At 36.4% G+C, this 57,671-nt stretch carries 49 protein-coding genes, 1 tRNA gene and 2 pseudogenes (1 of these 52 running past the window's edge); 9 read left to right on the plus strand and 43 right to left on the minus strand.

Going from position 1 to position 57,671, the window contains the following annotated elements:
* Positions 1-170: 170 nt before the first annotated feature.
* The 3 genes from DTK66_RS00890 to DTK66_RS00900 all read right to left on the minus strand — a co-directional run bounded on the left by DTK66_RS00890 (position 171) and on the right by DTK66_RS00900 (position 7,634).
* On the minus strand, positions 171-4,637 hold the full coding sequence (locus tag DTK66_RS00890; RefSeq protein WP_191667476.1) for a glycoside hydrolase family 70 protein: 4,467 nt from the start codon (positions 4,635-4,637) through the stop codon (positions 171-173).
* 156 nt (positions 4,638-4,793) lie between these two features.
* Positions 4,794-5,933 carry a C40 family peptidase gene (locus DTK66_RS10920; RefSeq protein WP_225208942.1) on the minus strand — a complete coding sequence of 380 codons (1,140 nt, stop codon included), beginning with the start codon at positions 5,931-5,933 and terminating at the stop codon, positions 4,794-4,796.
* A 123-nt stretch (positions 5,934-6,056) separates the two neighbouring features.
* Positions 6,057-7,634 (minus strand): peptide chain release factor 3, encoded by a 1,578-nt coding sequence (locus DTK66_RS00900; protein ID WP_153931543.1) that lies wholly within the window; start codon positions 7,632-7,634, stop codon positions 6,057-6,059.
* A 187-nt stretch (positions 7,635-7,821) separates the two neighbouring features.
* Here DTK66_RS00900 and DTK66_RS00905 point away from each other — a divergent pair, with 187 nt between their 5' ends.
* Positions 7,822-9,288, plus strand: a complete 1,467-nt coding sequence (locus DTK66_RS00905) for an LCP family protein (RefSeq protein ID WP_191667477.1) — start codon at positions 7,822-7,824, stop codon at positions 9,286-9,288.
* A 42-nt stretch (positions 9,289-9,330) separates the two neighbouring features.
* On the opposite strand, the gene DTK66_RS00910 is transcribed toward DTK66_RS00905, so the two are convergent.
* From DTK66_RS00910 to recX, 19 genes are all read right to left on the minus strand, one after another.
* A complete protein-coding gene (locus tag DTK66_RS00910) occupies positions 9,331-10,890 on the minus strand; it encodes a putative glycosyltransferase family protein (RefSeq protein WP_191667478.1) in 1,560 nt (519 codons plus the stop codon).
* Entirely contained in the window at positions 10,883-12,001 is a 1,119-nt protein-coding gene (locus DTK66_RS00915) for an AI-2E family transporter (RefSeq protein ID WP_191667479.1), read from the minus strand. The genes DTK66_RS00910 and DTK66_RS00915 overlap by 8 nt, the downstream gene beginning before the upstream one ends.
* A gap of 97 nt (positions 12,002-12,098) precedes the next feature.
* Positions 12,099-13,973, minus strand: a complete 1,875-nt coding sequence (locus DTK66_RS00920; RefSeq protein WP_191667480.1) for a KxYKxGKxW signal peptide domain-containing protein — start codon at positions 13,971-13,973, stop codon at positions 12,099-12,101.
* Positions 13,974-14,518: 545 nt separating this feature from the next.
* The gene (locus tag DTK66_RS00925) at positions 14,519-15,496 is read right to left on the minus strand and encodes a glycosyltransferase family 2 protein (protein ID WP_153931140.1); all 978 of its coding nucleotides are present in this window, start codon (positions 15,494-15,496) and stop codon (positions 14,519-14,521) included.
* 102 nt (positions 15,497-15,598) lie between these two features.
* Positions 15,599-16,183, minus strand: coding sequence for a hypothetical protein (locus DTK66_RS00930; RefSeq protein ID WP_191667481.1), 585 nt, complete (start codon positions 16,181-16,183; stop codon positions 15,599-15,601).
* An 82-nt stretch (positions 16,184-16,265) separates the two neighbouring features.
* A complete protein-coding gene (locus tag DTK66_RS00935) occupies positions 16,266-17,591 on the minus strand; it encodes an NlpC/P60 family protein (RefSeq protein WP_191667482.1) in 1,326 nt (441 codons plus the stop codon).
* Between the two features lie 255 nt (positions 17,592-17,846).
* Positions 17,847-19,343 carry a peptidoglycan amidohydrolase family protein gene (locus DTK66_RS00940; RefSeq protein ID WP_191667483.1) on the minus strand — a complete coding sequence of 499 codons (1,497 nt, stop codon included), beginning with the start codon at positions 19,341-19,343 and terminating at the stop codon, positions 17,847-17,849.
* Between the two features lie 236 nt (positions 19,344-19,579).
* Entirely contained in the window at positions 19,580-20,209 is a 630-nt protein-coding gene (locus DTK66_RS00945; RefSeq protein WP_191667484.1) for a YveK family protein, read from the minus strand.
* The gene (locus DTK66_RS00950; protein ID WP_153931145.1) at positions 20,206-21,402 is read right to left on the minus strand and encodes a polymerase; all 1,197 of its coding nucleotides are present in this window, start codon (positions 21,400-21,402) and stop codon (positions 20,206-20,208) included. The genes DTK66_RS00945 and DTK66_RS00950 overlap by 4 nt, the downstream gene beginning before the upstream one ends.
* Positions 21,403-21,493: 91 nt before the next feature.
* On the minus strand, positions 21,494-22,549 hold the full coding sequence (locus DTK66_RS00955) for an acyltransferase (RefSeq protein ID WP_153931146.1): 1,056 nt from the start codon (positions 22,547-22,549) through the stop codon (positions 21,494-21,496).
* Positions 22,550-23,506: 957 nt separating this feature from the next.
* Positions 23,507-25,042, minus strand: a complete 1,536-nt coding sequence (locus DTK66_RS00960) for a glucosaminidase domain-containing protein (RefSeq protein WP_191667485.1) — start codon at positions 25,040-25,042, stop codon at positions 23,507-23,509.
* A gap of 197 nt (positions 25,043-25,239) precedes the next feature.
* Positions 25,240-26,271: a sugar transferase gene (locus tag DTK66_RS00965; RefSeq protein ID WP_191667486.1), complete on the minus strand. Its 1,032-nt coding sequence runs from the start codon at positions 26,269-26,271 to the stop codon at positions 25,240-25,242.
* 11 nt (positions 26,272-26,282) lie between these two features.
* Positions 26,283-27,332 (minus strand): lipopolysaccharide 1,6-galactosyltransferase, encoded by a 1,050-nt coding sequence (gene waaB, locus DTK66_RS00970; protein WP_191667487.1) that lies wholly within the window; start codon positions 27,330-27,332, stop codon positions 26,283-26,285.
* A gap of 17 nt (positions 27,333-27,349) precedes the next feature.
* A complete protein-coding gene (locus DTK66_RS00975) occupies positions 27,350-28,768 on the minus strand; it encodes a flippase (protein WP_191667488.1) in 1,419 nt (472 codons plus the stop codon).
* Positions 28,769-28,903: 135 nt separating this feature from the next.
* Complete coding sequence (glf, locus tag DTK66_RS00980) at positions 28,904-30,022, minus strand: UDP-galactopyranose mutase (RefSeq protein WP_191667489.1); 1,119 nt, start codon at positions 30,020-30,022, stop codon at positions 28,904-28,906.
* A gap of 511 nt (positions 30,023-30,533) precedes the next feature.
* Complete coding sequence (locus tag DTK66_RS00985; protein WP_153931222.1) at positions 30,534-31,463, minus strand: glycosyltransferase family 2 protein; 930 nt, start codon at positions 31,461-31,463, stop codon at positions 30,534-30,536.
* A gap of 13 nt (positions 31,464-31,476) precedes the next feature.
* Positions 31,477-32,238: a DUF4422 domain-containing protein gene (locus DTK66_RS00990; RefSeq protein ID WP_191667490.1), complete on the minus strand. Its 762-nt coding sequence runs from the start codon at positions 32,236-32,238 to the stop codon at positions 31,477-31,479.
* 13 nt (positions 32,239-32,251) lie between these two features.
* Positions 32,252-32,905 carry a sugar transferase gene (locus DTK66_RS00995; protein WP_153931220.1) on the minus strand — a complete coding sequence of 218 codons (654 nt, stop codon included), beginning with the start codon at positions 32,903-32,905 and terminating at the stop codon, positions 32,252-32,254.
* Positions 32,906-32,982: 77 nt separating this feature from the next.
* Positions 32,983-33,777 carry a recombination regulator RecX gene (gene recX / locus DTK66_RS01000; protein ID WP_191667491.1) on the minus strand — a complete coding sequence of 265 codons (795 nt, stop codon included), beginning with the start codon at positions 33,775-33,777 and terminating at the stop codon, positions 32,983-32,985.
* A 103-nt stretch (positions 33,778-33,880) separates the two neighbouring features.
* Here recX and DTK66_RS01005 point away from each other — a divergent pair, with 103 nt between their 5' ends.
* Positions 33,881-34,096, plus strand: coding sequence for a DUF1659 domain-containing protein (locus DTK66_RS01005; protein WP_153931218.1), 216 nt, complete (start codon positions 33,881-33,883; stop codon positions 34,094-34,096).
* 19 nt (positions 34,097-34,115) lie between these two features.
* Complete coding sequence (locus DTK66_RS01010; protein WP_153931217.1) at positions 34,116-34,343, plus strand: DUF2922 domain-containing protein; 228 nt, start codon at positions 34,116-34,118, stop codon at positions 34,341-34,343.
* A 58-nt stretch (positions 34,344-34,401) separates the two neighbouring features.
* On the opposite strand, the gene DTK66_RS01015 is transcribed toward DTK66_RS01010, so the two are convergent.
* Positions 34,402-35,286 carry a YihY/virulence factor BrkB family protein gene (locus tag DTK66_RS01015; RefSeq protein ID WP_153931216.1) on the minus strand — a complete coding sequence of 295 codons (885 nt, stop codon included), beginning with the start codon at positions 35,284-35,286 and terminating at the stop codon, positions 34,402-34,404.
* A 117-nt stretch (positions 35,287-35,403) separates the two neighbouring features.
* Positions 35,404-36,909, minus strand: coding sequence for a glutamate/gamma-aminobutyrate family transporter YjeM (gene yjeM, locus DTK66_RS01020; RefSeq protein ID WP_191667492.1), 1,506 nt, complete (start codon positions 36,907-36,909; stop codon positions 35,404-35,406).
* Between the two features lie 330 nt (positions 36,910-37,239).
* Here yjeM and DTK66_RS01025 point away from each other — a divergent pair, with 330 nt between their 5' ends.
* The gene (locus tag DTK66_RS01025; RefSeq protein ID WP_191667493.1) at positions 37,240-38,661 is read left to right on the plus strand and encodes a basic amino acid/polyamine antiporter; all 1,422 of its coding nucleotides are present in this window, start codon (positions 37,240-37,242) and stop codon (positions 38,659-38,661) included.
* 13 nt (positions 38,662-38,674) lie between these two features.
* Positions 38,675-39,796, plus strand: coding sequence for an aminotransferase (locus DTK66_RS01030; RefSeq protein WP_191667494.1), 1,122 nt, complete (start codon positions 38,675-38,677; stop codon positions 39,794-39,796).
* 61 nt (positions 39,797-39,857) lie between these two features.
* On the opposite strand, the gene map is transcribed toward DTK66_RS01030, so the two are convergent.
* Positions 39,858-40,712, minus strand: a complete 855-nt coding sequence (map, locus tag DTK66_RS01035; protein ID WP_153931213.1) for a type I methionyl aminopeptidase — start codon at positions 40,710-40,712, stop codon at positions 39,858-39,860.
* Between the two features lie 113 nt (positions 40,713-40,825).
* Between map and DTK66_RS01040 the strand changes: the two genes are divergently transcribed.
* Positions 40,826-41,284, plus strand: a complete 459-nt coding sequence (locus DTK66_RS01040) for a flavodoxin (protein ID WP_191667495.1) — start codon at positions 40,826-40,828, stop codon at positions 41,282-41,284.
* Positions 41,277-41,714 carry a GtrA family protein gene (locus DTK66_RS01045; RefSeq protein WP_153931211.1) on the plus strand — a complete coding sequence of 146 codons (438 nt, stop codon included), beginning with the start codon at positions 41,277-41,279 and terminating at the stop codon, positions 41,712-41,714. The genes DTK66_RS01040 and DTK66_RS01045 overlap by 8 nt, the downstream gene beginning before the upstream one ends.
* Positions 41,715-41,801: 87 nt before the next feature.
* Here DTK66_RS01045 and wecB read toward each other — a convergent pair whose 3' ends face one another.
* From wecB to DTK66_RS01065, 4 genes are all read right to left on the minus strand, one after another.
* Positions 41,802-42,929: a non-hydrolyzing UDP-N-acetylglucosamine 2-epimerase gene (wecB, locus tag DTK66_RS01050; protein ID WP_191667496.1), complete on the minus strand. Its 1,128-nt coding sequence runs from the start codon at positions 42,927-42,929 to the stop codon at positions 41,802-41,804.
* 114 nt (positions 42,930-43,043) lie between these two features.
* Positions 43,044-43,116: transfer RNA gene (locus tag DTK66_RS01055), tRNA-Arg, on the minus strand.
* Positions 43,117-43,176: 60 nt separating this feature from the next.
* A complete protein-coding gene (locus DTK66_RS01060; RefSeq protein WP_153931209.1) occupies positions 43,177-44,484 on the minus strand; it encodes a DEAD/DEAH box helicase in 1,308 nt (435 codons plus the stop codon).
* A gap of 11 nt (positions 44,485-44,495) precedes the next feature.
* Positions 44,496-45,515: a Gfo/Idh/MocA family protein gene (locus DTK66_RS01065; protein ID WP_153931208.1), complete on the minus strand. Its 1,020-nt coding sequence runs from the start codon at positions 45,513-45,515 to the stop codon at positions 44,496-44,498.
* A 159-nt stretch (positions 45,516-45,674) separates the two neighbouring features.
* Between DTK66_RS01065 and DTK66_RS01070 the strand changes: the two genes are divergently transcribed.
* Positions 45,675-46,037: a DUF4828 domain-containing protein gene (locus tag DTK66_RS01070; RefSeq protein ID WP_153930993.1), complete on the plus strand. Its 363-nt coding sequence runs from the start codon at positions 45,675-45,677 to the stop codon at positions 46,035-46,037.
* A gap of 36 nt (positions 46,038-46,073) precedes the next feature.
* Here DTK66_RS01070 and DTK66_RS01075 read toward each other — a convergent pair whose 3' ends face one another.
* The 7 genes and pseudogenes from DTK66_RS01075 to DTK66_RS01105 all read right to left on the minus strand — a co-directional run bounded on the left by DTK66_RS01075 (position 46,074) and on the right by DTK66_RS01105 (position 52,337).
* Positions 46,074-46,646 carry an LOG family protein gene (locus DTK66_RS01075; protein WP_153930992.1) on the minus strand — a complete coding sequence of 191 codons (573 nt, stop codon included), beginning with the start codon at positions 46,644-46,646 and terminating at the stop codon, positions 46,074-46,076.
* A 3-nt stretch (positions 46,647-46,649) separates the two neighbouring features.
* A complete protein-coding gene (locus tag DTK66_RS01080; RefSeq protein ID WP_153930991.1) occupies positions 46,650-47,573 on the minus strand; it encodes a lactate/malate family dehydrogenase in 924 nt (307 codons plus the stop codon).
* Positions 47,574-47,663: 90 nt separating this feature from the next.
* A pseudogene (locus DTK66_RS01085) lies at positions 47,664-49,195 on the minus strand (glutamate--cysteine ligase).
* Positions 49,196-49,309: 114 nt separating this feature from the next.
* Positions 49,310-50,490, minus strand: a pseudogene (locus tag DTK66_RS01090) (amidohydrolase).
* Between the two features lie 25 nt (positions 50,491-50,515).
* Positions 50,516-51,532, minus strand: coding sequence for a DUF3114 domain-containing protein (locus tag DTK66_RS01095; RefSeq protein WP_191667497.1), 1,017 nt, complete (start codon positions 51,530-51,532; stop codon positions 50,516-50,518).
* Positions 51,533-51,568: 36 nt separating this feature from the next.
* Complete coding sequence (locus DTK66_RS01100; protein ID WP_368356235.1) at positions 51,569-51,868, minus strand: MGMT family protein; 300 nt, start codon at positions 51,866-51,868, stop codon at positions 51,569-51,571.
* A gap of 1 nt (position 51,869) precedes the next feature.
* Complete coding sequence (locus DTK66_RS01105) at positions 51,870-52,337, minus strand: GNAT family N-acetyltransferase (RefSeq protein WP_225208943.1); 468 nt, start codon at positions 52,335-52,337, stop codon at positions 51,870-51,872.
* Positions 52,338-52,462: 125 nt separating this feature from the next.
* Between DTK66_RS01105 and DTK66_RS01110 the strand changes: the two genes are divergently transcribed.
* Positions 52,463-53,170 carry a Bax inhibitor-1/YccA family protein gene (locus DTK66_RS01110; RefSeq protein ID WP_153930986.1) on the plus strand — a complete coding sequence of 236 codons (708 nt, stop codon included), beginning with the start codon at positions 52,463-52,465 and terminating at the stop codon, positions 53,168-53,170.
* 62 nt (positions 53,171-53,232) lie between these two features.
* On the opposite strand, the gene DTK66_RS01115 is transcribed toward DTK66_RS01110, so the two are convergent.
* The 7 genes from DTK66_RS01115 to DTK66_RS01145 form a co-directional block, all read right to left on the minus strand.
* The gene (locus DTK66_RS01115; RefSeq protein ID WP_153930985.1) at positions 53,233-53,787 is read right to left on the minus strand and encodes a hydrophobic protein; all 555 of its coding nucleotides are present in this window, start codon (positions 53,785-53,787) and stop codon (positions 53,233-53,235) included.
* A gap of 70 nt (positions 53,788-53,857) precedes the next feature.
* Positions 53,858-54,061: a hypothetical protein gene (locus DTK66_RS01120; protein WP_153930984.1), complete on the minus strand. Its 204-nt coding sequence runs from the start codon at positions 54,059-54,061 to the stop codon at positions 53,858-53,860.
* Between the two features lie 69 nt (positions 54,062-54,130).
* Complete coding sequence (locus tag DTK66_RS01125) at positions 54,131-54,880, minus strand: peptidoglycan recognition protein family protein (protein ID WP_225208944.1); 750 nt, start codon at positions 54,878-54,880, stop codon at positions 54,131-54,133.
* 241 nt (positions 54,881-55,121) lie between these two features.
* On the minus strand, positions 55,122-55,505 hold the full coding sequence (locus tag DTK66_RS01130; RefSeq protein ID WP_153930982.1) for a helix-turn-helix domain-containing protein: 384 nt from the start codon (positions 55,503-55,505) through the stop codon (positions 55,122-55,124).
* A gap of 319 nt (positions 55,506-55,824) precedes the next feature.
* Complete coding sequence (locus DTK66_RS01135) at positions 55,825-56,334, minus strand: helix-turn-helix domain-containing protein (RefSeq protein ID WP_153930981.1); 510 nt, start codon at positions 56,332-56,334, stop codon at positions 55,825-55,827.
* A 149-nt stretch (positions 56,335-56,483) separates the two neighbouring features.
* Positions 56,484-56,969 carry a GNAT family N-acetyltransferase gene (locus tag DTK66_RS01140; RefSeq protein WP_191667499.1) on the minus strand — a complete coding sequence of 162 codons (486 nt, stop codon included), beginning with the start codon at positions 56,967-56,969 and terminating at the stop codon, positions 56,484-56,486.
* 2 nt (positions 56,970-56,971) lie between these two features.
* Positions 56,972-57,671, minus strand: partial view of an MFS transporter gene (locus tag DTK66_RS01145; RefSeq protein ID WP_191667500.1) — the 3' end only. Its footprint extends 707 nt past the window's final position; 700 of the gene's 1,407 nt are visible here — the last part of the coding sequence; its start codon lies off the right edge, out of view; the stop codon is at positions 56,972-56,974.

The raw sequence follows: 57,671 nt of genomic DNA on the forward strand, positions 1-57,671 counted from the left end.
CAACTCACACGGTCCAGGTGCGAGCTGCTTGATCAATCTTATTCAATTTTTCCTATCAGTACTTCTTGACGAAGAGCCGAAGTATTTTTAGTCAACTATACCAGTTGACAAATATCCCAAAAAAATGATCTTTATTAGCCATTTATTCGTTAATAAAGATCATTTTCATATTAAATATTTTCTTGGTTTGCATAGTAATCTGCAGACGATATAGCATCAGGTAATGTTGTCGCAAATGTTTTATTATTACCATCATTCAAATATGCATAGTAACCGTTAGGCATTTTAACTGCTAAACCAATACCAATATTTTGTAATGAAGTACCATTTTCATATTTAGCTGACCATTCAGTAATACGAGTATTCGGATCAGGTGCCACTCCTGTGGAAGCAGCCTTTGTAGTAAACAAGTCTGGATACTTTTGCTTTAATTCGGCTAGATATTTACCACCATAATCCTGTTGACCCTGTCCTCCACCACGTGTATAACCAAAGTAGATTTGATCAGCAAACGTTTGACCATCAACACTTAACTGTTTTGCATCACGATCTACTCGTGTAACTGTAACAGCTTCTTGAGTTGAGAAACCAATCATCTGATTCATTACAAGGTCTTCTTGGACCTTTAAACCAGCCTGATGAAGTGCTGCAATCGCATTAGAAAGTTCTTCTCCACTACCATATTTAGTAGGATTCTCTGCAGTACCTAAATTATAACGATCTGTCATAGCATATCCCTCATTATAACGACTCATATTAAACGGTGTGTAGGAAGGAGCCATCCAGAAATCAGTAATGCCTAATTGATTAAACAAGGCTGCATTATCCTTTATTACATTATAGGCATGTTCATTAACAGTAGTTGGTTCTGGCTGGAACAAGGAGAAGTCTTCATAAATCATATGTGAATCTAAGGCTGCATTAGAAGTAAATACTTTTCCAGGAACATTTCGAACTTTTTGTGCACTTGTCCGAGCATTTTGAGTACCATTAATTAACGGTACCCAAACACTTAGATAGCCACTTACATAAGGATTACTGTAACCCTTAACCGTAACCCGTAAAATACCCTTACTATCAGTTGTGAGAACTGATGGGTTTACAGAACCGTTACTATTATAGGTTAATCCATCAGCAGTACTATCAATTAGATTACGATATTGTTCATTAGCATGAGCAAGTCCCATATTAATTGCTACTATCTGTTCTTTCATCGATGGATTATTCCCAGCAATAACGGCCATTCCAGTAGTACGACTTAGTGGATCTGTACCGTTGCTCGATGCATCAGCAACTCCTTTACCATACCGAACACTGGTAATAAGATTATCATTCACTTTAGTCATTGTCTGACCACCGTTAACAAATTCACCACGTGCTTTCATCAGTGTAGTAATTGCATCATAATACATTGACTTCGTCTTCATATACTGATCAGTTTCTTTATATAAATCGCCATAATATACCTGTGGAACCGTGTCTTTATTACTTAATAGCAGAGCATATTGTGCTGGCAAGTTATACTGAGCATATTTCTTATTAGTCTTTGCTTGATCTGCATAGAATTCATCCCATGCTTTTTGAGCATAAGTCGACTTATAGCTATTAGCCATAATATCTGGAACATTAGGATGATTATCAATAATAATTTGATTAATCACATTCTTTCGCTGATCATGATTAGTTACAAATGACCAGTTAGGCGTAGCAGTATTCTCAGTAATATCATTAGCTCGGTTAACGATACTGTTAGTTATTAGATTATTAACATTATCTCGTTTGTTTTCAGCTTGTCCTAAAACATTTTCTAATGTATAGAAGTATCCTGCATCCATAAATAATTCAGGATTTCCTTTATCATTAAGCATTCTAGCAGCACCTGAGTGGTAACCTTCATTATATACCAAATGATTGTTAGCATTTTCCTGGTTACCCTTCGTATGATACATATCATTAACAAGTTGTCCCAATTGATCCAGCACATCTGCATCAATGTTATCTGCAGCATCTACCCGGAAGCCATCAAAATTACCATCAGCATTATACTTCATTAATTTACCGTAATTTAATAGGAAGTATTCCCAATTAAAGTTTTCAGCTTGAACGGCAGGATTTGAATTATCAATATCATTACCAACTAATAATTCTGGACTCTGATCACTATTATCATTATTAGTCTGATTATTAATGGTTCTATTCATTAAACGATAATTGCTATCAGCATAGCTAGTGTTACCCTTAGCTTGATTATCTGAATTATTATTAACAAAGATTAGCTGGTTATTATCAATTGAACCACTAACATCTGGAACATAGCCATTGCTGTATTCTACCGGCAATTCAGACTTAGCTGATAATTCAGGAATCGTTAGCATAAACTTATTAATATCATTTGCTAATGGACCCGTTGACTTATTGGCAGCAATACTCTTTTCGATTACGAAGCGAAGATTACGAGCATATTTATTTAATGTCTGGGTATCAGTATCTTGCGAAAGATTAGTTACATTATCTTTAGTTAATCCATAATCAGTATTGGTATAGCCATTATCAACAAAGTATTTAATAAATTTAGCTTCTACATCCTTACTTGGCCATGTATACATTAATAATGGGCGCCAATCACTGGCAGTTGTTTTATACCATGTCTTGCCATCTTGACTCGTACCATAAGGACGATACCAGCCAGAGTAACTCAGATAACCATCAGTGTTATTAATTGATGAAGAATCCTGACTATAAGCCATATTTTCCCAATCACCTGAATCAAGAGTCTTAATCAGCTTATTGCTTAACGAGTCATAAATATTAAACTTGCCATCAACAATCTCTCCATAAAGATTTCCTAATAGTTGACCATTTGATGCGAAGTGGTAGTTCTTACCATCTATTGTTTGCTTGCCAACTAATGCTGCACCGTCGGAACCAAAGTAATAAGTGTAAGTGTCAATTTTCTTGAATTGGTTACGAATAATCTGACCATTGTCATCAAAATAATAAAACTTATTATTAATATTTTCCAATGATGAAATTGCTTGCCGACCATCTGGCCCAAAGTATTTATTATCAATCCACTTATTTGTAACCTTAAGGTAAGTAGTTGGGTCAAAGTAATAATAGTTGCCATACCATTCCTTTAGGCCAGTCACAATTCGACCATCAGGGCCGAACATATACCAGTCACCCCATTGAGATTGAAGGTAGGCATTATCAACACGTAAATGGGTTACCGGATCAAAGTAATAGTAGCTACCAGCCCATGGAGCAACCTTACTTGCTGCTGTTCCATCTGCTGTAAACAAGTACCAGTTGCCATTATTAGCTTTGATATAATTATTAGTTACTGCAAGATAAGTTACGGGATCAAAGTAATATAATTGATTATTTTTACTCCATTTATATAGACCAGTAACAATTCGGCCATCATGACCAAACATGTATTTAGATCCCCATTGAGATGTTACATAATCATTATCGACCCGTAAATAAGTTGTGGGATCAAAATAATAGTATGTTCCAGCCCATTGTTGAACACCACTTTGAATCCGACCATCGTTACCAAAGAGGTACCAATCACCCCATTGAGATTGAAGGTAGGCATTATCAACACGAAGATAAGTTGTAGGATCAAAGTAGTAATATGTTCCAGCCCATGGATAAACCTTAGTCACAATTCGGCCATCATGACCAAACATATACCAGAGTCCCCATTGCGACTGACGATAATCGTTGTCGACTCGAAGGTAAGTCGTGGGATCAAAGTAATAATATGTTCCAGCCCACTGTTGAACGCCAGATAATACTTGACCATCGTTGTCAATTAGGTACCAGTCACCCCATTGAGATTGAACATAATTTTCTTTATTAGCTTGAAGATGAGTTACGGGATCAAAATAGTAATACTTACCGTTAACATTTTGGATGCCAGATAAAGCTGCACCGTCGTTTCCTAAAAGTATATTTCCTTTAGAAGTAGAAATATACTTATTAGTTTCACGGAGATAGGTAGTAGGATTAGCATAATACGTATTTCCATTGTAATCATAAAGACCAGTAACTGCTCGTCCGTCTTTACCGAACATATACCAATCACCCCACTGAGATTGGCGATATTCATTTTCTACGCGAAGATACGTAGAAGGGTTAAAGTAGTAATAAGAACCAGCCCATTGTTGAACGCCGGATTGTGCAATCCCATTATCTACTAAATACCAATTATTATCGGTTTGGACATTTGTATTAGGAATTGTTGGCAGGTTCACATACTGGCGTCCCTTGAGAAGTTGATTATTTTGATAATACTCCATTTGCCCTTGAGCATTCTTTACCCAACGATTTTGTTGCTGATTAGAATTATCTGCTTTAGGATTAATTGATTTAGGACTTTGAACTTTCTGTATTTCTTGATTATTAGTTACGTCATTAGTGCTTACATTAGAGGATACAGATTTATTATTTTCACTCGTTTGTGCAGTAAGATGATTGACAGCAACATTATCATTTGCATTGGTTGCTGAATCAGCGCTTGCTACCCCCCCTAAATTTAAAATAAGGCCAGCTGAAACTGTAGTAATAATGGCTGCAGTAAACCATTGCTTACCACTTTTATATAGTTTAAAATGCTTTTTTATGTCCATAATCTATTTTCCTTCCCAATAGATGATTGATTAATATTTAACAAAGACAATATAACTCATAATTACAATGTTTTCAATTGAAAGTTTGCTCCTAGCTAACTTAACAAAAAAGAAAATACCCAGTCCTATTGACTGAGCATTTTGATTTCTATGTTATTATAGAATTCTTCTTGCAAAAGTTGGTTGATAATATTTGATATTAGTTACTTTTACACTTTGTCCTTTCGTTGGTGCCTGAATAAAGTTACCATCACCAATGTAGATTGCGACATGATAGGCACTGCCATAATTCCCCCAGAAAAGAAGATCACCTAGCTGTAATGAATTTAAACTAACAGCTTTACCCTGATACTCTTGTTGATAGGTTGTTCGTGGCAAACTTATGCCCACTTGACGATATACATATTGAACTAGGCCTGAGCAATCAAAAGCATTGGGCCCGGTAGCTCCCCAAATATAAGGCTTACCTAATTGTTGTTTAGCAATTGAAACAACTTGTGACGCTTTATTTGAATGAGCAATTCCTTCGTTATCAAAGTAATAGCTAATGCCATCAATTGTCAATGTTTCATTAGTTGCACGAGCACCATCAGATTTAAAGTAATACGAATGTCCCCAATTGTAATACCACTTATTCTGATACATTACTCCACCGTCACCAAAGTAGTATACCTTTCCATTCTGATTTAAAAACTGGTTTGTGTAACGCGCTCCATCGGATCCAAAGTAATACGAGTTCCCCCAGTTGTAATACCACTTATTTTGATACATTACTCCACCGTCACCAAAGTAGTATACCTTTCCATTCTGATTTAAAAACTGGTTTGTGTAACGCGCTCCATCGGATCCAAAGTAATACGAGTTCCCCCAGTTGTAATACCACTTATTTTGGTACATCACACCATTATTATCAAAATAGTAAACTTTATTATTTTGGTTTAAAAAGTAATTAGTTTGCCTTTGACCATTTTGATAATAATAATTATTACCATTTTCGTTAACTACTCCATTTGTAGCGGCTTGACTCTGAACTAAATTTACTGACTGAAGATTAGAAGAAGGCGTTACCTGTATATTAATCTGCTGATCAGATGTCTGATTATCCTCATCCTTCTTTATTAAATTATTATTCTGACCATTATTAGTTTTAGCAGATACTGATACAACCGATTGCTGCATTTGATTATTTGAGTTAGACGACTCATCAGCATTTACAATACTTATCGAACCAATAAGAAATACACTACATGAAAATAATGCCGAGTACCATTTTATATTACCTTTAGTAAACTTCATAATTAGTCACTCCCAATCTTATTAATCATTTATATTATAGCGTTTTCAATCCTAAGAAAACAAAAAGTTCCCTAGTAATTAGGAAACTTTTTGTTATTGATGCAACAACATTCTTACATTAATCTACAACTTCGCTGTCAACTTCACATCAGGATACTTTTGCTTAAACCAATTTTCAGCAAATTGATTTTCAAATAAGAAGAGGGGCTGATCGTGGATATCCTTCACTAAGATGTTTCGTGATGATGACATCTTTTCATCTAGCTGTTCTGGATCAATCCAGCGGGCAGTCTTACTACCCATTGGTTCCATAATTACTTCTGAATTATATTCATTTTGCATCCGGAATTTAAAAACTTCAAATTGCAGCTGACCAACGGCACCAAGAATATAATCACCAGTGGAGTAACTTCGATAAAGCTGTACCGCTCCTTCTTGAACTAGTTGGTTAATTCCCTTGTGGAAGGACTTTTGCTTCATCACATTCTTAGCAGAAACACGGACAAATAATTCCGGTGTAAATTGTGGTAATTTTTCAAATTGAATATCTTTCTTACCATTATAAATAGAATCACCAATTTGAAAATTACCAGTGTCATATAACCCAATAATATCACCAGCAACGGCGGTCTCAACATTTTCCCGTGTATCAGCCATGAACTCTGTCACATTTGATAAGCGCATTGGCTTTTTCGTCCGCGACAAAGTAACGTCCATCCCCCGATCAAATTCGCCAGAACAAATCCGCACAAAAGCAATTCGGTCGCGGTGACGAGGATTCATGTTAGCTTGAATTTTGAATACAAAGCCTGAAAATTCAGGATCAAGCGGTTTGACAACATCACCATCCTCCGTCCGATGGTCACTTGGGGCTGGCGCGAATTGAAGGTAAGTCTCAAGGAAAGTCTGAACCCCAAAATTAGTTAAAGCCGAACCAAAGAATACCGGTGTCTGATCACCCTTCGCAATCTTTTCACGGTCAAGTTTGTTCCCCGCTACTTCAACTAATTCTAAACCATCCATCGCATCTTCCCATTCACCATCGCCCGCTAAGGGGTTCTCGCCTTCAACATGACCATCTTCATCTAATGGAAGGTAAGGATTATTTTCATCGGTTGGATGAGTTAACGCCACGCGGTGATTAAACCGATCATAAACACCCTTAAATTGGTGACCAGAACCAATCGGCCAGTTCATCGGATAAGTCTCAATCCCTAAAACATCTTCAACTTCATTTAAAAGATCCAATGGTTCACGCGCATCACGGTCAAACTTATTCATAAACGTAAAAATTGGAATGCCCCGCATCTTACAAATTTGGAAAAGTTTTTTCGTCTGTGGCTCAATCCCTTTAGCACTATCAATTACCATGACAGCCGAGTCAACCGCCATTAATGTCCGATACGTATCTTCAGAAAAATCCTCGTGTCCAGGGGTATCAAGGATATTAATCCGTTTTCCTTGAAAATCAAACTGCATAACGGATGATGTAACAGAGATTCCCCGCTTTTTTTCAATCTCCATCCAGTCTGATTTAGCGAAATTCCCGGTTTTCCGCGCCTTAACAGTCCCCGCTTCACGAACAACTCCACCAAAAAGTAAAAGTTGTTCAGTGATTGTTGTCTTACCAGCATCTGGGTGAGAGATAATGGCGAATGTCCGCCGTTTATTAACTGCTTCAGCAAGTTCTTTTGGTGACATTAATTTATTTTCCTTTCTTCATTTAATTTTGCGCAATATCTCTACTATATTATTACATCTTTTCCTGAAAGTCTATCCTTGTGAAAAGTTACAGAAAGTTTAAAGTATCCAGATACATTTGAACTTAGGCTTTAATTTCTGCTATATTAATAAAGTTAGAACTTATTTTATTGAGGTATTTTTCGATATGGACAACAATAATAATCACGAATCACGCGAACATTACCGTAAGCGGATGGAAGAACGTATCCAACGCGACGTTCAAGAACGGAAACGGCGAGAACGCGAAGAATTACATAACCGCCGCGATGAAAAACGGCTACAACGAGAAGAACAACAATCTTCCCCCGATTTTCAACCGCCACAAAAACATCACTACCGAACACCAAACTGGATGCGGATTTTAATCGGCCTCCTTATCTTTCTAGTGGTTGCCGGGGGTTTTTACGAATACCACAAAGTCCATTCAGTTGCTAAAGGGGTGTTTGGCGCTGGTGACGGTAAGATTAGTAAGAAGCTGCAAAAAGGCGAACCAGTATCAGTACTTGCAATGGGAACCGATGTTGGCGCCTTAGATCGGGGCAACTCTGGTGGTAATACGGATTCTCTTGAATTATTTACTATTAATCCAAAGAAACAAACAATCACTATGACTAGTATCCCCCGTGATATATTAGTCCGGGTTGAAACTAGCGACGGACCCGATTATGTAAAGATCAATGCCGCCTATTCGATTAATGGTCCCAAGCAAACGGTTAAGCAAGTTTCTGAATTACTAGATGTTCCAATTGATTACTATGCGGTAATCAATATGGGGGTCTTAGAAAAAGTGGTTAATTCTGTTGGCGGAGTTGAAGTTGATAACCCATTTGCTTTTGACTATGAAGGACACCACTTTAAGAAAGGCAAACAGCACCTTAACGGAGCAAACGCACTGAAGTATTCGCGGATGCGGTATGATGATCCTAATAATGATTACGGCCGGCAAAAACGACAGCAACAGATTTTGAAGAGTGTTATTAATAAATTTAAGACCTCTGGCTCAATCGGGGCTGCTAATAAGATTCTTGATGCCGTAGGAGATGGAGTTAAAACCAATATTCCAATCGATGACATCGCAACGCTTTACGGTAACTACCATGGGACAATGAACAACGTCAAAACTTACCACTTCCAAGGACAAAACGCGACTATTGAAGGTGTTTCTTTCCAAATCGCTAGTCCCAAAGAAATTAACCGTATTTCAAAACTTATCCGCACGCAGTTAGGACTAAAGGCTAAGAATGTCGTTAACCACGAAACAAAGATGTACAAGTCGCAGCCACACTACAATGGCTATAATGAGACGGACTTCATCTTACCTGGTGGTGCTAGTTATAACGATCCTGGCAGTGGTAACGGAAGTGACGAGGTCACAAGCAGCCACCATTCAACAACACGGGGTAATGGTGAGGAAAGAACCTCGTCTGCTACTGCAACCGAAACTAATGAAGCTACTAGTGAATCCCAAGCGATACCAGCTCAAACGGCCCCCGTTCATCGTTATTCAACACCTCAATACCATGCTTACCACAACTATAATAATGGTTATCATCCTGCATACACTCACCCTGCGTACGGTAATCATTATGGATATGCACATCACTATTATTAAATAGTAAAAAAAGATCAGGTATTTTTGGCCTGATCTTTTTAGTTACCGTAAATAAACATTTATTGTTTGGGAGTCATTCGTTGGTACAAATTTTACCTCTGTTTCACCTTCACTTGATACTTTAACTATATTGCCTTTACTTGAGTAATTTCTACCATAATTTAGAACCGGTAATATTACTTTATTTTTCTCATTCTTTTTCAACCCTGTAAGTTTATATTGGATTAAATTATATTTAGATTTTATATTACTATCTTTTAGTTTTACCCTGCGCCCATTAATAACTGCTATATGTCGGTGAACGCTTAAGTGTGAGCGAAACGCTTTTGTTCGATCTAATCCGTTCATAGTTTTTTCTGGCATGTAGTCCGTATAAACGGCATTGGTAGCTATTTTTTCATAATATCCAAGATTATTAGTACTTAAATTATTTTTTGAATTATAAGCATATTGATGCATGTAAGTAAAACTAATTAAGCAAACAAAGAGCCAAATCCAAAAATCTAACTTAGTAGTATTTTGCTTAGCCAATTTTGCAAAAACTAGAGCAAAACAAAACGTTGCAACGCCTAAAAGGCGCCATGGAAACTGAATTATATGAACTGGAGTCCGTTGAAATATGAACCACGGAAATAAATTAGTCGATAAAATCAAACAAAGCAACCCGATAGTTTCAATATATTTAAGGCGCTTGTCGGTAGTTTTGAATGCTAACAATCCAATAATACCAGCAAGCAAAATAATAAAGCCTAAATTTACATCTAAAAGAGTATTAGGACTAAGATTATTCAAAGAGTTATTTATTAAACTGCTTGGACTTAATGCTTCATTTATTAACACATCTGGTACAACGGGAACTACAACCGATTCCCGACTTTGAGCGTGTATCATTGTTATCACTAAGGGTAAACAGATAATTAGTGCAATAAAAGTGCTAATAATTAAACGTTTAATTACTGTCAAATTAAATTTTTTATATTCTACTATAATTATAATTAGTATAAAAAAACTAAAAATAATTGTTGAAAGAATATGCGTATAAGAAACTAATACTACTCCTACTGGCAACCATACCCACTTAAAAGAAGTAAGATCAAATGTCTTTACCCCCCCCATAAAGATTAAAGGTAATAATATTAAAGCAATATATTCAGCAATATCTCCTCGCACGCTTACTTGCAATAATAAATATCCACTATTATTGTACAGAGTACTAAATATAAATGCTGCTTTTTTCGAATGTGTAATTGTTTTTATCGAATAATAGGAAATAAATAGTGAAGATAAAGCTAGTAAAAAAATACCAGTATTATACGCAAATATCGGATTAAATATAAAGCGTAAGCCCGCAAATAAATAGAGAAATAAATATGGATAGAACCGATTAATAGCTAAACCAATTTGTGAAAAAGCATATGTTCCAGTTGAAGAAAATAAATGTCCAGCTTTTAAACTTCTATATAATTCTTCAATTCGATTTAAGTGAAACTGCGTGTCCCAGCCTAGTGGAATTAACTTTAATTTGAATAAAAAGAAGCATATTAAGATTGCGTTAATAACCAACAGGACTGGATAAAAACAATTTTTATATAATCTAGACATTTTTATCTCCTTCGATTGGATGCTCAATCCGGTAAATGTCAAAGAAGTATTCACAAACTGTTTTTATAACAGCATAAAATGGAATACAAAGAATCATCCCTCCAATGCCTGCAATATGACCAGCGGCAAGCAAAAGCATAATGATAGTTAACGGATGAATCTGTAAAGTTTTACCGATGATATTAGGATAGACAATATTTCCATCTATTTGTTGAACAACAATCACAACCACAATTACCCAAATAATTTTATTGGGAGCCATGGTTAGTGCGACAAACAGTGCGGGGGCAATTCCAATATATGGACCAATATAAGGGATAATATTAGTCAAACCAGCCACAATTCCTAGTACGATTGCTAATGGCTGACCAATAATTACGTAACCGATTGATGTAAAGACACCAACAAAGAGACATTCAATCATTTGTCCTGAAATATATGAGGAAAGGGTCGCATTCATCTTACCAAGAAGTTCATTTACTTCTTTTGCATGGTGTGGTGAAAGCCACTTTTGGATACTAGGAATTAGCCTTGAACCATCCTTCAACATATAGAACAGCATTACAGGAACTGTAATCGTCACAACAGTTACATTAGTTAGCAAACTAATAATATCCCCTACTCGTTCAGATAAGCCTTGTAAAACTTTTTGCGCATAACGGGCAAGTTCATGGTCAAACTGGCGGTAATAAGAATTTAAGTCAACATTCTTTAAGAACGAATGTTGGATTGTATCATTGATTAAGTGCTGTAAACCCGTAACCGTCTGAGGTAAATGGCTAACCAAAGAAGAAATTTCCTTTACTACCGGCGGAATTAACATCATAATTCCACCAGCAACAATTACAATCAATAATAATACAATTAACAAACTAGCAATTCCCTTATTCATCCGGAAACGGCCAATTTTAACCTTCATAAAAAGCTTTAAAACTGGATTTAACATATAATACAGAAATCCAGAGATGATCAACGGAACAAAAACAACCGAAATAAATGTTAAAAATGGCTGAAAGACGAATTGGATCTTGGTACACATCCAAATCAAGGTCGCAATCGTAAGTAGCATTAGCGGCCAGAAAAGCCAATGATAAAATTTTTGCTTAGACATAAGTACTCCTTAAAATTTAAAATCCCTTAAAACTGTATCACAGTTTAAGGGATTTTGTTTAAATAATTAAAATTTTTAATAATTTAACTACTCAAAACTATTTAATTGTTTCAATTCGAACACCGTCATTATTAAAGACATAAGTTACTCCATTAATAACATGGCGTCCTGTGTAAGCCACTCCATCAGCGCCAAAATAGTAACTCTTCTTTGCACTATCATCATTAAACCAACGATTTCTTAACATATTACCATTAGCATCGAAACGGTAAAGACGTCCACGATCATTTAAGAATTGATTCTGATAACGGATTCCATCAGCACCGAAGTATTGATTATTTCGCCATTCATTAGTAACTTTTAAGAATGTTGTTGGGTCGAAGTAATAATAACCACCATACCATTCCTGCAGTCCAGATAATACTTGCCCGTTATTACCGATTAGATACCAATCACCCCATTGCGATTGAACATAGTTACGTTTGTTAGCTAACAAGTGAGTAGATGGATCGAAGTAATAATACGCTCCATTCCATGATTGGATGCCAGACAAGGCAACTCCATCATCATCTAAAAGAACTTTTGCTTCAGGAACATAAGTATTCTTTTCGCGTAGATAGGTTACCGGATTAGCATAGTAAGTATTGCCGTTGTAGTTATAAAGACCAGTTACAATCTTACCATCTTTACCGAACATGTACCAGTCGCCCCACTGCGATTGAACATAATTATTATCTACACGTAAATGAGTCTGTGGATCGAAGTAATAGTAAGTACCGTTCCACTGTTGAACACCGGATAATGCCGCACCATTCTTATCAAGTAGTACGCCACGACCATCTTTTTCCGTTTGGATATAAGTATTTTTCTCGCGAAGGTAGGTTACCGGATTAGCATAATAGGTATTACCATTATAATTATAGAGACCAGTTACAATTCGACCATCAGGGCCAAACATATACCAGTCGCCCCACTGTGATTGAACATAGCTATTATCTACACGCAAATATGTTGCTGGATCAAAATAATAGTAAGTCCCAGCCCATTGCTGAACACCAGATAGCACTTGACCATTATCACCAATTAAGTACCAATCACCCCATTGTGATTGAACATAATTGCGTTTATTAGCTAACAAGTGAGTAGATGGATCAAAGTAATAATATGCCCCATTCCATGATTGAACACCAGATAGTGCTGCACCATCACTCCCAAAGAGCATCCCGTGACCATCCTTTTCAGTCTTAATATAAACATCCTTTTCACGTAAGTATGTTGATGGGTTAGCATAGTAGGTATTACCTTTATAGGTATAAAGCCCACTTACGACTCGACCATCAGGGCCAAACATATACCAATCGCCCCATTGTGATTGGCGGTAATCATTATCTACACGCAGGTAAGTCGTTGGATCAAAGTAGTAGAAACTACCGGCCCATTGTTGGACACCAGACTGGGCAATACCATCTTTTACAAAGTACCAATTAGTATTTCCTTGTACATTGGTATTTGGAATCGTTGGCAATTGAACATATTGAGTGCCCTTTACATTTTGGCTATCTTTACCACTGTATACCCATTGGTTTTCATTATTCTTTTTCCAATCAGTTTGTTGTTCTCTATTCTGATTGTTTTCAGATCCTTTATCATTACCAGAACCAGAAGTCTCTTTTTGATTTTGACTATCTTCATGGCCAGTTAAATTTGTGGGATCAGTTGATTTAGAAGCAGTATTGAGGATTTTATCCTCAGTATTATTAATTTTACCTTGATCAAAATTTGACTGACTAGTAGTAACAGCATCTTTCCCCTGCTCTGCTTGAACTTGCGGAACTGAATTATTGGCAGCTACCGTGTCCGCATTAGCAGTACTAACAGCCGCTAGTCCTAATGTAGCCGCAAAAGTTACAATAGCTGCTACACACCATTGTTTGCCACTTTTATATAGTTTGAAGTGCTTTTTTGAAGTCATTATATTATTACTCCTTCATTTATTTAATGTACAAGTAAATCATATCACGATTATAACTTGAAATATATCAAAAAAGAAGTTAAGCTGACATTTGACTTAACTTCCCAAGACATATTCTCTACTTCACGGAGTAACTCTATCACTATTAAAGCGATTAATACAACATTCTTAATAAAATATATAAAAGTCATAGAGCTTAAATTTGCTAAGTGCAATCACAACGTAAGGCAAATTTAAATATATATCAATAATCATAAGCATATACCAGCCTGTCAGTATTTAACCTCTACTTAGTAAACAGAATCTATCTATTCTCTCACTTTTAGGCAACCGTAAGATTTATTATAAGCAACGTAAACTGCAATCCATATTTTCCAGACAATAAATCGTTTCGATAGAATATCTCAATTCTTAAATTCATCCACGCTTATGGCAAGTAAAAATAATCTAGTTAAAATCAAAAGACTATAGTGCCCTCCAACGATAAAATTAATTTTCTTATCTATATTAGTTAACACTTAGAAGACGTTATAACTAATTTCAACTTACTTAGTTTTTTTACTATTTTGATTTACTCTTAATTTGTAGATAATAGCAGCACAAATATAAAAATGATACTTACAGAAGACCAGTGGAAGTAACCTAGGTGTAATTACATCCTTCAAACTCACTATTCTTAATGCATTGTTTATATAATTTTTTTGGCAAAGCTCTTTTAACTTAATTATCGATCCTTTATCATTCTTTATAAAAACATTATGAACCATAATCAAATTAAACTGCATTAATGTAAAAAGCTTAAATGCATGTTCATATTCAGGATATTCATCTAAATCTTTTTTTACCTGGAAAATCGCTTTTTCATATTCATGAATCATTTGCGGGTTATATCTTCTAACTGTTGAATTACTTGACAAGGTATAATTATATATATTATCTCTAATAAACCGTACTTGTTTACATAATAGTACATACCTAAGCAAAAATTCAGAATCTTCTGAATATGCCAAGTTATTATTGAATCTAATATTTTCTTTTTTCAATAAGCTTGTCTTATAGAATTTTCCCCATACCGTCATGTACTTAGTAGGATTTTCTAACATCTGATTAATAACAGAAATACGACTATCTTTATCTCTAGTCATGGAATACAAATTAATCGTTGATCCGCTAACTAGATAATTGCCAACTACTAATTCTTCTTCTGTTTTTATTAATAAGCTTTTTAATTCATTATTTAAATCTAATAAATAATCGTCTGCATCTAAAAAGGTAATCCATTTTGCAGTAGCAGCTTCAATTCCTTTATTTCGTGCATTAGAAACACCTTTTTCTGATTCAATGTAAATAATATTTCTATTATTTCTTACTTCTTTTTTTACTAACGTTCCTGTTTTATCCGATGAACCATTATTAACCACTATTACTTCTATTTGATTACTTAAATAAACACCTGTACTTCTAATTGCACGAATAATTGTTTCCTCACAATTGTAAGCAGGAATAATTACTGATAAAAGCATATTCTCTCCTTATTTGAAGTATTAATTCAAAATAAAAAAGCTAAATAGTTAACTATTTAGCTTTTTTATTTACCATTTAGTTTAACTATATGTTAATCAGTGCTAATTACCCGTAACAGAATTGGCTGTTACATGATAAGTATGACCATTACCAGAAACTGTCCAATTATTAGTGCCATTTTGAGTTGCAGTATAACCATCGACTGAATCAATTGATGGCAAATCAGAAATTGATTGTCCCGCAATGCCTCGATCACTTAATTGGTTACCAATATGCTCTTTAACAATATTCTTTGCATCGGTAGCAGTCATTGTGACCTGACTTTGTTGAGCATTAGAATTATTCTTTTTAACATTTGAAATTGCCTGACTACTATTATTAGATGTCGTTGTTGAAGTTACAGAGTAATTACTATTGGTATTAGAACTGCTTTTCGAGCTAGTAGTTGAGTTTAAACCATCTGATTGAGAATTAGTATTTTCTGACGACTCGGTCTCATCTTTATTAGAAGTAGTACTATTCTTTTCATTGCTCATTTTTGCATGACTTTTCTTTGTTGTTTTACTCGAAGAAGCCACTTCTGAGCTACTACTAGAATCATTAGCTGCACTGTTACTGCCACATGCAGCTAAAGTTACCATTAAAGTACCGGCAGCTAAGGTTGTAAATAATTTATTTAATTTCATTTAACTTCTCCTCATTTCTATCTTACCGTTATTATAACAAAACGTACTGTCAATTACATTTTTAAAATCAAGTAAATTAAAATTACATGGTAATGAAGAAACTTGGTTTGAAGTATCGAGAATATCCAATTTTCACAACATTGCCTGGTTCTGGAGCATGGACATATGTCCCATCACCAAGAGAAATGGCAACATGATAAGGTGCACTGTCACTACCAAAGAATAATAAAGCTCCCTTTGGTGCGTTCATTACATCTCGTTGATGTGTTCCAAGCGTTGCTTGCTGATAAGTAGTACGATAAGAAGCACCTAAACCATAAGCCCATTGAACAAGACCTGAACAATCAAAGCCAGCTGGCGTGTTTCCGCCCCACACGTAAGGAACCCCACGTTGTGATAAAGCTTTATCAACTTTAGCATCTACATTGGAAACAACTTTAGCAATACCATTACCATCTAAATGATATTTGGCACCATTTACAGTAACATCAGAATTAACTACCTTCTTAAAAGTAGTTGGATCAAAGTAGTATGTTTGGCCTTTCCAATTTTGCAAACCACTTTGAATTCGACCATCGCTACCAAATAAGTACCAATCACCCCATTGAGACTGACGATAATCGTTATCTACACGGAGGTAAGTGCTTGGATCGAAGTAGTAATAAGTACCAGCCCACTTTTGCACACCAGTTTGAATCCGACCATCATTACCAAAAAGATAATATGAACCCCATTGAGACTGACGATAATCGTTATCTACACGAAGGTAGGTATTTGGATCGAAGTAGTAATAAGTACCAGCCCACTTTTGCACACCAGTTTGAATCCGACCATCATTACCGAAAAGATAATATGAACCCCATTGAGATTTTGCATAGCTATTGTCAATTCGTTGGTAGTTATTACTTGCATCAAAGTTGTAATAACTATCGGCCCACTTTTGCACACCTGATTGAACAACGCCATTATCAACCAAATACCAACTGTAACCTTCACCATTAATAGTTGGCAAGTAGGTGTAGTCACGACCATTAGTTACTTGTCCATTGTTATAATATGTCCAGTTATTATTTTCATTTACCCAACCTTTTTTTACTTGTTCTGCTTGTGGGTGAACTGCAGTGGTATTAGTCGTAGTTGTTGAACCAGGTGTCTGCACTGCTACTTCTTGAACACCTACAGAAGAAGTTGATTGGGCTACCGTTTCTGTAGCAGCATTCGCTGATACAACTGTAGTAGTGTCAGAATTATCAGCTACCTGGGTAGTTTGTACAGGAGATGTTGTAGTGTTGATTTCATCAGCATTTGCGTTCGTTGCCAATCCAACAATACCTGCAACTGCTGCAATTGTCATAACACACCATTTCTTACCATCTTTGTATAACTTATAATGCTTCTTAGTATCCATATAGCTGAAATAATCCTTTCTGTATAAATCCGATCTTAAACTTTCTTTAATAATTATCAACGATTACTAAGATACCAGTTATTTACTACTAGAACAATATAATCCAATAATATGTTAAGAAACAATAATGTTTGACACTTTAATGTAATACTTTTGTTACATATATTCACTTTTGGTTATATAAGTTTGCTTTTTACTTCCATAATTACAAAAACGTCTAGTTAATAAATAAATTTATCAACTAGACGTTTAATATTAAGCTCTTGCCTGATTAATTAAACGATAAACATATTGATATGGTTTATTATCATCATTCCAATACCAGTCATAGTTAACTTCTTGAATAGCAGTGCCTCGTTGTCCTTGAGTTAAGTAGCAAGTAGAAATTACAGTTGGGTTATTGCCAGAGCCAGTTGCAACCATTGTGTGACCATTGCCGCCTAAACTAGCTGCTTTTTTACCCCAAATAATTACATCACCATATTGGAGAGAGGCAGTCCCGCGACCTTCATAAGCCAAGTAGTAACCATTATTAAGCAAATAACCATGAAGTGTTTCAGTACTGTAAATAATTCGTGGGACAGAGGCTCCTGCAGTACGAAGAGCCATTGTCATTGAACCAGAACAATCTGCGGTTCCGTCAGCACCAGTACGAGATCCATACATTGAATAAGTGATCTTACCTTCTCGTTGGAGGAACCAATTAATTACACGATTTGAAAAGCCTCCGTTAACTAGACGACCATCAGCACCAAAGTACAGTCCTTCGCGCCATCCATTGTCTACACGAAGATATGTTACTGGATCAAAATAATAAACTGAGCCTGCCCAGCGGTGTGCTCCAGTCTGAATACGACCATCTGGACCAAACATATACCAATCGCCCCACTGTGATTGACGATAATCATTATCTACTCGTAAATATGTTACTGGATCAAAGTAGTAATATGTTCCAGCCCATTGATATACTTTTGTCGCAATTCTACCATCTGGACCAAACATATACCAATCACCCCACTGTGATTGGCGGTAATCATTATCTACTCGTAAATATGTTACTGGATCAAAGTAATAATATGTTCCAGCCCATTTTTGCACACCCGATAAAATCTGACCGTCATTACCAAATAAGTACCAATCGCCCCATTGAGATTTAACATAATTGTTGTCGACTCGAAGATATGTTGTTGGATCAAAATCATAATATGTTCCAGCCCACTTTTGCACTCCTGACAATACGACACCATTTTCGGTTAAGTACCAGTTACTTCCGGTACCTACTCCATTAGCAGTAATTGTTGGTAAATAAGAATATGCACGACCACTACTAGTTTTCCCGTTATTATCATAATATGTCCAACCATTTTGCTCTTGTCGCCAGCCTTTTTTTACTTCTGGCTGTTCACTAGCCTTTGGTTGTATCGGAGCTGTTTGCTCTTTTTCTTTTGCATTATTTGCTTGAGGAGCAGTATTAGCTTGTGGAATCATAACAGTTTCTTTGCTTTTGTTATCCGCATTGCTTACTTCCTGCTTTTCTTGTGCGCTATTAATATCGCTAACAGATGATACAGAATTATTTGATGTCGTTGGCTGTCCGTTTGTTATCTCAGGTGTCGAACTAATGGTTGTAGACGAAATTGTGTCAGCATTAACTACACCAATTAATCCCATTGTTGCTGCTAATGTTGCAATTGCCATAACACACCAGTTTTTTCCCGATTTATATAATTTAAAATGTTTTTTATTATTCACTTTTATCTATAACTCCCTTTAAGATTGAACAAATATATTCTAACATTTAATATTTTAGCAGGTAATTTATCATAATCAACATTGATTCCTGTAAAGATGAATAAACTAAAATTAACATTATCACGAATTAAAATAAAAAGTTATAAATATTATACTGATAAAATTCAATACTAATTAACTAGTACCTAAAACAACCTATACTAAAATTGGAAAACAAGCTGTTCAATATATAATAATTATTTCCGTTTAATTAAGTAAACCCACGTAGTAGCAGAAAAAGATAATACGAGACCTAATAAAAATCCAATTGCTGCTCCCAATAAAGTAAGTTTTTTAGTTGATGGGGAAGTGCTACTCTTAGCCTCATCAGCTGTAGCCTTGGAAAAGAGGGAAATTTTACCAGTAGAAGTTACCTTTTGAGGAATCTTATTAGCAGATGCCTTTGTAACAGCATTAACAATAGCCGCAGAATCATTTGCATTATTTGCTTTCGCACTTACCTTAACAAGAGTGGTCTGCATTATTGGTTCAGCATTTATCATTGACGCGATTTGCTCTGGACTGTATTGTTTCCTCATTTTTTTTGATAAGTACTTATGTGCAGCTTTAGCAGTATCATTACTTTCTACTATTTCAGCATATGTATTTCCAAGATTTATATCAGCTTGAAGTTCTTCATTTGCCGCAACGCCATCATATGCTCGTGTAGTCATAATATTTCTAACAGATTCATATGTTGTACGTTGCTTATGTTTTGCATATAAATTGCCCGCAACGCCAAATAATATTGTTGCAATAAGAATAATAAATACATTTATCCAAATAATTTTTGAAATAGTCTTTATATTAAAATCTTCTTTATTCATTTATCTTTTTCCTCCTGAGTATTATAAAAATAAGGTGTAGCAACTAAAGCTAATAGAAATGGATCATAAATAATCTTGATTATATCAGGCTCAAACATGAAGTTTAATGATGCTACCAAAATAATTGCTGCTAAAATAAATGTTCGATGAAAAATTGACCTCATTGCAATATATGTCATACACACAATTATAAGTATAAATGCCAATAAACCCCATAATAACAACATCCGAACATACGAAGAATCTATAAAAAAGTAGTGGTGTATACCATCTAATTGGTTAGCCAGTTTTAACCCCTTACTTCCACCATATGTATGCTCCACTATCGTCTGACCTAAAAGATTAATATTGTAATTAGTAAAGGCTCGATGTCCTAAGCTTAACCGCCCAGAAGTAAGATCATTAATTACTTTCATTACATGATTAGAATCATCATAAAAATAAGAAGCAAAAATTATTATCGAAGACGTAATTGGAACAGCCATCCACCAAAAAGATGCTAAAATTTCTGATACTTTATGACCCTTAAATGCTCGTTGTGCAATAAACATTACAGGTATTATAACCAAAGTCGCTATAAAGTCTAACTTAGTGTTTGTAATTATCATAAAGATGCAATCACCAATAATAATTAACAAGTAATCAATCCACTTTAACTTACCAAACCTTAAATAACAGTATGCCAGCACTAAATAGAAATAGTGCGTTGCAAGACTTGATGTATAAATCAAACCTAATGAATATCTTGGTGGCCTAGGTGCAGCACGATATATTAAATTAGGTATTATATCTAATAATGAAAAAATTGCCATTGTAAGCAACAATATCACGTTTAAGTACACATACCAAGTTACAATGTCCTTAAAATTAACATTTTTTGCCCCAATAACGAATGGCACTATTACCAGTAACTGCAATTCATGAGCCATTCGCCAACTAATCATACCTAACAATATCAAAGCACTGATTACAATTAATTCTTTTTTACTCCATTTATCTAGAAAGTATATTTTAAATAAGAGTAAAGGGAGCGAAAGGTAAGAACATAATCTTAAAAAACGACCACTTAATGCTTCTGCTAAAGTAGTATCTTGAATAAATGAAGATACCAAAAAAATCACAAAGGCAATAAAAAATATCTGACTACTACTGACTTGAAAATTATAGATATCTTTAGTATTTCTTTTTAGCAATTTTTCATTTCCCTTCTTGATATAGCAAAATAATGCTCATCTATTTTATACTAAGTACAAGTTCTCTAATTTAAAATAATAATTTGGAGAACTATGGAATAAATATTCTAATTAATTTAATTTTTTTTAGAAGTAAGACTGAAAAAGTAAGAATAAAATAAGTTATTATTGGCAATGAAAACATATATATAGGGCTATTCATTAATTTCAAAAATGATTCCCACGTGTTTGCCGTGGCTCCATATACATATTTATCTAATAATTCATATACAAAAGGATGAAGAATATAAATACCTAGACTAGCGCTTGCCAAGGTAGTAAATAATTTATTCTTATTATTAGGAAATTGTCCCACTATCTTCTTTATCAAAAGGTATATTCCAATCGAATAAAAAAAAGGATCCATATTATCAAATAGATGTATTTTACCATAAAAGAAATCGTTGATAAGATTAACCATTAATGACCCAATACCTACAATCATTAAAACCATTTGTTGTTTTTCACTAAAGTAATTAACCTTTATAAGATATCCTACGATAAAAAAACCAATATAAGAAGAAGAAAGAAGTGGTTGATTAATAAATGAAGTTCTAATATTAATTCCTATTAAATTACTAATAAATTGTAATCCGTTACTGCATAAGAAAAACATAACTACCATGTAAAATAATATATTCAAATTTTTTTCAACTAAAGGTGATATTACCGGAGCTACTAAATACAGGGCTAAAATTGTGTAAAAAAACCAAAATAGCGAGTTAATATCATTGTTCACAAAAGCTTTAATAAAATTAGTGAAACTAGGATGAGAATGAATTATCGTCCCAGGATAAGCAATATGACTAATGCTATAAAGATAATATATCAATGACCAAAAAAGAAAAGGAATTAAAACCCGATACAACCTTTTTTTTAAGAAAACCATAGTAGAATATTTTTTTCTATAATCTAATAATGTTGCGCCAGAATTCATTAAAAAAATATATACAGCTGGATAACAAATAGATTGAACTGCTAAAGCTAAACGAAAATGCGTAAGATTAGTATTTCCTGTATGCGCTAATTGTGTAGAATGCAAAAATAAAACAAATATGATAGCAATGCAATTTAACACATCAATATAGTATAGCCGTTTGACTTTCATTATCAGTCCTCCAATGTAATACTTTTTCTCATCTAATTAATAAACACTTTTATACAAAATACCATTCAATAATATATATTTATTGTATTAAAAACTTCAAAAATTATATTTAAAATACTTATATCTATAATTAGACGTTATTTAAAAATAACAATATACATTATATCCTCTGCTATATAATATTTCTACAAAGTTTTAAATAATTCTATAAAGAAGCTTTTATTAAATCATGTTTACAATGTTATGAACAAATTCTTTTGAAAATATACTTTCTGGTATAAACGACCATTTTTATACAAAGAGTACATATTGAAAATCGATACTCAAAAGCTGAAAGCAATTACAGTTTCTGCCGAATTATTGCTTGTTTTCATCTTATGCAACTTGTCCAACGTACCTTAGACAATTGACATCTTCTCCTCTTAAAAATATTTATAATTACTGTTACGAATATAAAATTATAAAAGCGTAAAAACTATTTCATGCAAGAATGGTAACTCAATGATTATCCTTCAACCAGAAATGCATATTCTTCTTTGAGAGATTGATTAATGAATACTTGATTAGAAAAAATGCTGTTAGCTTAATTGCCAATAAATTCCCCAAGTTCGCTGAAGTATATCAAATTTACCAAAATATTACTAATGCTCTGAACAATCGCAATTGCAAATCGCTGAAATTCATCACTCTAGACTGTCAGAAAGCCAATACTGAAATTGTACATCATAAAATCTGTCTTAAAACTGTAAAATTAAGATCTTTAAAAGAGCCTACTATAGCCTTTCAAATCAACTTTTCTTCTTTTTAAGAATTGGCTATATTTTTATAAAAAAATACCCCCTACATTTTTGTAGGAAGTATTTTTAGTCAACCATATTAGTTAATAAGATATCAACAACTTTACTTTTATTCTAATGAATAGTTTCTTCAAAAAAACAATAAATTTCATAATATAACTTACATTACTTCTTTATCCCATGTGTCTAAGTTATATGTTCTAATAACATTATTTAAGCTTGAAGCATATTTTGGATCTGTTGCATATCCGTCAGCATGAAGGTAATTCGTTACAACAGCATAATCTTTTTTCCATAAAAGATTGTGGTATCGACTATTTGTAGCCAAGAATCGACCGTGATCAACTACACTTTCATAATTACTTGGGTACTTACGAAAGGCATCGTTAATATAGTAATATCCACCAGCACCATACTCAGCAGTCCGCATAATAATCGATTGACCATTATAACTACCCTTAATGCCAAACAAATTATGACCTTTAGTTGCTAGTCCTGATTGTCCCCAGGCACTTTCAAGTATTGCTTGAGCAGCAGTTACAGAAGGTAAGACGCCAAATTGACGCCAACCATCAAGAGCTGCGTCATGAATGCTTAATAAGAAATTAGCATTCCGATTTGCCCCCGAAATAACTCCTGTATTATCAGCATGAAGATTCATTCCATTTACTACGATATTTTTATTTTCTATCTTTAAATAAGTAGTCGGATCAAAGTAATAATAATTACCAGCCCATTTCTGCAATCCTGATAATATTCGACCATCATTGCCAAATAAATACCAATCTCCCCATTGAGACTGACGATAATCATTATCTACACGAAGGTATGTATTTGGATCAAAGTAATAGTATGAACCAGCCCATTGATACACCTTAGTAGCAATTCGACCGTCATTACCAAACATATACCAATCTCCCCATTGAGACTGACGATAATCATTATCTACACGAAGGTATGTATTTGGATCAAAGTAATAGTAAGTACCAGCCCACTTCTGTACACCAGTAAGGATTCGGCCATCATTACCAAATAAGTACCATAACCCCCATTGTGATTGTACATAATTATTATCTACTCGTTGGTAATTATTATTTGCATCAAAATCATAATATGAACCAGCCCATTGTTGTACTCCTGACTGAACAACACCATTATCAACTAAGTACCAACTATTCCCATTTCCATTAATTGAAGGAAGGTATGAATAATTACGACCCGAAGTTACTTGATTATTAGTGTAAAAAGTCCATTGATTATTCTCATTTACCCAACCATTTTTAAAACTAGTCGCTTGTGGCTTAATAGCTATTGAACTTGTAGTGTAAATATTATCAGCTGTATTTACTACTTCTTCTTCATTCTTTTGACTATTATCAACTTTTAAGTCAGTTTGGTTGTTATTTACATTAACTTGATTAGAGTTCGTAGGTTCCTCTACCTTTTCTGTAAAATTATCAGAAGAGGTATTATTTTCCACATTAGTATTTGCTAACTTTACTTCATTAGAATTCGATAAATTAAAATTATTGCTATTTTGTGTTGAATCACTAATTTTTTGTTCGCCAACATTAGTAACATTTGTATCAGCATTTACTGCAGTAGTCATAGTAATTGTACTAGCTATAATCGCAATTGCCATTGTGCACCACTGTTTGCCACTTTTATATAGTTTATAATGCTTTCGCAAATTCATAATAGATAAAAATTCTCCTTAATAATTAACTACTGTCTTACATCATATAACAAACTATTACATTTTAGCGATATGTTAACAAATTGTAATGATACTTAAATTTAATGTAATATTTAGATACATTAAATTTACAGATATAAACAATGCTACGAAATCAATTAAATAACATTGAATGTAACTTCCCTTTTAAATAATCGCTACTTGTTTTCACTAATTTTCGTTTCTAAATTTTGTATTGCTTTTTCTATAAAGAAACCTTCCCTTAATTTTTGTGAAACATCTCGTACATTTTTTAATAGATTTTCATATTTAGATAAGCTCATTTTTGACAGAATTTCATCTAATTCAGTTAAACTGTCTACTGCTATTCCTAAATCATTTTCTTCAATAAATTTTGATAAAGCAGCTTTCCGCCAAATAATTACAGGAATTCCTGAGCTTAAATACAATGATGCTTTATGAGGGTTATTATATTTCATATAATTACCAAAAAGTCCATCACACGTAGTTGGAGTTGTACCATCCCAAACTAAGCCAAAATTATCATTCAGATGATTAGGAAGTTCTTCAGGTGAATACTGTCCTTGGTACGAAATATTATTTCCATATCTATCTGCTGGATTTGGTCCAAATATATTCAAGGATGCTTTTTTTAGAGATAAATTTTGAAGAAAGCCGGCTTTATTTAAATTACCAGCAAAACAGATTGAACATTTATACTCGTCATTATTTACCAAACGATTTGGATTATCATAATCAAAAACTTCCAAACTTTCCATTGGTATATTGACACCATTCTCTTTAAGCCATTTTGCCATTTTTTCATTATGAACAATTAAGCCATCTACTAAATTAAACATATCCAATTCTTCACGAATATAATTTTCTTCCCCATAATGTAATCTTAAGGATTCAACATCATGAACTATTAAGAAAATTTTAGAATGAAGTTTTCTTAATCTCTTTATTAACTGTTTTGTTACTATTTTTGAATATGTTGGATATTGTAAAAATATTTCATCTATTTTTTGATTCTTTTCCTGCTTAAAAAAGGACGGTACATCTAAATATGCAACTCTAATCTTTTGCAAAATAGAATTTTGATTAATAATAAAATTCCATTTTACAAATTCATCGTTAACTAAGAATTTTTCAATGTCCAGTTTTGCTTTAGGTCCGGCATTATTATCACGTTTTGTTTCTTTTACTGTTAAGATTGCTCTTTTCATTTCTTCATCCCTTAATAATTTATAACTTTTTTCAATACATTGCGTAAATTATTAAAATATTGTTCTTCATAATATTTTGAAATACTCTTTTGAACTTTTAACGGGTCAAATTTTGTTTGAGCCATTTTATTAATCTTCTCTGCACATTCTTTTACATTTCCTAAGTGATAAACTGTACCATTCAAGTACTCTTTAATAACGTCATCATACCCATCAAAATCAGCTGAAATACATGGAATTCCTCTAGACATTGCCTCCAAAAATACCATTGGTAATCCCTCAAATTTTGAAGTCAAAATTAATGAAAATGGCTGATTATCTAATGAATCCCACACATTTTCGGCCCATCCATGCCACTCTACACGATTACTGATTCCTAGTTCGTTACAAAGACTTTTACATTCCTCTGCATCTTTTCCTCCACCATAAATATCTAAGATGATAGATGGATCGACCAAACTCAAGGAATGAAGTAATTCTTGAAGATTCTTCTGCCCGTCCTTTTGAATTCTTCCAACATATAACAAGTGTTTTTTTTCATCATTAACTTTTAAGTTTAACAATTTATGATGTTCAGCAGGATTGTAGATTAAGAAAACATTTTGTTCTTCTATCCCTAAATCCACGATCTGTTCTTTTATTTGTGAACTAATAGCCAAATGATAATCTGCAAATTTAATATTCTTAGGATCATAATCATGTTGATTTGCAATAGAAAAATGAAACCAAGAAATTAACTTACATTTTTTATGAGTTAATTTTCTTAACTTAGCAAAGAGTTTAATAATATTTGGACTTAGGATTACGTAATTTGTATTTTGGGGACTTGTTAAAAAGATACGCGAAAAATATAGTAAGCGATTAAATCTAGAACTATTTCTCGGGTAAATAATTTTTATTGATGGATTTAAATTGTGTAACCATTCCTTATTAGGGGTTAAATTTGACAAAACTAATCTGACACTATCCCCATTTTCTGCTAAATTATTCAATACTTTAACTAAAACAGTCTCTGTTCCTCCACGACCACTTATCTTATTTGTTACAAATGTCAAATTCATAATAATTAATACTCTCTTTATTTTTTTAATAAACCTTTTGCCTGCTTTATAATTGGTGCTCTTAATAGGAACAAACCAATAACGTATATAGCTACTCCTAAAATTACTTGAAGGGTTAAATTAATTATTGTCATATTCATAATCCCATCTATTCTTGAAACGACAAGATACATGAACAAACCGCTTAGCAAATAACGCCAAATAGGAGCAAACAACGCACGACGTCTAATAGTTCCTTTAACAAAATATAATTGAACTGCTGTAACCGACATTTCAGAGATTACGGTTGCTACGGCAGCTCCATTTGCACCATATAATGAAATCAAAAATAAGTTAGCAATAACATTTACCACTGCTCCAACTGTAACAGAAATAGTATATTGATGCTCTCGATGGATAGGCATAAGATATTGAGTCCCAGTTACGTTACTCCACGCAATCATCAAAATAGCAGGTGCCTCCCAAAAAATTACTCCTCCTGTTGGTCCGTATTCACTCCCCAAAAACCATGGTGCAAATTTATAAGCAATAGCCATCAATCCAAACATCATCGGAACCGCAATCGCCGTAACAAAATCAAATGATTTATATAAGCTTTCCCGAACTCCTTTTATATCTCCCGAAGCAAACTTATTTGCAATATGAGGAAGCATAACTGTTCCGGTTGCAGTTACAATCGCTAAAACAAGTTTAACGATATTATCCCCAAAATTAAATTGTGATACAGCCGCTTGAGGAGCCATTCTTCCTAGCATGATTCGGTTAACCACAAGATAAATTTGTGTAGTGATTGTTGGAATAAATAGTAATAACGCTGGATAAAAATGCTTTAATGGATGCCATTCTCGAATTTTTACCCATTGAATGTTCTTCCTCAAGTATGGCCACAAAGTTAAACTACCCGCTAATTGTGCAAATCCCAGTAAAAAAATATATTTAGCTAAGTCATTTTGATTACGAACCAAAATGAATATGAGTGCAATCGTTATTAGTTTTACTATTGTATTTCTAGAAACAGTTTTTTTAAAATCTTCCATTCCCATAAAATACCATGAAATATCAATTCCATATGCTACAATCCATAAGGCTTGGAGTAAAAAATAAACCTTAAATGCGCTACTAAATAAAAATACAGCTAGCAAATAAGCAACTAAAGCAATTGAACTAGTAAATATTTGAAGAGTGATAATTCCCCAAAATGCTTTTGATCTCTTATATTTATCTTTTCGTTGGTATGCTATCTCGCGATTACCATAAAGAGATATTCCAAGTTGTCCTGCTAAGTAAAAAAATGTTACCCATCCATTTGTATAGGTGTTTATTCCATTATTATTTGCACCCAAAACACGAGCAACATATGGAGTTGTAAGAACAGGGGCCAACATTAATAGTATTTGATATCCTGCATTATATAAATAGTTTTTGATGACCTTCATATAATAACCTCATTTAACTTTTTCAAACTAAATGTTAATTTTACCACTGTTATACATTAAACAAAAGATACCTCAAACTAACTTTGTACAATATTAAAAGGGATGAACTATCTATCATAAGTCATCCCTTTTAAATTACTTAAATTCTTCATTTACAGCCGTCAACGCCGCATGTAATACTTGATCCATATTATAGTAACGATATTGTCCTAATCGGCCGCCAAAAATAACGTTCTTTGCCTTTTCACTAGCTAACTTAGCATATTGTTTGTAAAGGTCATTGTTCCGTTGATTGTTAATTGGGTAATATGGTTCATCCCCGCGTTGCCAATCAGCCGGATATTCCCGTGTGATGATGGTCTTATCCTTATCACCCTTGCCAAATTCAAAATGCTTATGCTCAATAATCCGAGTATATGGCGTTTCAGCGTCTGTGTAGTTAATTACCGCATTACCTTGATAATTACCAATATTCTTTTCTTCTGTTTCAAAGCGGAGACTCCGATATTGCAGTTCACCTAATTGATAATCAAAGAACTGATCAATCATCCCCGTAAAGACGATCTTAGGATAATCTTTGAGGTACTTATCCTTCCTATCAAAGAAGTCGACCCCCGTTTCAACGTCAATCAAATCGCTGTCAAGCATCTTTTCAACGATTTGGGTATAGCCACCAATCGGAATACCTTGATAAGTATCATTGAAGTAATTGTTGTCATAAACTAACCGAACTGGGAGACGACGAATAATAAAGGCTGGTAATTCAGTTGCTTTTTGTCCCCATTGTTTTTCAGTATAGCCTTTGATGAGTTTTTCATAGATATCACGACCGATCAAAGAAATGGCTTGTTCTTCAAGATTCTTTGGTTCTTTACCAGCCATCTCTTGTCGTTGTTCGTTGATCTTTGCTATTGCTTCTTCAGGTGTCCGGACACCCCACATCTCACTAAAGGTGTTCATATTAAAGGGGAGGTTATACATATGTCCTTTATAATTAGCCACCGGACTATTAGTATAGCGGTTAAACTCTGCAAATTGGTTCACATAATCCCAAATTTCCTTATTAGAAGTATGGAAAATATGAGCACCGTATTGATGAACCTGAATACCGTCCACTTCTTTAGTGTAGATGTTACCAGCAATGTGGTTACGCTTTTCAATTACTTTGACGTTTTTGCCACGTTTAGCAGCTTCGTAGGCAAAGGTTGCTCCGAAAAGGCCTGCGCCTACTACTAAATAATCATATTTTTTCATTAGCTATCCCCTTACTTAATTATTTTTTCTGAGTACACATCTTCATACATAAAATACTAAGTAATATGCCAAATATTATCGTTGCATCATCAAAGAAGATAAAACTTATCAACATACTCTAACATTACAACGTTCTGAATTAGGAATATCACTTCAAACGTTTTGCTTTCAAAATCACTCCATTTTTACTGATACAAAACTTATTATTCAGTGCTTTAGAAATCATAATACATATCGTATTACATAAAACCTTAGAAGGTATCATTCTAAGGTTTTATCTACTCTCACTATCACAACAAAAACTGTAATCCTTAAAAGACCTGACATGCTAGTCAATCCACACCTAATTATAAAATAATAATTCCTTACTATCACCAAACTGATTCATCATAAAAACACTTGGCTAAATTAAAATGCCACTAAAGATAATAAACAATATTGAAGAACCTTTTCCAGAAGAACCAACCTTTTGATTGTTGCTTAATTTTTACTCCTTTATTTATTTCTCAACCTACTTCTTCTCTTTAATAATATAGATTGGTCGTTTCTTGGTTTGCATATAAATGCGGCCAATATAACGACCAACGATTCCAAGGCACAGTAGTTGAATGCCGCCAAGGAACAAAATAATACAAATCATTGAGGCCCAGCCAAAGGCACTACTTGTTGGCTCAACAATCTTTCTTATTATAACAATCATCATCCCAATAATAGAGATGAAAGCCGTAAAACTACCTACCCAGGTAGCGATTGCCAACGGTGCTTCGGAAAAGTCCGTAATCCCGTCAATCGCATACTTAAACAGCTTCCAGGTGGACCAATCGGTTGTGCCAGCAACCCGTTCAACATTCTTATAAGGAAGATACTTCGTCTTAAAACCAACCCAATTGAAAATTCCTTTAGAAAATCGATTGTACTCAGTTAAGGATAATACGGCATCAACCATTTGGCGGGTCATCATCCGGTAATCACGGGTCCCCGACACAATCTTTGTATCTGAAATACGGTTAATAACATTGTAGAACTGGTCACTCAGGAAAGATTTAAACTTTGCTTCACCCTTCCGATCAGTCCGCCGCATCCCCACACAATCATATTCGCCAGTCGAAATATCCTTATACATTTCTGGCAGATATTCAGGCGGATCTTGTAAGTCAGCATCCATTACCACCACGTAGTCGCCGGTTGCTGCTTGTAATCCTGCATAAAGACCTGCTTCTTTCCCAAAATTCCGTGAGAAAGAAACATAATGAACATGTTGTGGATCTTGTGCGTGAAGCTTACGTAGTTCTGCCAAAGTTCCATCACTTGATCCATCATTAACAAACCAATATTCAACTTCAACTGGCATCTGTTTAACCACTTTTTCCACTGCAGGATAAAAGAGAGGGATCGCTTCCTGCTCATTATAGCAAGGAACAACTATTGATAATTTTGGCATCCCTGTTTCTCCTTTAATAGTGTCCAACAATCTTTCTCTTTAAGAAATTACCACCCTTTATAAGCCAATTTGTATGTTCCATAAAGACATAATCAACCTCAATTGTTTTATATTCAGGATGTTTTTCTAGCCAAACATCTAGCAAAGGTTCACTTAAAAAGCCATAGACTCTTTGTTCATAAGTTGAATAATTACTAATATCAACTTGTTTCTCAACACTTTTTAATACATCAAACATCCAATTGCAATACTCATCTAACGGTTCTCGCTTCATTATAAACATATTAAACATATGAGCCCATGTCCGTTTCATAACTTTATTATATGCATCCTCATATTCTGGATATTTTTCTTTTATGACATTTTTCATAATATCCAGAGGTTCATTTTCATGTGAATGTCGGTAATGGGATTCAATTGTCTCAATATAGTACCGCCGTTTTTCTGGCAAAATAATATCATTATTTTGTAATAGCTTTTCTACATCTTGATAGGAAAGAACCTTACTCAAAGACTTTTGATGGTTTAAACTTAAGTATCGTCGATAATGAACAAGTCCCATCGCATCTAAGTTTAAATTCTTCCATCCCCAGTAAATAGCTGTTAATTCATTATAATAAGGGTTCATGTTGGATATATTATTTCCTGTATTATCACCCTGAAAACTATTATTAACATTGGGATGTAATTCCTTACCAACAAAAACAGGTAAGTATACCTTATCTTCTGGCATTTGATAATTTTTATGTGTTGCTACTAATATTTTAATATCCACAAGTTTACTCCTTTTAATAAGCCCCATTAGGCTTAATCATTATCTTAACAGTTTCAAACATAATTTTTAAATCTAATAAAATTGACCGTTTTTGAATGTAACTCAAATCCAATCTTACCATTTCATCAAAATCAACATCATTTCTTCCACCAACTTGCCACATACCTGTAGCTCCCGGTTTTACCATGAGCCTTTGCTTATCATAGTTTGAATACTCTTTCACTTCGCTAACTAGAGGCGGACGAGGTCCAACAATACTCATTGAACCTTCTACAATGTTTACTAATTGAGGCAATTCATCCAAACTATACTTTCTTAGGACTTTCCCAACTTTAGTAATACGAGGATCATTTTTTATTTTAAACATTGCTCCATTAACTTCATTAGCACTCTTTAATTTAGCTAATAATTCATCAGCATTCACAACCATAGAACGAAATTTATACATTTTGAATTGCCGACCATCTTTTCCTACTCGAACTTGAGAGTAAAATACCGGTCCTCGAGGATCATCAATTTTAATACAGATAGCAATAACCAAAAATATAGGACTCAATATTATTAACGCTATAATAGATGCAATAATATCAAATACTCTTTTTGTAGTTCGATAAAAGTATTGATGATTAAGTCTTTCCTCATTTATATGTATTTTTTTATTTTCCATAATTCACTGTCTCTTTTTCTAAATAAACTAATATAATCATTAAAATAATACCAGTTATTCCCCATCTTGGAAAGCTGTTATTGTAATTCCTGCTGATCAAGCCAGACCTGCACATCATCAAGGTCAAAGCCCTTGCGGTACATTGCCTGTTTAAAATGCCGTTCCCGCTCATAGCCTTGATAACGGCTGGCGCGATGCCACTGTTTTTCAGCCTCTTTTACCAATAATTCATTTTCTTGCTCGCCATCTGGTTGGGGAACTACTTCATCTTTGATCATGTCATAGATACTGCTAGCAAAGCCCTTCGTTATTAGGCCTTGACGGACCTTTTGCTCGCGTCGTCGTTCTGGTTGTTTTCGGTAACGCCGAAAAAGCTTTTCTGCTAATTTTTTAGCGTTCTCCGCTTGGTCAGTCAGCGTAAATTGGGCTAGTGCATCATCAATATCATTCTCACCGACCTGTTTTTGGCGAAGGTGTTGGCGGATAACGACTGGACCCTTTAATTCGGTATTCATTACCGTTCGGACATAAGCAGCAGCATAGGCGTGATCATCGACCAAGTGTTGAGCCCGTAATTTTTTTAAGATTGGTTCAACAAATTCCGCTGGCGTATCAGTATCCTGAAGCTTTTTTCTAATATCACTCTCTGTCCGCATTTGGTATGACAGGTAATCTAACATCCGAAAATAGGCCTTGGCTTGCTGGTCAGCCGTCACGATTGCGCTAACCTGCTCCTTATTCAGTTCAGTTCCTTTCATTAAGTTAAACTGAATTAGTACGCTTTCTGCAACCGGAAAAGCATACTTACCATCAAGGTATATATTATATCGACCCTTCCGTTTTTGCGCCTCAATTTTAGAAATTTTTGCCATTTTTCAAATTTCTCCTTAACATTTTGTGTTCTCAACCGTTTATATAGGTGTAAGCAGTGGCCGCTACTTAACAAATTAAATTAATCAAAAGGAAGTTTTTATCATGCAAATGGTTCGTAATTTCAAGTCAGCTAAAATTCAACTTACCCTCACGAATAGTGACCATCCTAAGGGCGTCAAACATCCCTTTAACAACGTCAGTGAAAGTGTTACTAACGATCAGGTAGCACGCTTTAGTGCCGCAATCGAAATGCTAACAGCAGAAAAATGCCTTGATGCTGATATTATCGTCACTAATCAAGTCTCAATGAACAAGTAATAACTAGGAGGAAAATTAGATGCGTACATTAAATTTAACTTTTAAAGGCAGCCTCGGCAAAAAGCACACATTAAAGCTATCCTATGCTAGTGGTGAACTTGATGCTAAAACCGTCCGTAAAGCGATGGAAGAGATCGCGCAAACTCATATCTTTGTGAAAGAAGACGAAGATATTTATCGAGTACCGCTAGCAGCAAAGTACGTTGACACAGTCTCAACCATTATCTTTAATGATGAACACAAGTAAATAGTAGTAAGTTCTAAAGCTTTCAACCAGGCGAGGCCGGGAAAAAACTAAAGTTTTTTCACCGGCCTTTTTTTCGTTCTAATAATTGCCAAAAGTGCTTTTTAGCATGGAGCTCCCCCTCATGGCATTCTTGCAAGGCTGCATTCAGCGCCGCCCCTAGCATGATAATATAGCCGGAAAAATCAAGCCACACCATCATGGCAATAAATGCCCCAATCGTCTTATAAGAAATAACCCCATGACTAAAGATTAAAGTATACAAAGAAAAGAGCCGCGATAAGCCCATCCACAGCAAGGAAGCTAAAAATGAACCCACTAAGGCATAGCGCAAACGCACTTTTGCATTGGGAACAAAGTAATACAGCAAGGTGATTGCAATAAAGAGGACCCCAAATGTTACAGGCCACCTTAACGAGCTAAATAAGGAAATGTAATCTCGCCGAAAATTAAAAATCGGCTGGATACTTTTAAGAACTTGTTCACCAAAGCCATACAAAATAATAATCGTAAAAATCATTAACAGGAGGACAATCATCCAGATAAAAGAAATAATCCGGTTCATTATAGGATTTTGGTTTTCTGCAATACCATATGCATGGTTAACACTCCGCTGAAAAGCAGCAATTCCTTGACTCGTCGACCATAACGCAATCAACGCCCCAGTCGTCAAAATCCCGCCACTTCCCCGTCGCAGGAAATCGTAAATTAGCGGCTGAATAAAGTCATAAACTGATTCAGGAATCGCCGTTGATAGGTATGCCAGAATCGTCTTTGCATCAATCCCCATCATTGGCAGTAAGTTTCCTACTACCATCACTGCCGGAAAAATTGACAGCAGGGTATAATAGGCTAGCACTGCAGCAGAATTTGAAATCTGGGCCATCGAAATATGTCGAATTAGTAATGAAATAAAAATTTTACTTTTGCCCGGTTCCTTATCCATAATAGCCTCCGAAATTAATTTATAAAGACAATTATAACAAATTGAACACCCGACAAATATTACAGAATGAATAAAAAAGCCTCACCACCAACTTAATGTGATGAGGCTTGTTGTTAATTAGCCTTCAACATGGTGACGTTTTGCGGAAATCTGGTAAAAGACCAACGCAACAACGGCAAAGAAGATTGGACCAGCAAGAGTCCAGAAGGCAGTCTGATAATCCTTGTCCATTAATGGTTGAACAAAGGTAAAGACAATTCCGACAATCAAAATTAATTCAACAAAGCATACCAAGACATCCGTCCAGAAACGATTCTTAAAGACAACAAATGGCCGGTTCAGGTCTTTTTTAGCCTTAAAGAATGGGAATGCTCCAATTAAGAAAATATATGGGAAACAGGTTGAAACGTTAGCCATATCAGTCAAAATCAAGTAGAACTGTTGGGCAGCATTGCCCCCAAAGGCAACTAGGAAGACAATTACACATACAATCGTTGCTTGCAGCCACATTGCATTAGCAGGCATCCCGGCTTTATTAAGCTTCGTCAATTTCTTAGGCCATAAGTCCGGATTAGATCCAAGGATAAAGGCCTTAATCGGGGAGTAAAGCAAGATGAACAATGCCCCTAAAAATCCTAGCGTCTGAGCAAAGGCAACAACCCGTGTCATAATAATCCCAAATGTCAACGCCGCGCTATGCGACCAGCCAAGAGACTGACCCATCGTAACCCCTAATTGGTTGAAAACAACATAGGTAACATTACCAAGGTTAACGCTGCTCTTTGTTAAAGTTTGCTGGTAGTTAACCGACCAACCTAGCATAAAGATCATCAATACATATGTCCCAATTGTAAAGATACTAGCGATAATCAAGCCACGAGGGAACGTCCGCTCAGGATTGCGCATACTATCGGTAACTGACCCCAATGATTCCATTCCACCATAAGCAAAAATAGCATAAACAACAAATGAAATAATAGCAATCGGTGTCTGGAATTGCGGATTGGGTGAAGTTATAAATGTCGAAGCGCCGTGAATCGGCTGCTTTAAGATTCCCTTATCGGCAACTAAAACAATGATACTGACGATAACGAAGATAATATTAACAACAATCGTAAAAATACCGCCAAGCGAACCAACTTTAGCAATCGCCGTCATTCCTCGTGAACTACACCAAGTAGCACCAAGAATAAGCAAGATCCCCAGAACCCCAATCAACTGGGTCGAGGTTAAGCCAAATGCATGCCATTGCTGGGTCGTATCCTTACCAAAAATCAAGGCTGAAAAAGTAATCCAGATCCGTGAAGCCGTTGAAACCATCCAGACGATCCAAGATGCCAGCCAAACAAAGGTCCCGACAAAGGCAATCCGTTCACCAACAGAGCCGGCAAGCCAGGAATAAATTCCCCCCTTCGCATCCTTAAAGGTAGAGCCATACTCTGCCATCATCAAACCACACGGGAAGAAGAAACAAATCCCTGCTAATGCATACCAAATGATACTACCGTAACCCATTTGCAAGTAGGCGTTTGATACATTACCAAATCCAAAAATAGCAGTAATGATCATCGTCACTAATCCAAAGGTAGTAATCATTTTTTTATTACCACTTTGTTCGTCCACAATAAAGCCTCCAAAATTCTTTAGATTCTTAAATAAAAATAAGAAATTATTTATAATTATTAGTATAATCTTCTTTTAAAAAAAGAAAAGGCTTTTGATAAATCTTCTTTACATTTTATTTGTTTTGATGCATATTTATTACATAAACGAGGTATATTAACAGTATTATGTATATTTAGTCATTTGTGAAGTATATTTTATTGCCTGTTTTATAGTGAATTTATTGTTTATTTCTAGTGACATTGAAAGCGTTTGCTCAGATTGCTATAATAAGGCGTCGATTATTTTATGTGAATTTTTGCTCTAAATTATGATCGTGAGGTGGAGAAAATGAGCGAGAAAAAGGGAATCAATACCACAGAACTGACCCTCCTTATCGTTGGGTCAACAATCGGCTCAGGAGTTTTTGGAATTACCAGTGACTTGGCTAGTGCCGCAGCCCCGGGACCCGCAATTGTTGCATGGATAATTGTTGGTATCGGAGTCTTAACATTGGTCTTGTCATTAACTAACTTGTCACAAAAACGGCCTGACCTTGATTCGGGAATTTTTAGTTACGCCGCCGCGGCATTTGGCCCGTTAGGTGAATTTATTTCAGGATGGGCCTACTGGTTATCCGCATGGCTTGGGAATATTGCATTTGCTACTATCATGATGAGTGCGTTAGGTACTTTCTTCCCCCAGCTGTTCCAAAACGGCCAGAACCTTTTTTCAATTATTGTTGCAATTATTTTAACTTGGGTTTTGACATTTTTGGTTAACCGCGGGATTGAATCAGCTGCATTCATTAATGCAATTGGGACAATCTGCAAAATTATGCCGCTAGTCGTTTTCGTAATTTGTGTAATCTTAGGCTTTAAGGCCCGTATTTTTACTGCTGATTTCTGGGGCAACGTAACTCATAATCTTGGCGCTAATGTAGAAACGGGTTCGATCTATGACCAAGTCAAAGCCTCAATTATGGTAATGATGTGGCTCTTTGTCGGGGTTGAAGGCGCATCGGTGCTCTCCAGCCGGGCAAAAACACGGACAGATGCTGAACGGGCTTCAATTTTTGGCCTGATTAGTTTATTGACAATTTATATCGTGGTATCAATCTTGCCATACGGGGTAATGAGCCGGGCCCAATTAGCTGCCGGTGGGCAACCAGCCCTTGGTGCCATTATGCAACACCTCGTTGGTACATGGGGCGCCGCTTTAATCAGCATCGGTTTAATCATCTCCGTCCTTGTATCATGGCTCTCGTGGACTATGCTTCCGGCTGAATCATTAATGCTGATGGCCGATGACCAAACGTTACCAACTGCTTGGGGAAAGGTAAATGATAAAAAAGCCCCAACCCGGGCATTAGTAATCACTGGTGTCTTACAGTCAATCTTCCTCTTCTCTTTGCTGTTTACCTCATATGCCTACAACTTTGCTTATACTCTTTGTACAGCCGCAATCTTAATCTGTTACCTCTTGGTCGGTATTTACCAGATGATGTATAGCTGGCAGCACCAAGAGTGGGGACAATTCATTATCGGTTTGATTGCAACCCTCTTTGAATTGATGGCAATGATCTTATCTGGATGGAAAGAAGTAATGGTTGTTTCAGTTGGCTTTATCCCTGGTTTCTTCTTCTACATTCAAGCATGCAAAGAATTTCACCACCAAATTTCGGCTAAGGAAAAATGGGCAATGGGAATTATCGCCGTCTTTGCTGTCTTATCGTTAGTATTAGTTATTAACGGCACTATCTCAATTAATTAAGGAGGACATTATTATGGTTGAAATTGCACACTTTGGCGTTGAAGCATGGCTTAACAAATGGGAAAAGAGCGCTACTTACGATATTTCGCAAAGTACAATTGCATCTTTAAGCATGCATGACCTGTTAAATTTAGATGGCCAGCATGGTCAAGAATTTTATGCGATGCTTGATAAGCAAAAGATGAATTACGGATGGATTGAAGGATCACCGGAATTTAAGGAAGAAGTAGCTAAATTATATCAACATGTTGACCCAGAAAATATTTTGCAAACAAACGGGGCAACCGGAGCAAATATTCTTGCCCTCTATGCATTAATCAACTCGGGCGACCACGTAATTGCAGAATACCCATCTTATCAACAACTGTATGATATTCCAAAATCGCTTGGTGCCGACGTTGACTATTGGCATATTCACGAGGAAGATAATTGGTATCCACGGATTGCAGAATTGAAGCAGCTAATTAAACCAAACACCAAGATGATCTGCCTAAACAATGCAAATAATCCAACCGGAACAGTCTTAGATAAAGAATTTCTTGAACAGGTTGTTGACATTGCTAAGTCAGTCGGCGCATATATTTTAGTTGATGAAGTTTACCTGCCGCTTGACCATCCAGAAAACTTTACACCAATTATTGACCTTTATGATAAGGGAATCTCAACTAATTCGCTCTCTAAGACATATTCAGTCCCTGGCGTACGGATTGGTTGGACAGCTACTAACGCTGAATTAGCAGATCTTTTCCGGAAATTCCGTGATTATACGATGATTTGTGGCGGAGTCTTTAATGACCAGCTGGCGACCTATGTTCTTCGTCACCGTCAGCAAGTCCTTGACCATAATCGTAAATTAGTATTAGGCAACCTTGCAATTTATCAAGAATGGATCGAACATGAAGACCGGGCAAGTGTAATAATGCCCCAAGCAGTTTCAACTTCCTTCCCGAAACTTGATGTTCCCGTTGATATTCATACTTTCTGTGAAAACCTGTTACATGATGAAGGGGTTTTGTTGGTACCAGGGACAGCCTTTGATACCCCAGGACATGCTCGCCTTGGTTATTGTGCTCCTGAAGCCACCCTTCGTGAAGGTTTAAAACGGCTTTCTAAGTACATGCACCAATATGATTAATTAAAATAAATCCTCCAGCGTTGGCTTTTGCCTAACAACTGGAGGATTTATTTTTTACTGATTATTCAAATTGTTTAGCAATTTTCTCCGCAATTTCACGATAATGGTCAAGATACTTGGCATAGTTATCATCATAAATATAGTCCGCATCGGCTTCTGGGTCTTGAGAAGTCAAAATCTTGGGACCATCATTGGTGATTACCAAAGTATGCTCATATTGGCAACTCCAACCACCATCAGCGGTCTTAGCTAGCCAACCACTTGGATCACTTGTATCAGCTTCCCAAGTACCAGTATTAATCATTGGCTCAACGGTGATTGTCATCCCATTACGGAGGCGCATCCCCTGACCATGTTCGCCATAGTGAGGCACCATTGGGTCTTCATGCATCGTTGGTTGAATCCCATGACCAACAAATTCACGGACATCCCCATAACCATTTTCATCTTCAGTATAGTGTTGGATAACAGCACCAATATCACCAATCCGGTTGCCAGGGATACATTGGTCGATTCCCATAAATAAGGCCTTCTTGGTAACATCCATCAGCTTTTGAACTTCGGGAGTAACTTCGCCGACAGCATAGCTCCAGCAAGAATCACTGAAGGCCCCGTCAACACTAACAACAGTATCGACCTTAACTAAATCCCCTTTTTTTAGGATTAGTTTTTTGCGGGGAAAGCCATGACAAATCTCATCATTAACGCTAACACATGTCGCATACTTATATCCTTCAAAGCCGATTTGCTCTGCCTTTGCACCGGCAGCCTTAAAGTATTTGCGGGCGAATTCTTCAATTTTCCAGCTTGAGATTCCCGGCTTAATAATTTTGCGTAAGCCTAAGTGCATCCCAGCTAAAGCCGCACCTGCTTTTTCCATTGCTTCGATTTCTCGAGGTGATTTCAAACTAATCATTTTCGCGATCTCCTTCTTTACAATCTAACATAAATAGTATACCACTTGTCTGCCGTGATATCGTAAAGCGTGCTATACTATATGAACGTTATAAATTAAATGGAGGTTATAAAATGGCAAAAGCACTTGTAGTATACGCAACGATTACTGGTAATAACGAAGACGTTGCCGATATCATCACTGATGCCCTTGAAGATTTAGATGTTGAAGTCGATGAAGTGGAAATGACAATGGCTGATCCCGTCGACTTTGAAGACGCTGATATTTGTGTGATCTGTCCTTATACTTATGATGAAGGCGCATTACCAGAAGAGGGGCTCGACTTTTACGAAGACCTGCAAGATGAACAATTGCAGGGTAAGGTTTATGGGGTCGCTGGTTCTGGAGATACCTTTTATGGTGATGACTTCTGCGTCGCTGTTGATAAATTCGGGGCAGCGTTCGCAAAAACCGGGGCAATAAAGGGCGCTGAAAATGTCAAGATTAACCTAGCTCCAGATGAAGAAGATATTGAAAAACTCGATGCTTTCGCTAAGCAATTAGTAGAAAAGGCGGCCAAGCTTGATGATTAAAGATTTGTGGGAAAAATATAAGTCAATCATCGCCTACCTATTTTGGGGCGTCGTAACAACGGTGGTTAACTTGGCAGTGTTCCAGATTTTGAGTTCTGGGTTACATTGGAATTATCAGTTAGCCAACATTATTGCATGGTTTTTATCAGTCTTAGTTGCCTATTTTACTAATAAGGTCTGGGTCTTTGGCTCACATTATACAACTATTACTGACTTCATCATCGAATTTTTACGATTCTACTTTTACCGTGGCTTAACCTTAGTCTTAGATATTATCATTATGTACGTTGGAGTTTCATTACTTGGTTTTAATGATCCGCTCCAACAATTTATCGTTAAGTTTATCGATAATGTCATCGTTGTAATTGCTAACTATGTTTTCTCAAAGTGGTTAATTTTCAAAGACAACCGCGATATTGCGGATAAATAAAGAAAACGCAAAAAAGCTCCTGAGTTCGGAATTCCGAATTTAGGAGCTTTTTACGCATTAAGCTATTTGTATGTTAACGGGGATCATCTATTTTTGGTATAAATATTTTTCAATAATATTAAGGATCTTTTCGCTGGCATGGCCATCTCCAAACGGCATCTCCGCCTGTTCCATTTGGCGATATTTTTTCTCATCATTCAATAATTCAAAAACTGCTTGCTGGATCGTAGTTGGATCAGTTCCAACAATTTTAACGCTCCCTAGGCTCACTGCCTCTTGCCGCTCTGTCTCATCACGTAAAAGGAGAACCGGTCGATGAAGCGCAGGGGCTTCTTCTTGAAGGCCTCCAGAATCGGTTAATAAAATTGCACTACGAGCAGCAATGTTCAAGAAATCATGGTGGTTAAGAGGTTCAATGAGATGAATCCGCTCATGTTCACCAAGGACTTCATCGGCTAAAGATACTTCTTCTGCATGAGGGTAAACCGGAAAAATCAGTTCCACGTCTTTATTGGTCTCAATAATATCACGCATTGTATGAAATACCCGCTTCATTGGTGTCCCCAGATTATCTTTGCGGCGCATCGTCATTAGTAGAATCCGATGATCTGCAGGAATTTTACGCAACAAGGGATGATCAAAATCTTCTTGAAGGTTACACTCAACGCTATCAACTGCCGTATTGCCAGTAACATAAATTTGTTTTGCTGGATGGTGCTCTTGTAACAAGTTATCACGGGCACCAGTCGTTGGTGCGAAATAAAGGTTTGCCAGGTCATCGGTAAGGCGCCGGTGCATCTCATCTGGAAATGGCGAATAGCGTTCATAAGTTCGCAAGCCAGCCTCAACATGTCCTAATGGAATATGGTGATAAAAACTAATTAAGCTAGCGGCAAGACTAGTAGTGGCATCCCCGGCTACCAAAACCATATCAGGCTGTCCCGCGTTTATAACATTATTTAAGTTATGCAAAAGTTGACTAAGCTGCTCGACCTCATTAGAATTCGCAATATTCGATGCGTCGACACTAAAGTCAACATGAAATTTTAAGTATTCTAAAGTATCATTTAATAACTGTGAATCACCCTGCGCCGTAGCAACAAGAACAGCTTGCCATTTATCAACATCACGGTGCATTAGGCGAATAATCGGCGCTAGTTTTAAGATTTCCGCCCGTGTGCCAAATAAAAACATTACCTTATATGGTGGCTGCATCTTCCACTCCCCTTTCAGCATCTCATGGTACCAGTTTAAAAAACTTTTTATTCATCTGCAATAAAAAAAGACGCAATCACTAAACTAGAGCAATCACGTCAGCTGGATTATTAATGGTCCCATCCGGATTTGAACCGGAATCGACCGCTTAGGAGGCGGATGTACTATCCAATTATACTATAGGACCAAACTAAAGAATATTATCGCATTTACTAGCCGTTACGTAAAGACGATAATATTCTTTTTTTTAATTTTCGCCGTTTTGGCGACGGTGCTTTAAGCGAATTCCCTTATTTTTACGGTTCTTTTTCTTTCGCCGTTTCTTAGGTTTTGAAAAGCCATTAAGCGTTTTGTCAATCTTCCTTTGCAATCGCGGCTCGCCAGTTAGCTGCTGCTTTTGCAGGTGACGACTAGCTTGCTTATTAATTGAGATAACTTGTTGGCCAGCTTCCGGTTTCTTATTCGTTAGCTGGTTATCGCCAACATATAACTTTGTCAGCTCATAATCAGTCTCCCGCAGCAGCTTCTTCAAGTCACGAATATCATGATCATCACCTAAACTAATCGCTAGCCCAGGCTCACCTTGTCGACCAGTCCGGCCAACACGGTGAATATAAGTGTTTAGACTTGTCGGTAAGTCAAAGTTAATTACTGCTGGCAACTTAGGAATGTCAATTCCACGGGCAGCTAAATCTGTCGTTAGTAATAATTTAATTTGCCGTTTGCGAAACATCCGCATAGCCTTTTCACGCTGGGTTTGCTTTTGCCGCCCACCAAGCGTTGCTATTGGAACATGCTCATGTCGAAGACGGCTAGCAGCATAATTAAGTGTCCGGGTACTATTAAAGAAGACTAAGGCCCGAAAATCTTTAATACTTGTTAACCGACGCAAAGTTGCTGTTTTTTGCGCATTTGTCCGTGCGCTTAAATAGCCATGCTCAACCGGTCCCCGTGAAGTATCTTGATCCCGAACATCAATGATCTCAATATCACGGCCAAACATCACGTTTAGCTGGTCAAGAACTGGCGATTTAGTAGCAGAGAAAAAAGCTAACTGGGTTGATAAGGGAGTAGCTCGTTCAATATCTTCAACTACTGCTAAGGTATCATCTTGAAGCATATCATCAGCTTCATCCACCACCATTGTCATTAGGTGACCAAGCTTTAGGTGGTGGTTATCAAGCATATGGAGTACCCGTCCCGGCGTACCAACAACAACATCAGGGTGTTGATGAAGCTTAACTACTTGCCGGCGTAAATTTGCGCCACCAGTTAGTGATTGAACACTAACCCCAATGAGAGTAGCCCATTCACGAATAACCCTTGTTGTTTGAATCGCTAACTCCTGTGAAGGAGCCAAAACTAATAGTTGAATTCCTGCGCCAGGCATAATCTTAGGCAATAACGGTAACGTAAACGCTAAAGTTTTTCCTGAACCAGTAGGCGCAATCCCAAGGACGGATTGGTCGCCTTGAAGAGCTGGTGCTACTGCCGTCTGAATTGCGGTCGGCTGCTTATATTTTTCATCAAAATGTTTTTGAAATTGTTCGATCAAATTAAATCATCCTATTCTTGATCGTTATCTGCTGGGAAAACCAACTGTGCGGATTGTCGTAATGAGTACATGACAGAGTTAACGGTCTTTGATAATTCTAACCAATGCTTGTACTTTTTCATCTCTTCTTCATCATCAGGATTATTAAAGAGATCCGCAAAATCATTCATTTCATCAGTCATGGAATTCTTTTCAACCGGTGCTTCAATCGGGTGAGCTTGCTGGTCAGCATCATAATAAGTGACCTTGGTAGTGTCAAAAATACTATCAAATACTAAAGTATCTTTTAATCCATATACTTCAGAGTATAAGTGCGAATTAGCAGTCTTACCAAAGTTTAAGGTTACTGTAAACTTATCATAATTAAGAATTGCAACCCCCTTTGCATCCACCCCAGTTTTAGCTAGCGTTGGGAAGTAAACAACTGATTCTGGTTCACCATAAATTGTAATAGCTCCATAAACAGCATAAACACCCAAGTCCATTAATGCACCACCAGCGTACTTAAGGGTAAAGATGTTGGGATAGGGTTCTTCACCAGCTAAGACCTTATCATAACGTGATGAATACTTCATGACTGTCAAGGTTGCCCCTTGTACATGGTTTTTCTTCATCTCATCAACCTTTGCCATTGCAGCTTGATAGATCTTAGTATGGATATGACGAGCAGCTTCAACTAGCCGAGCCTTAGGGTGCGCGGCAAGTAATGATTCAATCGCACTATATTCAGTTGGATTCACAAATGCCGGCTTTTCAACAATGATAAATTTATCATTTTCAATTGCCTGCCGTACCTGTTGGTAGTGCAAGCTATTTGGCGAAGCAACATAGACAACATCAAAATCGCCGTCTTCAAAGAAATGGTCAAGATCATCGTAAAATTCAGTTGCCCCATAAGGCTTACCAAATTCTTCAGCCCGAGCCAATGTCCGAGAATACACGGCTGTCAATTTATATTTGCCAGTTGTCTTCGCCGCATCTAACATTTGATCAGTAATAATATGTGTTCCAATAACTCCAAGTTTTAGCATAAAACAACTCTTCCTTTTCAAATATTTCTTTAGTTACATCTAATTTTAACAATTATTGCGTGTTTTTAACAGAAATGAAATCTTCTGATAATAGAAATGTGTGTATAATTGGTTATGTTATGAAATGACTTATCACTTAATTGAGGAGACTGATAAAATATGAGAAAAAAGGGAATGTTACTTTTCGGCGCGGGACTAATGGCTGGACTCACTAGCACTTTAGGGTTCAGTCGCGCCAAAAAAAGCAACAACACGATCGCACTACCAATCTTTTATGCTGGCACTTGGCAATATTACGATAAGGAACGAGATCGCTCCCATAAAATAACCATATCTCCTGAATTAAAACTCGGTATCGATAACCAAATCATCCCGGCAACGGTTCAACAAATCAAGCCTGATAAGTTAGTTTTTCTTGATCGGTTTGGCTACCATATTACGATCCGGGCAAATGAACAACGTCCGGTTTCATTAACTGATGAAGCTGATGACCAAATTTACACCATTCAACCATTAAAATAATGTTGGCGCTGTAGTTCAGCGTTTTTTATTTTTAAATTATTTTCCGTAACGCCGGTGAGCCGGGGCATGATAATTTTGCATAAAAGTGAGGATTTGGTCAAATTGGTCACTAAAACAGACGCTGTTTAAATAAGGATCCTCTACAAACCCCGCCTTATTCATCCGTTTAAATAACTCATTAAGCGGATCATAAAAGCCTGCAAAATTATAAAAAGCAACCGGTTTCTTATTATCACCAACGGTTGTCCAAGAAGCCGCTTCACTAATTTCTTCTAATGTTCCAAATCCACCGGGAAAAGCTAATAAGCCATCAGCAAGGCGCATCATTGTTTGTTTGCGAATATCCATATTGGGAACTATTTTTACATCTGGTAATTCTTTGTAAATGGCCCCACGCTGGGCTAATTCAGTAGTAATCACCCCATGAACCATTCCGCCATTTTTAAGGACTGTCCGAGCTAGCGTCCCCATTAAGCCAAAAGCTCCTGCCCCATAGACTAATTCAATATCGTGTGCTACCAGCCACTCACCAAAACGTTGAGCTTCCTGATCAAACGCTGGATCATTTCCATCACGGGCACCACAATAAACTGCAATTCTTTTAATCATTTATTACTCCCCTTTAATATTCTTTAACGATTCTATTTGATGTTTAATTGTTTCTGCAGCACTCTTGATCTCCTCTTGTTCTAACGGATAAAGGTTTAATAGAAGTAGATTGCCTACTCCTTGACGACCAATTAGTGCTGGAAAGCCGATATAAGTTAAATACTGTGGCTGATAAATAGCAACTGGTAATGCTAACTGTTCATCTGCAAAAATCGCTGTCATGATCCGTAAGGTCCACGCGGTCACTGCGCTCACATTATAACCAAGGCCATTAATCGTATACCAATTACTGAGGTTAGCTTTTACTTTTAGTTGGCTTTGGTCTAAGTGATGACCATTAATTGCCGCTGTTAATGGCTGACCATTTACATGAACTGTCGACCAAGCAAATACTTGGTGGCCATCATGCTGCCCATAAACAAAACCAGTAACATTGGCCGTAGCAACCCGCGCCCCTTCTGCAATTGCTCGATGAAGTCGTGCCGTTTCAATAACTGTCCCGATTCCAATAACTTGTTTTTGTGGCAATCCCACCGTTTGCTGAAGAACGGCTGTAATTGCCTCATTAGGATTAGTAAGGTTAATTAGAATACCGCTAAAGTCACTCTTAAAAATTTGTTGGCCAACTTGTTGTGCTTGATAGTAACTAGTTTCTAGTTCTGCCATCGGCTGTTGCTTTAATAGCTCGCTCTTACCAAAAGCCGTCACTAAAATATCTGCATCTGCTAACGCTGCATAATCTTGAATAATGATTTTAGTGTGCGTTGCCAATACTACTTGCGCATCATTCAAATCAGCTTGAACAGCAACTGCTAACTGATCATCTTTATCTATAAGCACTAATTCATCGACTTTATCGTTCATTACTAATTGGTTTGCTAACATTCGGCCAACATGACCTAAGCCAATAACTCCAATCTTTCTCATGTTTGCGCTTCTTTCTATTTCCCGGGAAATAAATTATTATTTAGCTGAAGAGGTCCAGAACATTGATGTTTCAACAGTCTGGACCCTTTTTTAGTTTTCTTCTTGAAATTGTTTTGCTTCAGGGAAATCAGCAAGGACAAGGTCTCGCGCTCCCTTTGAGAAGTCAAACCGTGCTTGCGCCTCGTAACTTTCCTTATGGTCGCCGACATGTAATATTACTTGCATTGGTTGTAGTTCAACTTGAATTCCTAATTCAATTGCTGCTCTAACTAGTCGTTGAATATCGTCTGAATAAACATCGCTAATTGCCTGAAGCGGGTGCTGAAAATTAATGTTCTTAGTATAACGGTCATTAGCAATCTTTAATCCAAATGATAACAAGTCACCATCTTCTAATTGGTCAGCTAATTGACCGCTAAGCGTTAATGATGGATCGTCTACTCGTCGCTGAACAAACTTTAATGCTAGTTGATACTCCCGTGGCGCATTAAATTCGACAATAAAGTTTTGCAATTCAGCAATTAATTCCATCGCCGCGTCATGCATCCACGGCAACTGGTCTTTTGGCTTTTGCAATGCAACTTCATTGTTACGTTTTTTTGCTTCAGTCAATCTCTCAGTTAAATTATCTGGGAGCGGAGAAAGAATACTGTTTAAAAGCATCAACTCAAGAAAATTAATCGTATCATCACTAATACCTGTCCGTGATAAGGGATCGAGATCAAAATTACGAAATTCAAGGTAATCGATCCCCGCTTGCAAAGCACCAGTAACATCTCGCGTATCATGATTATGGCGACGCAAGCGCACCGGGCCAAAGAACTCTTTCATACTATAGTAAGTACCATCATTCATAAATCGGCGTAACTCTGTAAAATGTTGGTCAAATGATGCATATGTAACCTGCTCGTTAGTAAAGTTATCATCTCCGTAATCACTACACCTTAAACTCCGAACTGGCAATTGAAGGTCGTCAGGAATACTATGCGGCATATCCTTGGAAACAGGACTAGCGCCATATAAATATGTAAATAGCCATTGGTAAAGGCAAAACTTCTGCGCAAGCTTAAAGTACAAATGGTTTTGAAACTCAATTCGACTAGGATAACGGTTCACATAAAAGCGCTGGTAAAGCTCATCAATCAAGCCGCTATCAAGGCTAAAATTAACATGAACATCACCCAGTATTTCTTGAACAATACCATATTTTTTCCTAAATAATCATGCGTATCTTGGTCCCATGTCTTAGTAAAGGCGGTCTTCAAGTACTCTAAATCATGCTGATAGGTTGGTCCAGGTGCCATACTTAATGGCCATAATCGTTCATCGCTATGTAATTGTGAAATAACAATTTGTTCCAACATTTTTAACTGACGGACAGCATTGGTAGCCCCAACCACCGGTGATGTTTCAAAATCCATCATATCATCCGTAAATCCTGAGTTTAAATAGATATTATATTGCCGCGAACGCAGATTTTCAGGATATGGATAACGACTTGCCCGGCCATTGGTCAAAATCCGGTGCTTTTTTGCCTCCAAACCAAACTGCGAAGAGAATAACTTTGCATTTAACGCAGGCTCTTTTAAAGCGGCTTTTAGTTGATCATAATCGGTTCCCATCCAAGAATCCCTCCAATCATTTTACTTAAAATCAACCATAACACTTTTAGAACATAATAGACAATAATTGCTTAAGTATTTTAGCTAATAACATAAATCAGTCACTTTTTAATTTTAATGGTTAAAATAGTTTGTTACAACTGTTCCCATTGCTTTAGCGCAAATTAAAAGCGCTTTCTCATTCAACATAAATTCCGGACTATGATGAGGGTAATTGCCGCCATCAGCAGGCTGACATCCAACATAAAAGAAACAGCTTGGAACAGCCTGAGCAAAATAAGAGAAATCTTCAGATGCATTCACAAAGCCGCTATCTTTAATTGCTGTTACTCGCGGAAGTTGCGCTTCTTTTAGCCATTCTTCAATTTCAGCGGTAAAAGAACGGTTGTTGTCCAACACTGGATAATTATCATCGTATTTTAATTCACTACGAACATCAAAGGACTCATCAATCCCCTTAATAACTTTTTGAATTGATGTCTTAATTATTTCCCGTGTTTTTTCACTCATAATCCGCACATCGCCTTTTAATTTGACGCTTTCTTTAATTGCATTATATGATCCCGCACCATCAAAAGAACCAATTGTAACACTGCCGACATCAAACGGATTAAGCCGTCGTGATATTACCGTCTGAACAGTAGTAACGAAATAACTTCCGGCTACAATCGCGTCATGACTTAACTGAGGCATCGATGCATGACCGCCCTTACCTATAAAGGTCAAATCAAAATTAGCACGACCAGTTTGGGTTGGCCCGGGATGAAGCTGGATTGTTCCTGTCGGCATCGTACTCATTACATGGATGCCAACAACATTATCAACACCGTCCATTGAATCATCGATAATGCCCCGCCCGGTGAAACTTCTTCTGCGGGTTGGTGGATAATTCGCACGGTTCCCGTTAACATATCTTTTAATTCAATTAAACATTTAGCTAATACCATCATGTATGCTGTATGTCCATCATGACCACAGGCATGCATTACTCCCGGATTTTGTGACTTAAATGGTAAATCATTGGCCTCTTGAATTGCTAAGGCATCAAAATCAGCCCGTAATGCTAAACACTTGCCAGGACGCGGGCCGTGAATATCGACAAGAATTCCATAACCATCTCCACAATCTCGTAACTTACAATCTAAATGCCGATAAAATTCTTTGATATACCGTGCCGTATTCTTTTCGTGAAAAGAAGTCTCTGGATGGGCATGCAAATAGCGACGAATTTTAATAATTTCGTCCTCGTGCTCATTTAATTTTTTCATTAACGCTCTTTGAAACTCATTATCCATATCATCGTGCTCCCTTTAGCTACCATTATAACAACCCTAGCGTCCATTGGGCATAGAATTGCTGGTATTTTGGCGTAACGGAAAAATAAGCGTTTATTCCCTTATTTTCTATTTGTTGCTTCCTTAAATAGTCAATAAAATCCACATAAATTAGATGTCGTTGACATTGTGGAACCTTGCGCCAAGCAATAATGTCACGCGGCTTTTTAATCAAATCAGCATAATCGCCATGACGATCATAATCATGAGGAAAGTGCCAATAATCTTTTGCTACCCGCCGAACTTTACTATTAGCTGGTTGGTTAACATCTAGATATTGGTGCATATGACGATATTTTCCTACGACCAATCGTCCACCGTAAGGAATCCCGTAATTAAAGGACTCAATATTAGCAACTTGCTGTAACTGACTAAGTGAATAATGATCTGGATTAGTATCGATCAGGCCATGAGAAGTTTGGTGGTAAACATTCCACTGACTAACAAAACGACCGCTAGCTATATTGATAATAAATTCAATCATTCTTGCCGGATTTCGCTTATAACGGACAGAACTACGTATCAACTGAACTTTCATATTTTGAGGATAAGTAAATACCCCATGGTAACGATTATGAAAGTTTGCTCCCGTTTTAAAGTCTGCTCTTAGGTGATTATCACGCAAATAACATAGTAAACGCTGGAGGTCAGTTGCACCAGAATGAAGCTGCGGACGACGATAATTGCGGATAAAATAAATATTTTGCCGGTCAAGATAACTACGAAATAAGTGAATTTTCTGTCCTAATAAATCAGATGATAATCCCGTTGAAGAGTGATAAGCATCTACCACTAAGTCGCGAAAATAGGCGTAAAAATAACTAGTTGGCGCTAGTTGAGGCGCTAACCGATATTCTTTACTTAATAATTGTAGAAAATGATTCTCGTCAATTTCAGCTTTAAGGTGGTGGTTAAGAATTAAGTCCAATTGCTCATGGGCAGTTAGCCTGCTTTGCCTAAGCATTTTCATATAAGGTATTGATCCTATTTGGTAATTTTGCATTACTTGCTCCTGCTTTATTTCCGGGGAAATTAGAAATTATATTCCCTGCCAATGACAGTGTTTAATATCAACATGATTTTCATCTTTAAACGGAATATTTTCTGCTAATAACATTGGGCGTTGGTCAAACCATCCTGGAACTAACCGCCCAGTCGCAGTAACAACCCGGTGGCACGGATGATGACCACGCCCACCAAATTTACCAAGGACTTTCCCTACTAGGCGGGCATTATGCGGGTGACCGATTATCCGGGCAATTTGTCCATAAGTAGCTACACGACCATTCGGAATTATATCAACGATGTTTAAAACTGCTTGAATAAACTGCTCATCGATTTTAGTCGTAATCAGTCACCTCTTTTTTGGTCCGTGGTTGATAAATCATCGTCACATGTTCACGTCCTGCTTCGGTAAAGTGATCACCAACCGCCAGAAACCCGTACTGTTGATAAAATTTCTCAACATATGCTTGCGCATGAATAATAATTTCACGGTTTGCATAGTTATGTACAATCCCGTGTAAAAGATGGTCAACAATCGATCCGCCAAGTCCCGTCTTACGAAATCGAGGTGCAACAACTACCCGGCCAAATGTTGCATAATTATCCTGAATAAAGTATCGGGCATACGCAATAATTTGCCTATCTTTTATCGCAAAAACATGATGAGCGTGGCGATCTTGATCATCAGGGTCAGGATATGAACTATGCTGTTCTTGATTAAAAACGATTGCGCGTAATTTCAAAATCGCCAATAGTTCATTAACCGTTAATTCATCAAATTGCTTGTCATACCACTGTATCATAGAATTCCTCCTTATTTTCCTATTGTAATGAAAAATATTAATTTATTGCAAATTGATTTTATTATTAAATTTATGGAATATAATAAAGATAGATAACTAGTTGTTGTGGAAAGGAGCGATTAATTATGGATGATTTTTCACCTAATCGTCGAAACGTTGCTGATATTACAGGCTTAAATCGGTTCCTAACAAAGATGTATGGCTTGATGACATTGGCTGTGTTACTTTCAGCACTAACCGCTTGGCTGGTAATAGATGTTTTTGCTAAACAGTTTACTGCATTTATGGTTAATAATCGCTGGGGAATTTGGTTAATTATTCTCTTACCTATTATCTTAACTTTTGGAATCAGTTTTAATGCCACACGAAGTCCTGGACTCTGTTTCTTCCTATTGATTATTACTGCTATTGTGTACGGAATTACCTTTGCGTTTATTGCGGGAGCCTATGCTGGAACAGATATTGCAACTGCTTTTGTCTCGTCTGCTGGCGTATTCTTAACAATGGCAGTCATCGGAACTTTTTCGCACCGCGATTTTACAAGGCTAGGTTCCTATGCTAGTGCTGCCTTGGTGGGCTTGATTATTGCGTTACTCGTTAATTTCTTCGTTCAAAGTCCGATGATTAATTATATCTTGTCGATTGTTGCCGTAATTATTTTCACTGCATTAACAGCATGGGATGCTCAACGAATGAAAAATATTTATCTTGAATGTGGTGATCAAGTATCTTCCAATGGATTAGCGGTCCTTGGTGCCTTGCAATTATATCTTGACTTTATTAACCTCTTCGTTAGTTTCCTAGATATCTTTGGTTCTAACGACGAACGATAAATAAAACGCTTAGTCATAGGTGAAATCACCATCTTGACTAGGCGTTTTTGTCTGTCCACAAATTACGCTTCTTTTTTATATTTTTTCCAATACAACGCTTCTTTGATACACGGATAATGATGAACAAGGATCATAGTATAGACACTTGTCGTTACCGCAAGTAACAGCCAAACCACCCATCCATTATCAGGTAAGAATTTAAATCGCTCACGTAAAACTTCATTTAACAGTTCAAATAAAACACTTTTAACCGTAACTTTTAGTCCCAACATATAATTAGTCGCAATTTCAACCATAAAAACAAGCGCAAAGCCATAAAGGTAAGCCCATCCCCGGCAATACTTAAAAATATGGTTACCATACTTATCTTTTTTAGCAGTTTTAACAACACGGACACTAAACGTTTGAAACCAACCTAACATTATTCCAATTAGAATTAAAACAATTGTAACTGACAAATGCCATTCCTTCGTTTCAGTAAACATCGAAATAACGGTCATTACAATTGCATAAATCGGGATAACAATAAAGCTAGTCTTAGTCACAGGTTCCAACTGAAAGGTCCCTTTAATAAAATTATACATAATTAATAAGCAAAAGATAAATAAGAGAGTCATACCCTATCCCTCCTAATGTAACTATACGATAGATAGGCATGACTCTCCAACATTTTACTTATGAATGTTTTTATAAACGATTAAATTTAACGGTCCGTTTTTTTAACGAAATTTTTTCAACAGTAAAGCCATAGTTTACTAATTCTTTCTTAAATCGCAAGAACGAATGATCAAGCGGTATCCCTGCAATCTTTTCTATTTCATCAAATGTAAGTGTAAAATCTTGTTGATAGTTTTGACGAATATACTGCCATAATGAATCATATTTACTCAAGTTTATTTTCTCCTTTGATAAGCAACTAGCTCTTATAGATGCCAACTATTTCCAATAATATCTTTTGACCTACATTTTATTATAATACGCCTGCACCAATACGATAAAATCATTAATGGTATAGGACGTGTCAAAGAGTTTTTTAGCTGATGTTGACCAGTATGAGATTGGGTCCTGATGATCAGTGCCGCCGAAATAACTTGAAATCATTGCATGGGTCCAAACCGTTCCCCCACCATCCTTATTTCCCTTTATCACGGGAAGATTATTTTGCTTTAAATTATAAGCAGTATAGTAGGCAGCATTGGCAATTTGGTTAGCAAACGCTGTCGCTGTATATTCATGTGGCATTTCAAATTGAATAAAGTATGGATTAGCATTGGGACCCGCACCCTCAGCCATATATTTTGGATCAGCAATATTTAGAATCTGTTGAGCGTCAATAAATGTATGGACAAAGACCCGAGTAGCAGCATAATTTTTCTCCATATATGAAACTTCACTATTAATTGTGGAATTTTCATTACCAGTATCGTGGATAATTACCCCTCGTGGTTTACCAGTTGCTGTCCGATATTGCTGCTTAGTAAAGCGAGATGATATCTGTCGGTTAATCGTTGCGTGCGGATAGTCCGCTTGTGCAATATATTTATTGATAGCGTTGGTCATTATCAGGTTAAGTTCAGTAGAACGAACAAAATAATTGCGACCGTTATCGACAATCCGCGCGTACACTTCATTTTGACTTTTCCCGGTTAAGTAGTAGCGATTAACTTTATACGTTGCTTCCCGGTTAAATTCAGTATCAGTTTCTTTCATTGATGAAAGTGAGTTATATATTTTAGCTGTACTAGAAAGCGTGACGGTCTCATCAACTGGATACGAATTATTGACAGTCCTCGTTCGATGCGTATGGTACACGCTCAAAGCAAGCACAAGTCCTAATAATAGCCCTATTAGCAAATATATCTGTTTTCGTCGTTGCCTTTTGTTTTTTCTTTTTCGCATACAACTATTGTAACTACTAAATTTGAAATTTGTTAGAAAATAATTAAAAATATTAAGTTATAGAACCAATGATGCATCCAATAACTATAAATAAAGCAATTAATACCCACCAATAACGCGCCAAAAATTCCCAGATATTATTAACCGGCCGTTGCCGCCATTCACTACTCTTTTTATCACTTTCAAGATAATAATTAACTAGTTTATTAATCATCGAGGTTTCGGCAACCTTCTGTTTTCCTAAGACTAATTCATCTAAACTAACTTGCAGGATATTTGAAATTTCAATAATCCGGTCAATATCAGGAAGTACCGTTCCGTTTTCCCATTTGGATACTGATTGTCGGGATACCTGTAATTGATCCGCCAGTTGTGCTTGTGATAATCCTGCGTCTTTTCGTAACTTGGCTAGTTGGATTGCAAAATTATTTGTCATTGTCCTTATTATCCCCTCGTTATTTTTGTTAAATAATTTTAGCGAAGTCATAAGGTAGCATCAAGAACGTTTTATTATTTTTTAGGCAACTAACATTTTACATTTCCTAATTAAATTACCAACCATCGCATTTCCCAGGAAATGTTAAACTTATCGAAGAAAAAAGTAGGAATTGACCAATCCTTTTTCTAATTTAGACAACTATGATAATCTCTTCAAAGAAAAGTTGGACACGGTATTAAAAACCAGCAAAAGTGAACAAGGGGCTAGTGAAAAATTTTTAATTTTTCCTAGTCCCTTGTTTTCGGATTTTGATTATCTAACCATGGTCCTGGTTCTTATCCAAGCGATTGATTGTTAACGGATATTTTGTATCTAGTTTAGGGGTAATTTTCTTAATTTCAATCCATTTCTTTAACGGACCAAATATCATCCAGCCCCCAATCCACAAGACACCCATAATTGAGGATAGCGCCGAACTATCAACCAGAGGAAAAAGACATCCCCAGAGCATCATGATGACAATATAACAAGTATTATAAATTCTTTTGAAATTTTTATATTCCTCATGGCGTTGTTGCAGCTGAGATTGTAGCAACTCATCAGCTGACTGAATTTTCTCTTTTTGTTTAGATGAATCCGTCCGTGGAAACAGGTCGCCCACTTCAACGTCAAGAGCACCTGCAACAAGGTTTAACGTTGAAATACTAGCATCTTCACCTGCCTCCAGCCGTTGAATCGTTCTTACCGAAACCTTTGCCTTTTCAGCAAGTTGTTCTTGTGAAAGATGCTTAGCCATCCGGAGTTTCTTTATTTGATTATTAATCATCGTTACTCCTCCCTTCTCATTTCATTTTTGATAATACACTTTTATATTCCGAACGACCACGTCATTTAGCCGACAGCCACCCGTCAACTAGCCGTCACAAATTTAATTTCCCGGGAAATAAAAACTTGATAACTATTTTCTAAGTTGCACTAACGAAACTTTTTCCCTAGTATAATTTTTTCTTTTATTACTCCATTAGTCTTCCAGCCATGATTGTAGTAAAACTTCATTGCCTGATGATTATCACTCAGTACCCATAATATATAGTGACTATAATTTAATAAATGAAGTCCTTGCTCTGCTTTCGTCAAGAGGACGTCCCCTAATCCCTGACCTTGGTACTTAGGTAAAACATAAATGGTCATTAGCTCACCGCGGTTAGCCGTACGTTCACGTGCCCGTCCATAACTCGCAACTCCTAAAACTTGATTATCATCACTGACCGCAATTATGTTATGCCGTCCCGGTTGCAGAAGACTTCGTTGCCATTCCCGTTCATCTAGGTTTAATAACTGATCTTTAGGAAAGATATAGCGGTATGCTTGCTGCCAGGTTACCTTAAACACCCGACTTACTTGTACTAACTGCTCATCATTCATAATCGAATTATAAAGTTGAAAAGATGTTTTTACCATTATTATTCTTCCAGATGAGTTGATGTTTTCGGCGGTCGTGGAACAAAAATAATTGCAATGACCAGATTTAAGATAATCAAGCCTGTCAAAACCATAAAAGTCCATCGTGCTCCTAGCGCAGTAGTTTGTTGACGTAGTAGCTGGTGATTATTTTGACTAATCGCAATCAATGTACCCGCCAGTGCTGTCCCTAGCGCACCAGAAAATTGCTGTAAAGTATTAAAAATTGCGTTTCCTTGGGCATGATCCGCAACTGAAAGTGATGTTAGACCACTAGTCATTAAACTGCTAAAGCACATCCCATATCCGCCATAATAAAGAGCGTAGAGTAAAATAATTTCAAGATCAGATAAGTGCAGTCCCGCAACAGTCATCATTACAACGCCAGCAAGGCTAGCAATTATCCCACCCATAATTGGTAACCAAGCGCCTTTTTTATCCAAAAGCTTCCCTGCTAAAGCTGCCATTAGGGCATCGCAAATGGCTCCGGGGAGCATAATCCACCCCGCAAGCGATACTGACCCATGATTAACGGTCTGAACATAGATTGGAAAAATAAATCCTAACGCTAAAGTTGTAATTTTAGCAAAACAATAGCAAATTAACTGCATGCTAAAGTGAAGATTTAGGAAAAGGTGCGGACTAATCAGCGCGTGACGATCACGCCAAGACAATTTTAACCAAATTGCTAAGCTAACTAAG

The organism is Limosilactobacillus walteri (genome assembly GCF_014830205.1).
Classification (GTDB): Bacteria; Bacillota; Bacilli; order Lactobacillales; family Lactobacillaceae; genus Limosilactobacillus; species Limosilactobacillus walteri.

Excerpts from the sequence above, each read along its gene's own strand:
- DTK66_RS01015 (WP_153931216.1), bottom strand. The coding sequence starts at position 35,286 with ATGGATAAGGAACCGGGCAAAAGTAAAATTTTTATTTCATTACTAATT.
- wecB (WP_191667496.1), bottom strand. The coding sequence starts at position 42,929 with ATGCAGCCACCATATAAGGTAATGTTTTTATTTGGCACACGGGCGGAA.
- DTK66_RS00930 (WP_191667481.1), bottom strand. The coding sequence starts at position 16,183 with ATGAAATTAAATAAATTATTTACAACCTTAGCTGCCGGTACTTTAATG.
- DTK66_RS00985 (WP_153931222.1), bottom strand. The coding sequence starts at position 31,463 with ATGCCAAAATTATCAATAGTTGTTCCTTGCTATAATGAGCAGGAAGCG.
- DTK66_RS01115 (WP_153930985.1), bottom strand. The coding sequence starts at position 53,787 with ATGACTCTCTTATTTATCTTTTGCTTATTAATTATGTATAATTTTATT.
- DTK66_RS00955 (WP_153931146.1), bottom strand. The coding sequence starts at position 22,549 with ATGAAAGTCAAACGGCTATACTATATTGATGTGTTAAATTGCATTGCT.
- DTK66_RS01010 (WP_153931217.1), top strand. The coding sequence starts at position 34,116 with ATGCGTACATTAAATTTAACTTTTAAAGGCAGCCTCGGCAAAAAGCAC.
- DTK66_RS01025 (WP_191667493.1), top strand. The coding sequence starts at position 37,240 with ATGAGCGAGAAAAAGGGAATCAATACCACAGAACTGACCCTCCTTATC.
- DTK66_RS01070 (WP_153930993.1), top strand. The coding sequence starts at position 45,675 with ATGAGAAAAAAGGGAATGTTACTTTTCGGCGCGGGACTAATGGCTGGA.
- waaB (WP_191667487.1), bottom strand. The coding sequence starts at position 27,332 with ATGAATTTGACATTTGTAACAAATAAGATAAGTGGTCGTGGAGGAACA.
- DTK66_RS01040 (WP_191667495.1), top strand. The coding sequence starts at position 40,826 with ATGGCAAAAGCACTTGTAGTATACGCAACGATTACTGGTAATAACGAA.
- DTK66_RS01125 (WP_225208944.1), bottom strand. The coding sequence starts at position 54,880 with ATGAAAGAAACTGATACTGAATTTAACCGGGAAGCAACGTATAAAGTT.
- DTK66_RS00965 (WP_191667486.1), bottom strand. The coding sequence starts at position 26,271 with ATGAAAAGAGCAATCTTAACAGTAAAAGAAACAAAACGTGATAATAAT.
- DTK66_RS01075 (WP_153930992.1), bottom strand. The coding sequence starts at position 46,646 with ATGATTAAAAGAATTGCAGTTTATTGTGGTGCCCGTGATGGAAATGAT.
- DTK66_RS01005 (WP_153931218.1), top strand. The coding sequence starts at position 33,881 with ATGCAAATGGTTCGTAATTTCAAGTCAGCTAAAATTCAACTTACCCTC.
- DTK66_RS00960 (WP_191667485.1), bottom strand. The coding sequence starts at position 25,042 with ATGAATTTGCGAAAGCATTATAAACTATATAAAAGTGGCAAACAGTGG.
- DTK66_RS00915 (WP_191667479.1), bottom strand. The coding sequence starts at position 12,001 with ATGTCTAAGCAAAAATTTTATCATTGGCTTTTCTGGCCGCTAATGCTA.
- DTK66_RS00890 (WP_191667476.1), bottom strand. The coding sequence starts at position 4,637 with ATGGACATAAAAAAGCATTTTAAACTATATAAAAGTGGTAAGCAATGG.
- DTK66_RS01130 (WP_153930982.1), bottom strand. The coding sequence starts at position 55,505 with ATGACAAATAATTTTGCAATCCAACTAGCCAAGTTACGAAAAGACGCA.
- DTK66_RS01030 (WP_191667494.1), top strand. The coding sequence starts at position 38,675 with ATGGTTGAAATTGCACACTTTGGCGTTGAAGCATGGCTTAACAAATGG.
- DTK66_RS00925 (WP_153931140.1), bottom strand. The coding sequence starts at position 15,496 with ATGCTTTTATCAGTAATTATTCCTGCTTACAATTGTGAGGAAACAATT.
- glf (WP_191667489.1), bottom strand. The coding sequence starts at position 30,022 with ATGAAAAAATATGATTATTTAGTAGTAGGCGCAGGCCTTTTCGGAGCA.
- DTK66_RS01095 (WP_191667497.1), bottom strand. The coding sequence starts at position 51,532 with ATGCAAAATTACCAAATAGGATCAATACCTTATATGAAAATGCTTAGG.
- DTK66_RS01065 (WP_153931208.1), bottom strand. The coding sequence starts at position 45,515 with ATGCTAAAACTTGGAGTTATTGGAACACATATTATTACTGATCAAATG.
- DTK66_RS00920 (WP_191667480.1), bottom strand. The coding sequence starts at position 13,973 with ATGACTTCAAAAAAGCACTTCAAACTATATAAAAGTGGCAAACAATGG.
- DTK66_RS00945 (WP_191667484.1), bottom strand. The coding sequence starts at position 20,209 with ATGAATAAAGAAGATTTTAATATAAAGACTATTTCAAAAATTATTTGG.
- DTK66_RS01140 (WP_191667499.1), bottom strand. The coding sequence starts at position 56,969 with ATGGTAAAAACATCTTTTCAACTTTATAATTCGATTATGAATGATGAG.
- recX (WP_191667491.1), bottom strand. The coding sequence starts at position 33,777 with ATGGCAAAAATTTCTAAAATTGAGGCGCAAAAACGGAAGGGTCGATAT.
- DTK66_RS00900 (WP_153931543.1), bottom strand. The coding sequence starts at position 7,634 with ATGTCACCAAAAGAACTTGCTGAAGCAGTTAATAAACGGCGGACATTC.
- DTK66_RS00935 (WP_191667482.1), bottom strand. The coding sequence starts at position 17,591 with ATGGATACTAAGAAGCATTATAAGTTATACAAAGATGGTAAGAAATGG.
- DTK66_RS01110 (WP_153930986.1), top strand. The coding sequence starts at position 52,463 with ATGGATGATTTTTCACCTAATCGTCGAAACGTTGCTGATATTACAGGC.
- DTK66_RS01080 (WP_153930991.1), bottom strand. The coding sequence starts at position 47,573 with ATGAGAAAGATTGGAGTTATTGGCTTAGGTCATGTTGGCCGAATGTTA.
- map (WP_153931213.1), bottom strand. The coding sequence starts at position 40,712 with ATGATTAGTTTGAAATCACCTCGAGAAATCGAAGCAATGGAAAAAGCA.
- DTK66_RS01135 (WP_153930981.1), bottom strand. The coding sequence starts at position 56,334 with ATGATTAATAATCAAATAAAGAAACTCCGGATGGCTAAGCATCTTTCA.
- DTK66_RS00905 (WP_191667477.1), top strand. The coding sequence starts at position 7,822 with ATGGACAACAATAATAATCACGAATCACGCGAACATTACCGTAAGCGG.
- DTK66_RS01045 (WP_153931211.1), top strand. The coding sequence starts at position 41,277 with ATGATTAAAGATTTGTGGGAAAAATATAAGTCAATCATCGCCTACCTA.
- DTK66_RS00995 (WP_153931220.1), bottom strand. The coding sequence starts at position 32,905 with ATGGAAAATAAAAAAATACATATAAATGAGGAAAGACTTAATCATCAA.
- DTK66_RS00910 (WP_191667478.1), bottom strand. The coding sequence starts at position 10,890 with ATGTCTAGATTATATAAAAATTGTTTTTATCCAGTCCTGTTGGTTATT.
- DTK66_RS10920 (WP_225208942.1), bottom strand. The coding sequence starts at position 5,933 with ATGAAGTTTACTAAAGGTAATATAAAATGGTACTCGGCATTATTTTCA.
- DTK66_RS00975 (WP_191667488.1), bottom strand. The coding sequence starts at position 28,768 with ATGAAGGTCATCAAAAACTATTTATATAATGCAGGATATCAAATACTA.
- DTK66_RS01105 (WP_225208943.1), bottom strand. The coding sequence starts at position 52,337 with ATGATACAGTGGTATGACAAGCAATTTGATGAATTAACGGTTAATGAA.